General features: G+C 62.6%; 50 protein-coding genes (2 of these 50 cut by a window edge). 25 read left to right on the forward strand and 25 right to left on the reverse strand.

Features of this window, described 5'->3' with window-relative positions; all coding sequences use genetic code 11:
- The 5 genes from AC6H4Z_RS12705 to AC6H4Z_RS12725 form a co-directional block, all read right to left on the reverse strand.
- Positions 1–957 carry the 5' portion of an erythromycin esterase family protein gene (locus tag AC6H4Z_RS12705; RefSeq protein ID WP_497542336.1) on the reverse strand. 963 nt of this gene lie to the left of the window's left edge, so 957 of the gene's 1,920 nt are visible here — the first part of the coding sequence; the start codon lies at positions 955–957; the stop codon falls past the left edge of the window.
- A gap of 245 nt (positions 958–1,202) precedes the next feature.
- Positions 1,203–2,339 carry a tyrosine-type recombinase/integrase gene (locus tag AC6H4Z_RS12710; protein WP_497542337.1) on the reverse strand — a complete coding sequence of 379 codons (1,137 nt, stop codon included), beginning with the start codon at positions 2,337–2,339 and terminating at the stop codon, positions 1,203–1,205.
- A complete protein-coding gene (locus AC6H4Z_RS12715; protein WP_497542338.1) occupies positions 2,323–2,829 on the reverse strand; it encodes a helix-turn-helix domain-containing protein in 507 nt (168 codons plus the stop codon). Before AC6H4Z_RS12715 ends, AC6H4Z_RS12710 begins: the two co-directional genes overlap by 17 nt.
- Before the next feature lie 20 nt (positions 2,830–2,849).
- On the reverse strand, positions 2,850–3,059 hold the full coding sequence (locus tag AC6H4Z_RS12720) for a helix-turn-helix transcriptional regulator (RefSeq protein ID WP_497542339.1): 210 nt from the start codon (positions 3,057–3,059) through the stop codon (positions 2,850–2,852).
- An 896-nt stretch (positions 3,060–3,955) separates the two neighbouring features.
- On the reverse strand, positions 3,956–5,197 hold the full coding sequence (locus AC6H4Z_RS12725) for a hypothetical protein (protein WP_497542340.1): 1,242 nt from the start codon (positions 5,195–5,197) through the stop codon (positions 3,956–3,958).
- Between the two features lie 121 nt (positions 5,198–5,318).
- Here AC6H4Z_RS12725 and AC6H4Z_RS12730 point away from each other — a divergent pair, with 121 nt between their 5' ends.
- Positions 5,319–6,329 (forward strand): hypothetical protein, encoded by a 1,011-nt coding sequence (locus AC6H4Z_RS12730; protein WP_497542341.1) that lies wholly within the window; start codon positions 5,319–5,321, stop codon positions 6,327–6,329.
- A 25-nt stretch (positions 6,330–6,354) separates the two neighbouring features.
- On the forward strand, positions 6,355–9,126 hold the full coding sequence (locus tag AC6H4Z_RS12735) for an NACHT domain-containing protein (protein WP_497542342.1): 2,772 nt from the start codon (positions 6,355–6,357) through the stop codon (positions 9,124–9,126).
- A gap of 206 nt (positions 9,127–9,332) precedes the next feature.
- On the opposite strand, the gene AC6H4Z_RS12740 is transcribed toward AC6H4Z_RS12735, so the two are convergent.
- Positions 9,333–10,040 carry a hypothetical protein gene (locus tag AC6H4Z_RS12740; protein WP_497542343.1) on the reverse strand — a complete coding sequence of 236 codons (708 nt, stop codon included), beginning with the start codon at positions 10,038–10,040 and terminating at the stop codon, positions 9,333–9,335.
- A 199-nt stretch (positions 10,041–10,239) separates the two neighbouring features.
- Between AC6H4Z_RS12740 and AC6H4Z_RS12745 the strand changes: the two genes are divergently transcribed.
- On the forward strand, positions 10,240–10,848 hold the full coding sequence (locus tag AC6H4Z_RS12745) for a hypothetical protein (protein WP_497542344.1): 609 nt from the start codon (positions 10,240–10,242) through the stop codon (positions 10,846–10,848).
- 159 nt (positions 10,849–11,007) lie between these two features.
- Positions 11,008–11,736, forward strand: coding sequence for a hypothetical protein (locus tag AC6H4Z_RS12750; protein ID WP_497542345.1), 729 nt, complete (start codon positions 11,008–11,010; stop codon positions 11,734–11,736).
- On the opposite strand, the gene AC6H4Z_RS12755 is transcribed toward AC6H4Z_RS12750, so the two are convergent.
- Complete coding sequence (locus AC6H4Z_RS12755) at positions 11,711–12,475, reverse strand: SDR family oxidoreductase (protein ID WP_497542346.1); 765 nt, start codon at positions 12,473–12,475, stop codon at positions 11,711–11,713. The genes AC6H4Z_RS12750 and AC6H4Z_RS12755 overlap by 26 nt on opposite strands.
- 143 nt (positions 12,476–12,618) lie before the next feature.
- On the opposite strand from AC6H4Z_RS12755, the gene AC6H4Z_RS12760 reads away from it, so the two are divergent.
- The 9 genes from AC6H4Z_RS12760 (at position 12,619) to AC6H4Z_RS12800 (ending at position 27,430) form a co-directional block, all read left to right on the forward strand.
- Positions 12,619–14,907 (forward strand): S8 family serine peptidase, encoded by a 2,289-nt coding sequence (locus tag AC6H4Z_RS12760; protein ID WP_497542347.1) that lies wholly within the window; start codon positions 12,619–12,621, stop codon positions 14,905–14,907.
- Between the two features lie 259 nt (positions 14,908–15,166).
- Positions 15,167–15,919, forward strand: a complete 753-nt coding sequence (locus tag AC6H4Z_RS12765; protein ID WP_497542348.1) for an RNA polymerase sigma factor — start codon at positions 15,167–15,169, stop codon at positions 15,917–15,919.
- Positions 15,920–16,025: 106 nt separating this feature from the next.
- Positions 16,026–16,970, forward strand: a complete 945-nt coding sequence (locus AC6H4Z_RS12770) for a hypothetical protein (RefSeq protein ID WP_497542349.1) — start codon at positions 16,026–16,028, stop codon at positions 16,968–16,970.
- Between the two features lie 54 nt (positions 16,971–17,024).
- Entirely contained in the window at positions 17,025–20,228 is a 3,204-nt protein-coding gene (locus AC6H4Z_RS12775) for a CHAT domain-containing protein (protein WP_497542350.1), read from the forward strand.
- 124 nt (positions 20,229–20,352) lie between these two features.
- Positions 20,353–21,501 carry a hypothetical protein gene (locus AC6H4Z_RS12780; protein ID WP_497542351.1) on the forward strand — a complete coding sequence of 383 codons (1,149 nt, stop codon included), beginning with the start codon at positions 20,353–20,355 and terminating at the stop codon, positions 21,499–21,501.
- Between the two features lie 40 nt (positions 21,502–21,541).
- Positions 21,542–22,453, forward strand: a complete 912-nt coding sequence (locus AC6H4Z_RS12785) for a S8 family serine peptidase (RefSeq protein WP_497542352.1) — start codon at positions 21,542–21,544, stop codon at positions 22,451–22,453.
- Between the two features lie 56 nt (positions 22,454–22,509).
- A complete protein-coding gene (locus AC6H4Z_RS12790; protein WP_497542353.1) occupies positions 22,510–23,463 on the forward strand; it encodes a serine/threonine-protein kinase in 954 nt (317 codons plus the stop codon).
- Between the two features lie 167 nt (positions 23,464–23,630).
- Positions 23,631–25,208 (forward strand): serine hydrolase, encoded by a 1,578-nt coding sequence (locus tag AC6H4Z_RS12795; protein ID WP_497542354.1) that lies wholly within the window; start codon positions 23,631–23,633, stop codon positions 25,206–25,208.
- 104 nt (positions 25,209–25,312) lie between these two features.
- On the forward strand, positions 25,313–27,430 hold the full coding sequence (locus AC6H4Z_RS12800) for a M28 family peptidase (protein ID WP_497542355.1): 2,118 nt from the start codon (positions 25,313–25,315) through the stop codon (positions 27,428–27,430).
- Positions 27,431–27,470: 40 nt separating this feature from the next.
- Here the strand turns inward: AC6H4Z_RS12800 and AC6H4Z_RS12805 are convergent, their stop codons facing one another.
- From AC6H4Z_RS12805 to truA, 15 genes are all read right to left on the reverse strand, one after another.
- Positions 27,471–28,505 (reverse strand): lysylphosphatidylglycerol synthase transmembrane domain-containing protein, encoded by a 1,035-nt coding sequence (locus tag AC6H4Z_RS12805; RefSeq protein WP_497542356.1) that lies wholly within the window; start codon positions 28,503–28,505, stop codon positions 27,471–27,473.
- Positions 28,502–29,191, reverse strand: coding sequence for a polysaccharide deacetylase family protein (locus tag AC6H4Z_RS12810; RefSeq protein WP_497542357.1), 690 nt, complete (start codon positions 29,189–29,191; stop codon positions 28,502–28,504). Before AC6H4Z_RS12810 ends, AC6H4Z_RS12805 begins: the two co-directional genes overlap by 4 nt.
- The gene (locus AC6H4Z_RS12815) at positions 29,188–30,402 is read right to left on the reverse strand and encodes a glycosyltransferase family 4 protein (protein ID WP_497542358.1); all 1,215 of its coding nucleotides are present in this window, start codon (positions 30,400–30,402) and stop codon (positions 29,188–29,190) included. Before AC6H4Z_RS12815 ends, AC6H4Z_RS12810 begins: the two co-directional genes overlap by 4 nt.
- Positions 30,365–33,070: a pyruvate, phosphate dikinase gene (gene ppdK / locus AC6H4Z_RS12820; protein WP_497547041.1), complete on the reverse strand. Its 2,706-nt coding sequence runs from the start codon at positions 33,068–33,070 to the stop codon at positions 30,365–30,367. Before ppdK ends, AC6H4Z_RS12815 begins: the two co-directional genes overlap by 38 nt.
- A 185-nt stretch (positions 33,071–33,255) precedes the next feature.
- On the reverse strand, positions 33,256–34,635 hold the full coding sequence (gene purF / locus AC6H4Z_RS12825) for an amidophosphoribosyltransferase (RefSeq protein ID WP_497542359.1): 1,380 nt from the start codon (positions 34,633–34,635) through the stop codon (positions 33,256–33,258).
- A gap of 51 nt (positions 34,636–34,686) precedes the next feature.
- Entirely contained in the window at positions 34,687–36,930 is a 2,244-nt protein-coding gene (purL, locus tag AC6H4Z_RS12830; RefSeq protein ID WP_497547042.1) for a phosphoribosylformylglycinamidine synthase subunit PurL, read from the reverse strand.
- 59 nt (positions 36,931–36,989) lie between these two features.
- Positions 36,990–37,394: a hypothetical protein gene (locus AC6H4Z_RS12835; protein ID WP_497542360.1), complete on the reverse strand. Its 405-nt coding sequence runs from the start codon at positions 37,392–37,394 to the stop codon at positions 36,990–36,992.
- A 12-nt stretch (positions 37,395–37,406) separates the two neighbouring features.
- On the reverse strand, positions 37,407–38,099 hold the full coding sequence (purQ, locus tag AC6H4Z_RS12840) for a phosphoribosylformylglycinamidine synthase subunit PurQ (RefSeq protein WP_497542361.1): 693 nt from the start codon (positions 38,097–38,099) through the stop codon (positions 37,407–37,409).
- Between the two features lie 2 nt (positions 38,100–38,101).
- Entirely contained in the window at positions 38,102–38,359 is a 258-nt protein-coding gene (purS, locus tag AC6H4Z_RS12845) for a phosphoribosylformylglycinamidine synthase subunit PurS (RefSeq protein WP_497542362.1), read from the reverse strand.
- The gene (gene pssA / locus AC6H4Z_RS12850) at positions 38,356–39,480 is read right to left on the reverse strand and encodes a CDP-diacylglycerol--serine O-phosphatidyltransferase (protein ID WP_497542363.1); all 1,125 of its coding nucleotides are present in this window, start codon (positions 39,478–39,480) and stop codon (positions 38,356–38,358) included. Before pssA ends, purS begins: the two co-directional genes overlap by 4 nt.
- Positions 39,477–40,130: a phosphatidylserine decarboxylase family protein gene (locus AC6H4Z_RS12855; RefSeq protein WP_497542364.1), complete on the reverse strand. Its 654-nt coding sequence runs from the start codon at positions 40,128–40,130 to the stop codon at positions 39,477–39,479. Before AC6H4Z_RS12855 ends, pssA begins: the two co-directional genes overlap by 4 nt.
- Positions 40,127–41,053: a phosphoribosylaminoimidazolesuccinocarboxamide synthase gene (locus AC6H4Z_RS12860; RefSeq protein WP_497542365.1), complete on the reverse strand. Its 927-nt coding sequence runs from the start codon at positions 41,051–41,053 to the stop codon at positions 40,127–40,129. Before AC6H4Z_RS12860 ends, AC6H4Z_RS12855 begins: the two co-directional genes overlap by 4 nt.
- A complete protein-coding gene (purB, locus tag AC6H4Z_RS12865; RefSeq protein WP_497542366.1) occupies positions 41,050–42,480 on the reverse strand; it encodes an adenylosuccinate lyase in 1,431 nt (476 codons plus the stop codon). Before purB ends, AC6H4Z_RS12860 begins: the two co-directional genes overlap by 4 nt.
- Complete coding sequence (locus AC6H4Z_RS12870; RefSeq protein WP_497542367.1) at positions 42,477–43,883, reverse strand: trypsin-like peptidase domain-containing protein; 1,407 nt, start codon at positions 43,881–43,883, stop codon at positions 42,477–42,479. Before AC6H4Z_RS12870 ends, purB begins: the two co-directional genes overlap by 4 nt.
- A complete protein-coding gene (gene truA, locus AC6H4Z_RS12875) occupies positions 43,880–44,662 on the reverse strand; it encodes a tRNA pseudouridine(38-40) synthase TruA (protein ID WP_497542368.1) in 783 nt (260 codons plus the stop codon). Before truA ends, AC6H4Z_RS12870 begins: the two co-directional genes overlap by 4 nt.
- A 166-nt stretch (positions 44,663–44,828) precedes the next feature.
- Between truA and AC6H4Z_RS12880 the strand changes: the two genes are divergently transcribed.
- Together AC6H4Z_RS12880 and trpD are read left to right on the forward strand one after the other, a co-directional pair.
- Positions 44,829–46,130 (forward strand): GAF domain-containing protein, encoded by a 1,302-nt coding sequence (locus AC6H4Z_RS12880; RefSeq protein WP_497542369.1) that lies wholly within the window; start codon positions 44,829–44,831, stop codon positions 46,128–46,130.
- The gene (trpD, locus tag AC6H4Z_RS12885; RefSeq protein ID WP_497542370.1) at positions 46,120–47,157 is read left to right on the forward strand and encodes an anthranilate phosphoribosyltransferase; all 1,038 of its coding nucleotides are present in this window, start codon (positions 46,120–46,122) and stop codon (positions 47,155–47,157) included. Before AC6H4Z_RS12880 ends, trpD begins: the two co-directional genes overlap by 11 nt.
- Positions 47,158–47,169: 12 nt before the next feature.
- Here trpD and lexA read toward each other — a convergent pair whose 3' ends face one another.
- Positions 47,170–47,778, reverse strand: a complete 609-nt coding sequence (lexA, locus tag AC6H4Z_RS12890; RefSeq protein WP_497542371.1) for a transcriptional repressor LexA — start codon at positions 47,776–47,778, stop codon at positions 47,170–47,172.
- A gap of 140 nt (positions 47,779–47,918) precedes the next feature.
- Between lexA and AC6H4Z_RS12895 the strand changes: the two genes are divergently transcribed.
- The 10 genes from AC6H4Z_RS12895 to AC6H4Z_RS12940 are packed head-to-tail and all read left to right on the forward strand — an operon-like array spanning position 47,919 to position 56,249.
- On the forward strand, positions 47,919–48,692 hold the full coding sequence (locus AC6H4Z_RS12895) for an indole-3-glycerol phosphate synthase TrpC (RefSeq protein ID WP_497547043.1): 774 nt from the start codon (positions 47,919–47,921) through the stop codon (positions 48,690–48,692).
- The gene (locus AC6H4Z_RS12900; RefSeq protein WP_497542372.1) at positions 48,682–49,335 is read left to right on the forward strand and encodes a phosphoribosylanthranilate isomerase; all 654 of its coding nucleotides are present in this window, start codon (positions 48,682–48,684) and stop codon (positions 49,333–49,335) included. The genes AC6H4Z_RS12895 and AC6H4Z_RS12900 overlap by 11 nt, the downstream gene beginning before the upstream one ends.
- Positions 49,332–50,510 carry a tryptophan synthase subunit beta gene (gene trpB, locus AC6H4Z_RS12905; RefSeq protein ID WP_497542373.1) on the forward strand — a complete coding sequence of 393 codons (1,179 nt, stop codon included), beginning with the start codon at positions 49,332–49,334 and terminating at the stop codon, positions 50,508–50,510. Before AC6H4Z_RS12900 ends, trpB begins: the two co-directional genes overlap by 4 nt.
- 2 nt (positions 50,511–50,512) lie before the next feature.
- Positions 50,513–52,255, forward strand: coding sequence for a HEAT repeat domain-containing protein (locus AC6H4Z_RS12910; RefSeq protein WP_497542374.1), 1,743 nt, complete (start codon positions 50,513–50,515; stop codon positions 52,253–52,255).
- Positions 52,256–52,293: 38 nt separating this feature from the next.
- Positions 52,294–53,727, forward strand: a complete 1,434-nt coding sequence (locus tag AC6H4Z_RS12915; protein WP_497542375.1) for an HD-GYP domain-containing protein — start codon at positions 52,294–52,296, stop codon at positions 53,725–53,727.
- A complete protein-coding gene (trpA, locus tag AC6H4Z_RS12920) occupies positions 53,711–54,496 on the forward strand; it encodes a tryptophan synthase subunit alpha (RefSeq protein ID WP_497542376.1) in 786 nt (261 codons plus the stop codon). The genes AC6H4Z_RS12915 and trpA overlap by 17 nt, the downstream gene beginning before the upstream one ends.
- An 11-nt stretch (positions 54,497–54,507) precedes the next feature.
- Entirely contained in the window at positions 54,508–54,849 is a 342-nt protein-coding gene (locus tag AC6H4Z_RS12925) for a dihydroneopterin aldolase (RefSeq protein WP_497542377.1), read from the forward strand.
- Positions 54,842–55,252, forward strand: coding sequence for a 2-amino-4-hydroxy-6-hydroxymethyldihydropteridine diphosphokinase (gene folK / locus AC6H4Z_RS12930; RefSeq protein WP_497542378.1), 411 nt, complete (start codon positions 54,842–54,844; stop codon positions 55,250–55,252). Before AC6H4Z_RS12925 ends, folK begins: the two co-directional genes overlap by 8 nt.
- Positions 55,249–55,815 (forward strand): HD domain-containing protein, encoded by a 567-nt coding sequence (locus AC6H4Z_RS12935; protein ID WP_497542379.1) that lies wholly within the window; start codon positions 55,249–55,251, stop codon positions 55,813–55,815. Before folK ends, AC6H4Z_RS12935 begins: the two co-directional genes overlap by 4 nt.
- Positions 55,812–56,249: a LytR C-terminal domain-containing protein gene (locus AC6H4Z_RS12940; RefSeq protein ID WP_497542380.1), complete on the forward strand. Its 438-nt coding sequence runs from the start codon at positions 55,812–55,814 to the stop codon at positions 56,247–56,249. Before AC6H4Z_RS12935 ends, AC6H4Z_RS12940 begins: the two co-directional genes overlap by 4 nt.
- Here the strand turns inward: AC6H4Z_RS12940 and rlmN are convergent.
- The gene (rlmN, locus tag AC6H4Z_RS12945; RefSeq protein ID WP_497542381.1) at positions 56,178–57,269 is read right to left on the reverse strand and encodes a dual-specificity RNA methyltransferase RlmN; all 1,092 of its coding nucleotides are present in this window, start codon (positions 57,267–57,269) and stop codon (positions 56,178–56,180) included. The genes AC6H4Z_RS12940 and rlmN overlap by 72 nt on opposite strands.
- Positions 57,266–57,671, reverse strand: the end of a protein-coding gene (locus AC6H4Z_RS12950; protein WP_497542382.1) for a hypothetical protein. 536 nt of this gene lie beyond the right edge of the window; 406 of the gene's 942 nt are visible here — the last part of the coding sequence; its start codon lies beyond the right edge, outside the window — the gene reads right to left on this strand; it ends in the stop codon at positions 57,266–57,268. Before AC6H4Z_RS12950 ends, rlmN begins: the two co-directional genes overlap by 4 nt.

Here is a 57,671-nt window from a genome sequence, read left to right on the forward strand (position 1 = left end):
CAGGACGTGCGGATCGCCCTCTCCGGTGAGGACGTAGCGATTCATGTCGTTCGCTTCAGGCGTCGTGGCCTCGATCGCGAAAACGGTGAATCCCATGTCGCGCACGAGCGTTTCCAGAATCCGGTGCTTCATCTGAAAAAACTCACGCGTGCCGTGCGTTCCCTCACCCAATCCGACGACGTGCGCGCCACCAACCATTTGTTTGAGCGGAGCGAGATCCGCGAGCGACGCAGTAGGATCAGTGGCCGTGAGCGTCGAGCTGGCCGTGGACAGCCAGTCGACGACGCTCTGAGCGGGCGGAGAAAAGCCCTCGAAGTCGAGATTGCCCGGAGCGACCCCACCGCGCGCATACTTATCGGCGATTGCGGCCGAGTCCTGGCCGGTGCTTTCGGGAGTCGTGAGCGTGTTCGTCGACGCGACGTCGCTTCCGACGATGTCGAGGCGCACGTCGTCGATCAGGAGCGTTCCCTTGCCGGTCAACGTGGCACCGGCGTAAATGCCCACGGCGTTTGCCGGCACGTCGAGGACGACGGATACCTGGTGCCAATCGGCGGTGCCAACGAGGCGGCGCGACTCCATGCCGTCATACGCGAGATACCGCCCGGGGCATTCAATGGTCATGATCAACGCGCCGCCGCTACCCGAGATGTCAACCTGCTGAACCCACGCCGACCAACGCACCCGCTTGCCCCGATACGCGTCCGGGGCAAATTCCTGAAATAGCGGCACCGTGGAGCTGCTGCCTACGCCGGTGAGGTATGCGGCCGCGCGACCCCCGTGAGGGCGACTGTAGTCGAGTCCGACCCAGTATCCGGCGACTGGAAACGACTGCCAGCCCAAAGGAACGCCGAGCGACGTGGCGCTGGCAACGGGCGTGCCGACGCGATCGCTCGAGCAGGCGAGCCCGAGCAGGGTCGAGAGGGCGAGCGCGGTGCGCCGCAAGAGGATTCTGGTCATGAGGAATACCTTACGAGGTGTTCGAGTTCTCGCAAGTACTACGGCGCCCAATCTGTGGCAGCAAGTCGATGCGCGTCTGACTTAGCGCGGAGTCGGTGACATCAGGAATGTGATTGGGGCAACTCGCGACGTCCCACAGGATTGGGCGCACGTTCCGTCGATGTATCATTTCCAACGTTCGGAGCGCGTCGAAGATTGGTCGCACCTAGGCGAGCGCTCCTCCAATTCCAGGCTAGACTAGGGCGCTACTCGGCGCGGATTCCTTCATGCGGCCTGGCCGTAAACCGTTGCCCTATCCGGTCGCCGACCATCCGGGCGAATTCCTCAACGGTGCGATCGTCGAGCGGAAGAGGTCCGGCGAGTTCGGGAGATCCAAGGCGACGAAGGATCTCTCCTTGGCGCCTGGTCTCCACGTGGCCGTAGCTTCGGAAGGTCGTCAGGACTTGTTCATGACCGAGGTTCTGACTCCACGCCTTGAACTGCTCGGGCGTCTGGCAAACAACCTGGCCAAAAAGCGCCAGAGTGTTTCGAACACTGTGAGGGTTGAAATAGGGAAGCCCAGCCTTCTTGAAGGCATCGCGGAATATCACGCGAATAGGCGTCGCATTCGTCCAGTGCTTGCGCGTCAAGCCTGCCGCGGCAAAACGCTGAGAGGCATCAGGGCGCACGTCGGTCGCTGGAAACAGCGGGTCGTCATTTCCCCAGAGCTTTTCGACGCGTAGCAACTCAACGTAGTCTGAGAAAACTTGGAGCGCCCCGGGCCCCACTGGGAAAAAGAACGTGTCGAACGTCTTGCGGTTCTTCGTCAGGACTTCGCGCGCGTCTTGGTAGACGACTCCTGCCGCGAGGTCTACGTGTTTCAGCTTGAACGAAACGACAGCGCGGTCTCTAGCCCCGGTCAGCAGAATAAACGCGACGATCGCACGATTTCGCCGTTCGATGTCGGTGCCGGCAGGCATGCATTCGATGACGTGCTGAACCTGCTCAAGAGTAGGAACCTTGGCGTCCCGGCGAGCGGTCGCCACACGCGTCTCATTCTCACTGAGGTTGAAGTACTCGGCGTCGGTGAAGCTAACGGCCGACTTGTAGCGGGGTTGTTGTGAGAGCCATTGAAAGAATGACTTAAGGTGAGTGGCGGTTGAATGCAGCGTTGCCTTGCTCAATTTCTTGCCGGCAACTTTGCTATCCCTCGCTGCCAGCCGCTTCTTGAATGCGATGGCCTGCTCACTGCGGAACGTTCGGAAATCACGATACCCGGTGTCTTCCTCGAATCGCGAAAGAGACTTGGCAACCGCGTCGACAGTCGGCTCGCTTTGCCGTCGTGCTTCCTTCAAGAACGTCAGGTATCGCCGCTTGATTCGCTCGTTATCCGGGTTGTGCATTCGCGCCATCCGTGGCCACTGGCTGGAAGTCACTGTTTACGCAGGGTTGCTGTATCTCGGCTAAGTGTGATCGCCCTACCGAAACGCTTACGTCCAAAATCGCTCGGATCTCGTCAAGTTTGGCCGGGTTGATTCGACGATTCATCATCGTGTCGCACACCGAGCAAACGGCTGAGAGATTCCCCAACGTTGAGGTTGTGGGCGTGTATTCGGCGAAGTGACCAGCGGCCTCCCGCGGCTCGCGACATCGAAAGCAGTACAGCTGCCCGGGGCCACACGTGCGCTTGTTCCGTCGCCGACGCGCTCGGAGGAACTCGAAAAGGTGTGGGCCAAGAATCAGAGTCGGGCGACGATCATCACACGTCGGAAGCCCCTGCCTGATCCACTCACGCACCGTGTTGCGATGGATGCCAAACAGCTTGGCCGCCTCATCGACGGTGTAGTTGCGATGAGTCTTGACGAGACGGTAGTTCGGACGGTGTCGCGTCACGGCGCTCAGCCTCGTCGAGCCTAGAGACCCCGACGGGGTTTCTCGTCGCGTCGGGCGTCAATCTTTCGCTGAAGCCACTCCTCCACTTCGGCTTCAAGCCAAGCGACAGCTCGCCCGCCGATCTTCACCGGTTGGGGAAATGTCCGGTCGGCCACCCGGAGGTAGATAGTACTGCGCGAGAGCCCCGTTTTGGCGCGAACGGCGGGAAGTCTCAGCATCGTATGAGTCATTGCTAGTCACCGTTGTCTGTGGTTGAACCTCACTGAAATGTTTGTAGGATTGTACATGGCCAAAAAGACACGTGATTTTCGACCGGAAATGGCCAGGCCGAAGCGGTACGCCCGCGGGCGCAACATCACCATTGGCGACCGTGCAGGTCTGGCGGGACTCCTAACCGACGTAATCAAGTCTCGGTTTGGTGGCAGTCTCGCGCGGGCGTCCCGCGACACCCACATATCCAGAGCGCTATTGCGTCGGATAACCGCAGGAGGGCAGCGCTCACTTCGCACGGACAATGTCCAGGCGTTGCGCGAACTAGCCGGTCGGCGCTCAGCGGAGGTCGAGTCTAAGCTGATCGACGGCCAGGCCCGGCAACGGCTCGATCGCTTTGACGCGTGGGTCGAGAGTGCAGCCATAGCGGCCCAGCTTGGCCTCGGCGCGCTCGAGGGCGGTCGGGCCGCCGATCCGCTCGGCGCTGAAGATCAGAGGCGCCTACGGGAATCTTACGCTCTGCTTCGCCGGTTACAGAACGATTTTCCGGCGGAGTGGAAGCCCCTCTTTCGAGCTGTGACCCGACGCCACTACCGAGCGCGTGCGCTCCTGGCGTTTGGTCGCGTTATCGCGCCGCTTCTCGATTCACTCGAGACCGATGGCGTGGAACGGTCCTATGCGGAGTTCAGTCAGTCCGAGCTTCGAGCGTTCGTTAAAGCTGGCGTCACGCGCGAATGCCTTTTGCTCAAACGCTCCAACGACGCCGATCGAGCGCACACCGCGCCTGAGGCACAATACACCCTTACCCGTCCCCGCCGAGGCGCTCTCCCAGTCTCTTGGTATACTGAGGCAACTGATCTCGCAGGTAACTTGCCCTGGCTGGGCGATATTTGAGGCACAACGACGCTTCGCTTCTTTACTTCGTCGGCGATGCGACTGTCCGAATAAGCTCAATGAGCTGTGGAGCACCACCGTCGCCATCCTGAGAACTGTACCCGGAGTGCTGCGGCGCGAAGACGCTTGCGGTAGCCTGCACCAAGACCGCGTTCTTTACTTGAACGTCTTCGGTGGAGCTGACGAACGCTTCAAAACTGGCGAGGGCGTTCTGTCGATGCCGATTCACGACGTAGTTGTGTCGATGCGCACGATAGGTTCTGGCACACCAAACGGTCGCTCCCAATAGCAGCGAAAACACGAGCAGCTTCGCAACAGCGAGTTGCACGAGGTACTGGGTCGCAGGCACCACTGCCTCGAACGTCGCGGCGTCGAAACGCCGGACGGCTTCCGAATAGCTCTTGAAACCCCACAGAACAGTGCCGGCGCCCGTCAGGGTGGTCGCTGCAAGCCAAGCCAGTGACCATCGATGATGCTCTCGCGCCTGCGCGGCAAAATACCGAGCGTTTGAATCGACCGCGTAAAGGCGGGTCAGTTCGACGCTCGCTTTCACAAGGTCGTCTATTCGTTTGACAGCATCGTCAGCCTTTTGCGCGGCAACGTCAATCTGACGGAGTGCCGCGTCGGTGTCCTTTGCTTGCAGCGAACTTAGAATCCGCGCCGCCACATACCCAAGCGCCCCGGTAAGCGCGTCGATGTATGCAACGCTGGCCTCGCCGAATTCAGTAGCTCTACGGTCACGTTCTCGATTGGCAACGTTGGCAATATTCGAATCGGTCAAGGAGAACGACCGAACACCCTCAATGGTCTCGATGAAGCGTTCAGCAGCCTTGTCGAGTGCCTCGGCAAGTGAGTAGGACAGCACCTCCATCGACAGCGCCGTGGCCTCTCTCGAAATTCGGATAGCTTCGACGGCCCGCATACGAATGGTCTCAAACGAGAGGTTGCCGAGATCGGGCCTCACGATCTGATCTGGCTCGAGAGCGGCGACGTCGGCGACAGCTTTCCTTGCCTTCGACGCTCTGGAAAGGGCGTCCCTCGGGATGAGTTCCCGAGAATACCACTCCAATTCCCGACCAACATCGAGTATGTCCATCATTGCATCGGTTTGAGGGCCACTGGCCGATTGGCGCCGTTGCTTCCGTAGGAATATCCTAACAATGGCTCGTCCGCTACCAAAGCTGGCGAAAAGATGCTTGTGCGCCACATAACTGGAGTCCTTGATGTCAATGCGGCGCTGGCGGCGCGCGATAGCCTGAAACACCTTTGGTACCACGATAGCGGCAATGCAAAGGCAGCTGCTGCAATTCTGCGCGAATTCACGTTGAGTTGAAGCGAAGCTTACCCTCAGACGCGCTCGAATCAGATCCTTACGGCTGCTCCCAATGACAGAGCGTCAAATCGATTTGCCGAAGGAAGCCCGGTCGGGTCCAATCTTTCACCCAGACTGGGGAACCCAAGCTTACGAACGTTATAAAGCAAACGCTCGCGGCATGGACGCCTTGCTGGCGCTCGTCTTCCCGATCGGCGATCTAGTTTCGCTGACGGTCCCCGCGATCGAGGACAGAGCGGCATTCGAGCACCGACTCAAGCAGATCGACGGTGCGTTCTCAGCGTCGTGGCGCATCAACGTCACGGATCTCATGCTGTCTTGGCAGGTCGCAATGCGTGTAGCCGCAGTTGAGATCTACCTTCAGGACGCGCTGACCTTTCTCGCCGTCTATGACAGCGAGTTTATTCGCGGCAGAGAATCGACACAGTCTTGGGACTATGACGCCGTTCGACGAGCCTCAGACGATGGCGATGCGGTTTGGACGTTCTGTAATAACTGGGCACGCAACTTCATCGGCAACGGCGGTCCGTCGAAATGGGGACGTTCGTTGGCCGGGGCTGGCCTTGGTAAATTCGTTGCGCAAGACATTGCAGAACTCGAGTCAATGTGGGGCTATCGGCACCTCCGTGTTCATAACGCAGCGCGCTTCTCACATGAATTCGTTGACCGTCATCGAGGGGTAGCAGAGAGAATCTGGCAGCATGGGCTCAAGCTCTCCGACCTGAAGGAATGGGTCGCCGTCGCGGACCGCTTCGTGGACGCTGCCGAGGAGGGAATTGCTGGGCGTCTCCGAGCGAGGCTCGGGAATGATTTCATTGAGGAGCGCCAAGTTGCAGAGAGCGAGCGCCAACGCAAAGTTCTCGAAGATCGATTGTGGGCAAGCTTGCTTTCCCAAAATCCTGATGCGATCGACCGTTTTGACGCGACGGAGGCAGATGCGCTGGCAAGGCGTGCCCTCCTCTACGAACTCCTCGACCGCAGCATTAAACGGGACCAGGCGGTGGACGACGACGATCTGCCGAGTTCAGCAGAAGGCATTGCAGCAACGGTTGACCAATCGTAGCGAGACCGATGTTACCGGCAACTCGATGACCAATCCGGCGACAAAGAACGAAGGTGTGCTGCCAGTGAACACGAGCGAGCCATCGTTGGCATCCAACTCGGTGGAACGCCCGCTAGAAGTATTCTTGAGCAGCATCATGCGCGATGACGTATTGCCGTATCGCAGCGCGGCCATTCTGGCGCTGTCGGCCATACCAGGCATCTCCGCATGGGGGTTCGAGGCATCTGCGGCGAGCGCCGAGTCGACGGTAAACGGGTATCTGCGCCGGGCGAAAGATGCTGACGCCGTCGTGTTACTACTCGCGAATGAAACTACGCCTCCCGTTGCTGACGAGATTGCCGAAGCTGTCGCCCAACGCAAGCGCATTTGGATCTATGTTTTGCCGGGTCCTCTCGAAGACTCGTCGAAAGAGATTCTTTCGCGGTTGGGTAGCTTGGCGCGCTACAAGAAAGTCGCATCGCCCGACGAACTTCGCTGGGAAATTCACCGAACCATAACGGACGAATTCGTTCGCGCATTTCGAGGGCAGGCGGGAGCAACGCGCCGCAGTCGGCTCGAGACCCTGCTGCAACAGTCAATCTTGCGTTGCAAGGTCCGGTGGACGGCGCTGGGGGTCGACGGCGCACTGGCTGAGCGTCTCGCCTCGGACGAAACGATCGGCGCTCCAGATTCAACGTGGTACCCGGACGCCGCCAATCCGGTGGTCCTACTGGAAGGCGACTTCGGTTCCGGTAAGTCTCTCGCAGGCGAAAGGATGTTTCAGTCGAAGCTCCGATCAGTGATTGTTAACGGAGATTCGATCACGCCCGTGTGGTTGAAAGCATCGACGGCCGCCGGGGGCCTTGAGCGTGCCATTCTTGAGCTAGCGACCGGCTTAGGGGACGCCCGACTGGTAGGCGCGTTCGTAGTCGTTGATGGGCTTGATGAAGTCGACCCAAGCGCTGCCGATCGCGTCGCGAGCGACGCGCAGATACTCGCCGGCAGCTGGCCGAACTCGCGGCTGGTTTTGACCAGTCGCCCTCTTCGGGAAATTCGCGGAGTGGCGAAACGACGAATCAATCCCTTGTCGGACCGAGACGCTCAGACGCTAGTGAATCGATTCGCCGATGGTCGGCTGAACGTGCCCACGTGGCACCACTGGCCAAAAGAGGTGAGCGAGGCTGTGCGTCGCCCACTCTTTTCCATCCTGGCTGGCTTGTATCTCAAGACCTCTCACGATGGAGTCCCAAAATCGCAGGGCGATCTTTTGTACTTCCTCGTCAACCGGGCAATTGAGTCGAGTCGCGTACCGTCCGAGGCTGCATACGATGCCTTGGAGGAACTAGCGAGACGCGTGATCGGCGGTACACCCACGGTCACCGCCGCGCGACTCAAAGCGTCGCGACTGCTCGAGCCTCTCATCACCTCAGGCCTCGTTGTTCTGGACGAAGGCGGGTATTCATTCCCGCTCCCGATCATCAGCCAGTGGTTCGGCGCGCTGGCGATAGCTCGCGGCAACCCGACGATCGAGGAATTGATCGATTCACAGCACTTGGACCGATGGCTCTATCCGCTGACCATCGCGTTAACCTTGCTGGACGGCACCCGTATAGACGAATTGCTCGAGCCGGTCGCTAGAAGAGATCCTGGCTTTGCGGCTCAAATCGTTCGTGGTGGCTTGCCGGAATGGGGGCTGTCCGAGGCGGTTCCCGCGCCACCAGCGCTTGAGGCAGGCGCCCGAATCATTCTGGCGAAACAAGCCTGGATTAGCGGTATTGGTCCGATTGCTGAGCGAGTCGGCCGGATGCGGCCGAATGGCGGTCTACCAACGCTTGGCGCTCAGAGCGATGGGGCCTGGCTGTCGACAGCTTGGTATCGTGGGTACGAGCAGCTTGAGGCCGTTGTGGAGTTGCCGCCTGAGGGGCACATGTTCGCGAATTCTTATATGTGGTTCGGCAATCGCGGAGCTCGTCCCGGAGGAAGTCAAGGCTGGAACTGGCGGTGGTCCCTCGACGACCTGGTGTCCGGACTCCAGCAGATCGTCAAGTATCAGAGTCTTACCGTTGATGATGAAACCCTAGTCAACGAGGCGCACTGGTCTGCAGCCTGCGCGATCATCAATCGAGGCTTGCACAGCTTGCATTCAATTGACCTATCCCAGGTTGAAAGCAAGGTGGAACGGCTTCTCCGTGGAAGCCACGGCCAACGCGTGATGTTCTCGGGCGGCGGGAGAGATCACGATGTTCTCGCATTGCAACAACACCTGAATGCGCTGCGGCGGTCGGGGGTCGATCAATGGACGTTGGGACGCCCGCTGCCGGATTGCGACTCGGACATCGACCCATGGATTTGGTCCGGGTATAGTCCAGAACAACTCGCTCGGCTGATTGCGTGCGTCTATCAACAAACCGTCATTGCCTACTCGAAGCTCGTTCAACGGTGGTTTGAGCCATTCCTGACTCGCCTCGCACACTATCAGCTTTTACCAGCCAGATTTCGGATTTGCGTGATACCAACCGATAAGACACATCATCGCTGGCCGCTGCGTGAGTTACTTATTGAACCACTGCCTACGGGCTCTGACACGGTTTTCGCGATGTCAGTTGGTGCTCCGGGCACAGGTTCGCTATCTGAGCTTCGACGCGACGTCGAGAAGGCTGCATCCACCATTCCGGTTTTACGCCCGTCTGTCGCCGGCTGGCTAACGGCGCGCATGTCAAGCAGCGTCGTCAGCGACTATTTGCACGCGAACGCTGTCACCAAGAAGGTCTACGAGTGGCTGATCGAAGACCTAAAAAGACTTGGCTGGGCGACTTGAGGCGGTCCTCGAACGATTGGGGGTACCACTGGGGGTATCGTCCGGCGCTGAGGCCGCAGATAAAAGGCTACAGTGTTGTTTCGCAATCGGATAGAGCATCCAGTTCAATCGCCGGCGCCTCCACTGAGAAGAAGTCTTGTACGAAGCAACGGCGCCCAGAAATGGGCGCCGTTGTTCATTGTTAGCGCTGCCGCCGGCAAGCTCCGTCAGCGATGCGACACCATGATTTCTGTCAGCCGCACGCGCCCGACGCCTGCAAGGTTGACGTACGGTTTGCTGGCTAGCGCCTCGAGGTCGTACAGCGCAGCCGGCGCATAGGTCGGCTCCCACGGGGCCGGATTGCGCTCTTCGGTGATGACAATTCTCACATCACGCTTTGATGTTTCGCCGTCGAGCTTTCGCTGTGTCGCTAGCGTGTGAATGGCGCCGAGTAGCGCGCCGACCGTTGCGCGATTGGCCGGAAGAAGAATGACGTCCGCCGGCGTATCGTGGGATCGGCGCAGCAAGACAGCGACGGCGGCGCGATCGCCAAGGTCGTCCACGAGGGCCACGGTCGCCGGCCCGACGAGCAACGCCCCGTTGGGCGACGTGGTGTCTACCGCGCGGCTCAGCGAATCGAGTCGGGCGCACCGAATTCGTTCCAGCTCCTCATAGATGCTCTTCACCCGGGGGTCGCTCGACCGGAAGCCGACCATGGTCGGCGCAGCGATGAACATCGCTGCGGCCTCACCCTCGAGCCTCCGCACGGAATCGATCAAGACGAGCTCACGAGCCGTGGACTTCAACCCGAAGCGGTCGGGGCGGTAGAACATCACACATTTTGCGACCGAATCGGTCTGCGCCTCGATCCGAGGAGCGGCAAACGCGAGCAGGAGCAGGATGCCCAATCCGACGGTGCGACGAGATCCGAGCATTCTCTATGGCCGATTCTGAGTCAATAGTATTCGATCATGCGTGAATTCTACTTGGCACGCAAGAAGGAGTCGTACAACCGGTCTTGCCGCCCAGTTGCGTTCGCGGTCGGTGGAAGCTCTTATTCAAATTATGGGCATCCGCCGGTACGCGACGCTGACTCCGGCCGAGCACCGCACATCGAACTCACGAGGCCCTACCGTGCCTGTCACACGATTCGCCTTGGTCCGCGTTCTTCTCGTGACCACAATCGCCTCCGCCGCGGCGGCTCAAGACGTCCCCTCAAGTCGTTCGTTTGGGATTACGGTCGGGCGGAGCACTCCCGCCGGTAACACGGGCTACGTGTACAAGAGTGGCTATCAACTCGCGGGACTTGCTCAGCTAGAATCGCCAGTGTCTTGGGTAGCGGTGCGCCTGAATGCAGGCTATCAGCAGCTCGGGAGCTATACGTTCTCACTTACCGATTCCGCGGCAACATTCATGGGCGATGGCCGCTCGACCACGGGGCTGTTCTCCGGAACGGTGAGTCTTGCGATCCGGGTGCCGCAGTGGCAAACCGGCATTCGCCCGTACGGACTGGCGACGGTCGGTAGCTATTGGCTGCAGCAACGTGTGTCGTTGCCCGCACGCGCCGGGTCGACGGCGCCGCACTCGTCAGGCGTCACGACTCGGGCGAATGGTGTGGAGGCCGGGCTCGGGCTCGAAGCGCCGCTCGCGCGCGCAATGATCTTTGCGGAGGCTCGCTATCAGCGCGTCGGCGGGCTTCCGCTTCAGTTTGTTCCGATCAGTGTAGGGCTGCGCGTGAGATGAGCGTACGAGTTGTCGGAGCGTCTGCACCAGGCGCGGCAACGCTTGCGTGCGATCGCATCCGGTTGGGCAGGGGGTGTGGCTAGGCGCGATCAGGGGCACGAGTCTCGCTGGCGGCAATCGCAAGCCGACGGCTCTCGAGCCACCTCCAAGAGATCACGCATGCCAATTCTCACACGCCTCATCATTGCCGGGGCGTTGGCGCTCCCAGCGGCAACTGCTCCAACGCGTAGCGCAACGCGTCCTATCAAGCTCGACGCGGTCACGGCGATCGACATCGGGCTGGAACCTGGCCCGGCGATGATCGAGCACGCGAAGGCAGCCAACGCTCGGCTGCTCAAAGTCTTCCCCAAAGGCTTTGCCCTCGACGCAACGCACCACCCGCACATCACGATGTTGCAGCGCTACGTCCGCACGGCCGACCTCGCGAAAGTGTACGCCGCCGCCGGGAAGGTTCTGGTCGATGAGAAGGTGACGTCGTGGAAGTTGAAGGCGATCAAATACTATTTCATTCCAGACAAAGACATCGGCTTGGCCGGCATTGTTGTCGAGCCGACGGCGAACCTACGCAAGCTGCAGCAGGAACTGATCGATGCGGTCGCCCCATTCACGGTACAAGCCGGCACTGCCGCCGCGTTCGTCACGACGCCACAAGATCCCGACATCAATCAGCCGACGATCGACTACGTCACCACGTTCGTTCCGAACGCGTCTGGCGAACATTTCAATCCGCACGTCACCATTGGCGTCGCCACGCAGGAATACCTGAAGGCAATGCTCGCCGAGCCATTCGCGGAGTTTACCTTCTCACCGATCGGGGCCGGGGTTTTTCACCTCGGCAACTACGGGACGGCCAGGAAAAAACTCAAGGCGATCGACCTGAAGCCTTGACGCGCTTGAGCCAATCATCGAAGCCGATGCGGCCGAGCCGCGCGTCGCCCAGCGGCACCAGCGACTTCTCCTCGACGAGCCCCCCGAAGTATCGAGCGCCGGCGTCGCTCACAACTTCCCGCCGATCGCCGACCGCCTTCAGATACCGAGCGACCATCTCGTTGAAGGGCGCTCGCTCCGGCCCAGCGATCTCGACGATCCCGTTGCGAGGCGACGAGGCTGCAACGTCGGCGACGATTGCGGCAACGTCGTCGGCCGCGATGGGCTGGAAGAACCCTGGCGATATCCGAATCACGTTTCCATTCGCCCCCGAATCGGCGATGGGTCCGATGAATTCAAGAAACTGTGTCGAACGGATGATGGTGTAGGGAATACTAGAACTCTCAATCAGCTTCTCCTGCGCGACCTTCGCGCGGAAGTAGCCGTTGTCCGCCGTGCGGTCGATCCCGACGATCGATAGCGCAACGTGATGCCGCACGCCGGCGGCGGTTTCCGCCGCGAACAGGTTGCGCCCCGAGGTCTGGAAAAACTCGAGCACCGCCTGCGCCTCGAACGAGGGCGAGTTCGAGAGGTCGATCACGACGTCGGTCCCGGCCATCGCCTCTTTGAGGCCTTCGCCGGTAAGCGTATTCACGCCAGTGTTCGGCGACGCGGCGACGACTTCATGACCGGCTTTGCGCAGGAGGGCGACAGTCTTCGTGCCAATCAGACCAGTGCCTCCGATGACAACGATTTTCATGGTACTGACGCTACAGATGATCGTCGCGCTCGCCATAGGACGTTCGGCTAATCGGGCGCCGCCTTGCCGAATGGTCCAGGACGCCGCACGTTCTCGCCGCACCTACAATCGAACGACATCAGACACCAGGTACGGGAGGCGACGTGGCTTCTACGATCGGTTCTGCGATTCCCGCTCAGTCGCAGATATTTTGGCCAACGAGCGACTGTTTTCGCGCGCGTTCTCACGTCCTTCGTGGGAGCGCGCTTGCCGTCTTGGCAACGCTCATCGTCGGCTGCGGCGGTTCCGGCGGGTCGACACCCACCAACAACTCGCCGGTCACGCCGCAGCCCACGCCGGCGCCGACGCTGAGCGGCATCTCGCCTGCCGCCGGACTCACCGGTGCCACGACGAACGTGACGCTGTCGGGCGCGAACTTCGTCGTCGGAGGAACGAGTGTCTCCGTCTCCGGCTCCGGCGTTACGGTGAACAACGTCGTCGCGTCGAGCACGACCTCGCTGACCGCGAGTTTCGCAATCGACGCCACCGCCACGACGGGGGCGCGCAACGTCACGGTGGCGACCACCAACGGCACGAGCGGCGCACAGGCGTTTACAGTGAACCCGGGCACGCCGACGCCAGTGCTCGCCAGCATCAATCCCGCGACGGCCGTTGCCGGGACAACGGTGAACGTGACACTCACCGGCGCGAACTTCATCACCGGCGCGACGACCGTTTCCGTGTCCGGCACGGGTGTCACCGTCGGGACAATCACGGTGGCCAGCCCCACCTCGCTGACGACGAGCTTCGCCATCGCGACGTCAGCAACGCTGGGCGCTCGCAACGTGACGGTGACGACAGCCGGCGGCACGACCGCCGCACAGACTTTCACGATTACTCAAGTCCTCGCGAACGTCAACCCATGGCCGAACCCGGCCTACAAGGGGCTCACGGGCAAGGGAGTCGTCATCGCGATTCTGGATCGCGGCATTCAGTGGCAGCATCCTGATTTCATCAATCCAGACGGCACCACGCGCATCAAAGCCATGCTCGACATGAGCGGACAGAGCCAATGCGCGGCAAACAATCCGACGCCGATTGAATACTCCGAAGCGCAGATCAACGCGGCATTGAATGGCGGCGCCCCGCTCGCCGAGCTCGACGCGGTGGGGCATGGAACGGTGACGGCGGGAATTGCGGCGGGAAATGGACGCGCTGCCGCGAGTGGCCGATTCGCCGGCGTGGCGCCCGAAGCTGATCTCATCATCGCCAAGGTCACCTCCGACGGCGCTCCGGCGCATGGCACGCAGGCCGCCGAGGCGGGCTTCGTCGCCTGCTACTCGCAGGCCCTCGACTGGCTCGAGACCAAGCTCACCGCACTCGGCAAACCCGCCGCAGTGTTGATCAACTCCGGCGTGCTGCTGTGGGGACCGACGGACGGCACATCGGTGTTGAGTCGCAAGATCGATCAGCTCTACGGCAACAAGCCGGGACGGATTTTCGTCAGTCCGTCGGGCGATGAAGGCGATATCGCCAATCACGCTGGCGGCACGTACACCAATACACCGGTGACGATCAACTTCACGCGCACGGTGACGACGAACAGCCAACTCGCGATGTGGTACAGCGGAGCGCAGTTGGCGCAGGTGACGATCGCGTTCGACGACGGCACCACCATCGGACCGATCGCCCCCGGCGCGAGCACGAATACGAACGGCATCTTCTTCGCGCAATACGTTCCGGGCACCGAGTTCTTCCCGGTGACGTCCACCGGTGGTGACCGGTTCGTGAGCATCTCGATCGCCGGCCACGCATCGTCAGGCCGAGTGACGATCCAGGGTCTCTCGGCGGGAACGGGCAAGTTCGATCTGTACGCCGACGCTTATGGTTACACGACCTTCAAGGATCATGTCGTTCCCGGCAGGCTCACCGACCAGTCATCGACGAAGTCGGTGATCACTGTGGGAGCATCAGTAAACACGAATACGTATACTGATATCGACAACATTCCGCGCACGCTGACGGGCGACGTTCCAGGCAAACTCTGGACTGGGTCGTCTGGCGGCCCGACGCGCGACGGGCGCATCGGCATGGACATCGTGGCGCCGGGCCAGAACGTGTTCGCCGCGTTTGGCACGAACTCGTACTGGGGCACGCTTCGCGGGAACCTGGTGCAGGGTGGCAATGGTTTCTACGGTCGTCAGGGCGCAACGAGCGGTGCGTCGCCAATCGTGCTGGGCACGGTAGCGCTGATGCTACAGGCCAGGCCCACGCTCACGTCGGATCAGGCCAGAACGCTGATTCGCAGCACCGCGACGGTCGACGCCAACACTGGCGCGGTCCCCTCGAACGACTGGGGGTACGGGAAACTCAACATCACGGGGATCCTCGATCAACTGACCTCCGGGTCGGGTAGCAGCGCGACGCGCGCGAAGGCTCCGCGACGCCCCTGACCGGCCTGCGGTTTTGCGGGGCGCCCAAACGTGATCTTTCTCACAGCCGGGGCGCCCCGAGAACCGAATGCTACCGAGGCTCGGTTCCGCGCGATCTATTACTGTAAATCACGACCAGAGGGCCCGGTTGTTTGTCGTCGTGGCCCTCGTACAACACGCATTCTCGGGGCGGCACTCCCACCTGCCGGCCGCTCTCGCAACCGGTCCAAGCGTCTAAATCGGCGGCCGAGGGCGCGTTCTTCACCACCGTCGCAACCGCATGGACGCAGAAGAAGTTTTTCGACAACACCTGCCAGTCATCGGGCAGATCGCGCAATCGATCTGTCGGCGGAATGGCGTCGGACAGCACGATGCCGAAGACTTCGCGTCGGACATTCGGCTGCGGCTGTGTGAGGACAACTACGCAGTCATCCGGAAATTCCAGGGAAAGAGCAGCTTCACCACATATCTGACCGTGGTGATGAACAAACGCTTCCTGGACAACCGGAGACATGTTTGGGGCAAATGGACACCGTCCACGCAGGCGCGACGACTCGGCCCTGTCGCTCTGCTGCTCGAGACCCTCGTCTATCGAGACGGCTGCACCTTTGATGCAGCGTGTCGAATCCTGGAGCAGAAGCACGACTTCGCCGTGGATCGTCGGGAGCTTCAGAGAATACTCGCGCAGTTGCCGCGGCGGACCGGGCGCCGGTTCGAAACAGATGACGGCCTCGAGCAGGTCCCGTCGGGTGACGGCGCAGACGCTCGCGTGCTAGCCAGCGAGCGAAGCGATCAACTCGCCGCGGCGGAGGCCGCGCTCGGGCGGGCTCTGCGAGAACTCCCCGACGAGGATCGCGTCGTCATTCGAATGCTCTACTACGAAGGACTCTCGATCGCCGACATTGCACGCGGTCTCCGTATAGAGCAGCCGCGTTTGTATCCACGAATTAGACAATTGCTGTCGTCGCTGCGCCGGACGCTCGAGAAGGAGGGAATTTCTGCTGATTTTCTAAAGGACCCCGATTCGAGTTGACCGGCATTCACCAAAATCGAAAAAAGATTAGAAACTCGTCCGTCCATTTAACCATGGCGGCGAAAAGGATGTCTCGGACGCAGCCTCAACCACCCGTGGAGTAGTGATGGATTCGAACGACTCGAACCCAGATCTCGAGCTCATAGCCGCCTTCATCGACGATCGTTTGTCGGGGGAGGAGCGAGCTCGTGCCATGAAGTTGCTGGCGGAGTCCGACGAGACGCTCGAGCTCGTCGCGAGCGTATTGCGGCAGCAGGCCGAGACGCCCGAAGTCCAGGTGATTCCGATCTCGAAGGCGCGGCGCTGGCGGCAGTGGAAGGTCCTGGCGCCCGTCGCCGCGGCAGCCGCGCTCGCCATCGTGTTTGTACCAACCCTGGTCCGCCGTGGGGAGGCCGACAACGCCGCGGCGTATGCGAGTGAGCTCACGCACGACGCCAGCTTCGCCGCCGGCCTGCGCCCGGGCTGGGACCAGCGATGGGCGGCCACGCGCGGTGGCGAACCATCCGCTGAGGCGGCCGGCACGCCGTCGGCAGGAAGCCCCACGGAGTCGAAACGCGCATTCCAACTCGGCGTTCGATCAGTCGACATTCAGGTTGCGCTGGCACGAGGCGACACGGCGCTTGCTGGGCGCCTCACCAACGAAGTTGGCCAGACACTCAAGGGCATCGCGTTTTCGGATCTCGTTGGTGCGAGTTACGCCGACGTGCAAAACCGCCTCGCGACCGACAGTCGCAACCAGTCGATCGACCGTGCATCGCGCGCCGAACGCGAGCTCCGCGACCTCCTCGGCGCCAACCTGCAGTCAGCGTACGCGTTCGGTCAGTGGGCGGGTGCGGCGGAACTCGCGGCCCAGACGCACGACGCATCGTTCTTCGAATCGAAGCGCGGCGCGACCTACATCCGCGCCGCCGATTCAACAGCGGGTCTGTCTGGAGAGGACATCCAGGCGCTCCGAGCGATCGACGCGCGGATCAAGCAGGGACTCGACCAGCCCGCGCTCGACGACGTACGTAACATTCTGCAGACGATTATTCGACGCCGAGGCGGCTGACGACTACTGTTCGGGGGACGTGGAACGACGCGCCATTTTCCCCACCGAACAGGCTTGCCCCAATATCGTTCTCGCTTTCGGCTGATTGCCTTGGTCGCCGTGCTCGTCATCGGCGCCACTGCCGCATTCAGCCACTACCTTCGCCCAGCAGATGCTGCGAACGCGAAGGACCTCGGTAGGCTCGCGAGGATCGCCCGCGGCCACCGCCTGACGCGCGCACGGATCACCGGCGGCTTTGCATTCGCTCCCTGTTTGGCCAATCCGTCTGGCGATCGGCTCGTGCGCGGCCTCACGTGCGAAGACGCACCGCCGACCTCTTGGACCTCGGCCGGAGACCTCCGGAAGTACGCCGAGTCGATGCGCACACCGGGGGAGACGGGTGCCGCGGCGCCTAATCCGCACACGACCGGCGTCTGGCAGTTGGTCATGCGTCATTCCAGCGACGCCGTTGCCGACCTGCGCGACGCCGCTCAACGTGAGCCAACGAGCGCCCGCGTTCTGAACGATCTGGCGGTCGGGCTCACCGAAGTTGCTCAGGTTCAGGATGATCCATCTGCACTGATCGACGCATTCGTCGCGGCCGACAGTGCCGTGCATTTGGATGCTTCGTTGCCAGAAGCGCAATTCACCCTCGCGGTACTGCTCGAACAGCTGTACCTCCGCACCGACGCCATTGCCGCGTGGACGCGCTATCTGGAGCTGGACAGCAAGTCGCCCTGGGCGGCAGAGGCACGCGCCAACCTCGCGGCCCTGAAGCCGCGCGAGGATCAGTGGGACAAGGCGCGCGACCGCCTACAAGCTGCAGTTGTCGCCGCCGACCGCGAGACAGTTCGATCGATCGTCGCCGCACACCCGTCGGAAACGCGTGTGTTGATCCAGGAGCGGCTTGGGGCGTGGGGCAGCGCCGCGGTAACTGGCGACACCGCAAATGCGCGTGTTGCTCTCGCGCTCGTGCGCGGCCTCGCCGAGCCGCTGAGTGGCGCGACCGGTGATGCGTTCATGGTCGATGCGCTTGCGGCGATCGACCGCGCGACGTCGCAGGGCCCTGCGCAACTTCGCTCGGTCGCTGCGGGGCACGCCGCGCTGAAGCGGGGGATTCAGCTCTTCGATTCGCGCGCGTTCGCCGATGCCAACGCGCAGCTACTCGAAGCGCGGCGGCTTCTGGTGCACTCCGGCAGTCCAGTTTCCCTTCTTGCGACGCTCTACGTTGCGCGAATCCAGTTCGGGCGCAACCAATCGGACGAAGCCCTCCGAAATCTGCGTGCGGTCCGCGATTCAGCGCGAACTCCGTATCTCGTGCTGCGCAGCCTCGCCGCGCAGACGATGGGTCTGATCTACGATACGCGTTCGGACTACGTGCACGTCGTGTCCTCGTACGACTCGTCGCTGACCGAAGGGAGAACGACGGGTGAGGCAGGAAGCGCAGTCCGAGGCCGTTCGTGGCTGGCGACAAAGGTCACCGTGTTGCGCGGACGCGAAGCCGGTTGGCGCGTCCTCTACGCTGCCCTCGCCGCCACCCCGCAGTATCCGGCAGCCGTCACTAGCCTCTATTCCGTATTCGGCTCCGCTGCGATCGCCACCAGTGCCGATGCACCGCGACTATCGGTGCGCTATTCGGATGAATTGATCCGCGTCTCGCGTCGTGTAGGACAGTCGGATTTCACCGCATCAGCGTTTACTCTGCACGGCCTTCAGTTGGCGCGCATGGGTGAATCCGTTCGCGCACGCGCCGCCGTCGACTCCGCATCGGCGGCGGCGCGGTTGGCCAAGGACTCGACCGCTCGCGTCACGCTCCTCTCGGACGCGGCGCTCGTCCGTGGATTGATCGCGCTGCATCAGTCGCCTGGAGAGGCGGAGGAGCTTCTCTCGAAGGTCGTGTCGCAATATCGATCATCCGACTATAGCCGCGGGCTCACCTCCGCGTATCTGTATCTCGCACAGTCCAGAGTCGCGTCGGGACACGTGGACGATGCGCGCGCCGCGTTCGACTCGGCGACCGCGGTGACGGACCGCCAGCGCGCCACGGTGAAGGACTACGGGGAGCGAACCGAATTTCTCGACAACGCGCGCGCGACGATCGATCAGATCGTCGCGTTTCGCGCGGAGCATGCCGATTCCGTTGGAGCGTTCGAGTTTTTTGAACGAACACGCTCGCGCGTGCTGCTCGAGGAATTGACCGACCGAAACGGGCGATCCACCGTCGAGTCAAAGGAACCCGACACGGCGCTCGGATTGCGCGAGCGTCTTCCTGCCGGAACAGTGGTGGTCAGCTATGCCGTGCTGCCGAATGAGCTGCTGATCTGGACCGTAAGTCGCGACCAATTCAGGATGCAGCGCGTTGCCGTGAAGAGCGCGGACCTGGAACGGATGGTGACGCAGCTCCGACGATCAATCGATGAGCCATTGAGCGACACCGATGCGACGGTCGCATCGGAGCATCTGTACCAACTGCTGATTGCGCCGCTGGGAACGCTCGAGGCCAACGCGAGCCTCGTGATCGTCCCCGACAAATGGTTGCACTACGTTCCGTTCGCGGCGTTGCGCGACGCAAAGACGCGCCGCATGCTGGTTCAGTCGCACGAACTCGACTACGTGCCTAGCACCGCAATCCTGCTCGAATCGCTGGCCGGGCGCAGCGAACGTCGAATTTCGGGGCAAACATCTCGCGTGCTGGCAGTGGGGAATCCGGCGTTCGACGCAAATGTCTTTCGGCTGCCACACCTACCGGCGTCCGAGCGTGAAGCACACGATATCGCGGCCGTGTACCGAAACGGGCGCGCCCTCGTTGGCAGCGCCGCGACGGACGTGTCGCTTCAATCTGTCGCGCCGACACTCGACATCCTTCACTTCGCGGGACACGCGATCGTTCGGACCGATGCGCCTCAGATGTCGCACCTCGTGCTGGCGTCCCAAGGCGGCAGCGCCGGGGCGCTATTTGCGAGCGATATCGCTCGCTGGCATCTGGACCGAATGAAGCTCGTGATTCTCTCGGGATGCAGCACGTCGAGTGGGAAAATGTCGGCGACCGAGGGCGCGTCCTCACTGGCGCGAGCCTTTTTCGCTGCTGGAGCACCGGCGGTCATTGCTAGCTTGTGGGCGATCGACGACGAAAAGACCGCGGACTTCTTTGCCACTTTTCACCGTCGTCTGGGTAACGGTGAACGTGCGTCAACAGCCCTCAGAGAGACACAGCTCGACTGGATCGCTCGCGGAGCGTCCGTGTCGACGTGGGCAGCCTTTCAATTCTTTGGAGATTGAAAGGCATGCCCGCCTGGCGAGCGCAGATGCGTTGCCGACCGGGCGAAATTCCACGAAGTGGTCCGTCTAGCTGGGGACGCACTGGAGAATTCCGCGCGCAAACAACTGAAAGGAGGAGTTGCTGATGCGAGTCCGAATCATCTTCAGGGGCATGATCCTGTTCACCTTCCAAAAACCCGAAGGCGGGCGGCGGGGAACCGGAGGCAATCGCGGAACGCTCAAGGCGTTGATGGTGAGCGATCCGATGCACGACAACATGTCAGCGGATGCGTCGTCCGACATGGACATGAGCGGCCACGATATGAGCGGTCATGACATGGGCGGAATGCCAGGCATGCAGATGCCGTCGCATGTCTCGACCTGCACCCACATTCCGCGCATTGGCATCTACGGGCGCGATGTGAATAGCAATCGCCGCATCATTGAGGCGGGTGTTCGGCTGGAGCCGGGTGAGACGAAGATCGAGCTCAATGGAACCGCGCGCGACGGCGTGTCGACCACGCGTGGATTCGATAGCTACGTGCCGAACCTTCGCAAGCTTCGACCGACTGGTCGTGGCAAGCCGAGGCCCGAGTTCTTCAAGTCGTGGATCACGGTGCCGCATGGCCGGCTCCGCGCCCGCGATCTCGTGAGTTGGGACATCGATGCGAACCAGCCGGCAGAAGTGGCGTTCATGGGAACCAACTTCCGCGGCTTCGTCGCCAACGAGGCGGTGCTCGACGTCGGAGACGACTCGGACTTCACGGATGACCGGAAGTCGAAGTATGCGTCGATCAAGTCCTCGACGAAGGGGCTGCCCGAGCGCCTCTGGCCGCTCGCGAAAGGAACCAACTATGTCGACGAATCCGACCCCAACACGCTCGAGATCCTGATCACCAATTTTGCTCCGCAGCGCAGACGCGCGGTGCCGTGGAGTCTGCACTACGAGTCGCTGTTCGATGCGCTAGGGTACGCAAGAAATCTCGAGTATGAGAAGTCTGCTCAGTACACGAGGTTCATGTCGGCGGCAAAGAAGTTCGACACGTACGAGTGGAATTCCGACATCGCCGACATGGGCATCGGACAGCCGTTCCCATACATCATCCCGGAAACCTTCAAATCGCTCGCCGGTTTGAAGAAGGACCGAGAACCGGCGATCGTCACCCGGCCGCCCAAAGACATCGACGTTCGCGGCAAGGACGACGGGATCCCCAAAGGTGGGCTCGAAACTCACGAGCCGTGGTCGCGTCCCATCTGTCCGCTCGGTCAGGACGACGACGGCGGCGGCAAGTGAGCCGGCGGCGCCCGCAATTCAGGGCCTGACGTCGGCGCGCTTGGGCAACGTCATCACCATTGCCGTCATCGACGACGCGGTCGATACACGGCATGAGGAGTTCGCCGGTCGCATCGCAGGAGAGTGGGACCCTGCGGCTGGTGTAGCGGTTGCCATCCCACAAGGATGGCAACCGCATGGAACGAAGGTCGCGGGCCTCGCGCTCGCTGGCGGACCTCGCGTTAAAGGCGTAGCGCCAACCGCGTCACTGCTCGCCGTGAGAGTTTCCGCGCTCGCGACCAGACTCGAAGACCCGACCGAAGCCGAGGCCATTCGCTGGGCCGCCGAGCGTGGCGCCGATGTGATTTGCTGCGCTTGGGGGCCGCAGAACCCGACGGCCGAAAGCGGTCGACTTCCAGACCGCACGCGGGCGGCGATCGACTGGGCCGTCACAAATGGTCGGGGCGGAAAGGGATGCGTCGTCGTCTTCTCCGCCGGCAACGACGGTACCGACCTGGCGCTGAACGGCTACGCTAGCCATCCGGCAGTCATGGCGGTTGGCGCGTGCAACTGCCACGGCAAACACCCGTCCTACAGCGGCTGGGGCGACGTGCTGTGGTGCGTGGTTCCGAGCAACGACCCACGGGACCCGGTTGGCGCTGGGACGACATACACCACCACGACGCCGATCGGCTCGTTCCTCCTCGGCAACACCTTCTACACCACGGACTTCGGCTTCACGTCGGCGGCCTGCGCCATCGCCGCAGGAGTCTGCGCCCGGATCTTGGACGCCAATCCGAGCCTCACCTGGAGCGACGTCCGAGACGTCGTGGCCCTATCCTGCGAGAAGGTCGACGCCGACAGCGGATCGTATGACGAGCGGGGACACAGCCCGTACTACGGATTCGGCCGCCTCGATCCCGCCCGCGCCGTAGAAATCGCCCGCGAAAAAAACGCAGCCAGGTCCGTCTAACCGTTTGCGGGCGGCGGTGCCAGCGACACGGCGGACTCGATTCAAGGACGGGCTGCATGACCAGTATGAGCGATTTCGATCGCCTCGCGACCAGTTTGCGCGAGACCTACACGTTGAAATCAACGGTAGGTACAGGTGGAATGGCGCACGTGTACATCGCGGATGACCTGAAGAACGGACGACGCGTTGCCATCAAGGCGCTGCGCGAAGAGCGCACCACTCCCATTTCCGTACGACGCTTCCTCGCAGAAATCAGTATCACCGCCCAACTCGAACACCCGAACATCATTCCGCTGTGTGATTCGGGCACCGCTGACGGACTTCCGTACTATGTCATGCCGTTCGTCGAAGGAAGCTCGCTCCGGTCGCGCCTGCAGCGACTCGGACGACTGCCCATCGACGAAGCCTTGCACGTGTGCGATCAGATCGCCGCGGCGCTCGACTACGCGCATCAGCGGCGCGTCGTGCATTGCGACATCAAGCCGGAAAACGTGCTGATGCAATCGGGACGCGCGCTGCTCTTCGACTTTGGGATCGCCGTGCCCTTTGACGAAAGCCAGCTCCAGCGGCCAACCATTCCGGGACTGGTGCTCGGAACTCCGGCATACGTGAGCCCCGAGCAGGCGAAAGGGGAAGGGCGCATCGACGGACGAAGCGACGTCTACAGCCTGGCGTGCATGGTGTACGAGATGATCTGCGGCTTTCCGCCGTTCATCGGCAACTCGCCGAGCACCGTACTGCGCCGACACATTTCCGATATCCCGCTGCCGCTGTACTGCCGCCTCCCGGGCATTCCCGTGGAGCTCTCGGCAGCGGTGTCTCGCGCGCTGTCGAAGCGGCCCGCCGACCGATTCGCGACGCCGGGAGAATTTGCGGCCGCGATGCGCTCGGGATCGCCTGACGAAGGAGAAGCCGAGGTACCCGTCGTCAGGAGAGCTGACGCACCGCCGCCGCCAGTCTATCGCTCGATGCGCGAAACGACATTCCTGGTCTGCGAGGCGATGCTCTGAGCTGATGGCGCCAGGAGGAAAAGCGGTATACCGATACGGTCTATCGCACTGGTCGCCCGAATGATACGTTGGTTCGCCGCGCTACGGATGGCGCGCGCGCCGGCATTTCGGCCGCTCCGAGCCGATCGCGCCGACGACATCAACGGCTCAATCGCGGACACAGATCTATGACGCTGAAGCGAGTTTGGCTGCCCGCCCTCGCGGTATCCCTCGCCGTCGCGGCAGCAACACAGCCGGCGAAGGCCCAGAGTAAAGAGCCATTTCCCGGCCTCGACGCGTACATCTCCAAGGCCGTGGACGCGTGGAAGATTCCCGGTCTGAGCGTCGCAATCGTTCGCAACGACTCCGTGATCTTCGCCAAAGGATACGGCGTCATCGCAGCCGGCAGCAAAACTCCCGTCAACGAACGAACCCTCTTCGAAATCGGGTCGAGCTCCAAGGCGTTTACGGCAACGCTCGTCGCAATGATGGTCAGCGACGGGAAAATGCGGTGGGACGATCGCATGTCCCAGTACCTGCCCGATTTCCGAATGTACGATCCGGTCGCGAACGAAGCCGTCACGCTTCGGGACGCGCTCTCGCATCGCAGCGGCATCGCGCGCGGCGAGCTGGTGTGGCTCGGATCTGGACTCTCGCGCGACGAAGTGCTTCATCGTCTGCGCTTCCTCAAGCCCGAGTCGCCGTTCCGATCGAAGTGGTCGTATCAGAACATGATGTTTCTTGCCGCAGGCCAGGCGGCAGGTAGGGCGGCAGGAATGACGTGGGACGATCTCCTTCGCCAGCGCATCTTCACACCGCTGGGAATGACGTCGAGCATGGCCACCGCGAAGGGACTCAACAATGCGAACGCCGCGATCCCGCACGGCATGGATCACGATACAGCATTCACCAAGCCGCGCTTCGATGGCGATAACATCGGGCCTGCCGGATCGATTCTCTCGAACGCCGTCGACATGGCGCAGTGGCTTCGCTTCCAGCTCAACGACGGCGTTGTCGGTGGCAAGCGCCTGGTGAGTACCGCCGCGCTTCGAGAAACTCACTCGCCGCAGATTCTGATGTCGCCCGGCGGCGGCGGAGGCCGTGGCGGCGCGGGGGGAGACACGACGACACCGCCGACGCGTTTCAATTCATACGGCTTTGGCTGGATGGTCGAGGACTATCATAGTCAGCTCGTCTGGCAACACGGTGGTAACACGCCGGGCATGACGACGGCCGTCGGCATGATGCCGGAAAAGAAGTTCGGCGTGGTCGTTCTGAGCAGCATGCAGAGCGCCGCGCTGCCCGACTTGCTGCGGCAGTACATCTTCGATCGCGAGCTTGGGGCGCCGATGAAGGATCTGAGCGGCGACGCGTTCACGCGATCGCTCGCGCAACGCCGTCGAGCAGATTCCGTGGAGAAGGTCCAGCAGGCCGGTCATCCCGCTGACCTTCAGGCCCCGCTGCCGCTCACCGCGTACGTCGGCACGTTCGCCGATAGCCTGTACGGCGAAGCGGTCGTATCGATCAAGGACGGCAAGCTGTATCTCGTTCGCGGCGACTGGAGCGGCGCGCTGCAGTACTGGAACGCGACGAACTTCCGGTGGCTCATCCCGCCTGGATCGCCCACGGGACCCATGACGATCAAGTTCGACGTCACTCCAGACAACACGGTCACCGGATTGTATTTCGGCATCTCCGGCGATGTCACGCTACTCAGTAAAAGGGTCGCCGGCGGTCGCGGTGGACGTGGGGGAGGAAGCAACTAGCGGCCGTCCGAAGATCGAGATGGAGGGCATCGCACTGCGGCCGACTTCGGCGTAAAATCCACCGAGAGTTTCCCGCCGACGATTCGACCTTCAACACCGCCCACATGTCGACTGCTCGCCTTTGCCGCGCGACGATTGCGATTTCCGCAATCGTCGCGTTTCCCTTTCATCTCGCCGCGCAGGTTCAGGCCGATCCTCGCACTCTGATTCCCGGGCCCACACTCGACGCAATCGCGCAGCGCGTGAGCGGCGCGCAGGCGCACAATCACGTGCTCGAGATGTGTCCCTACGAGCGCAATCGGCCCGCGGAGGAATACACGTCGCAGACATACCGTGAGGCCGCATACGCCGAGAAGACGGCGAAGGCCTACGGGTTCAGCGACGTTCACATCGAGCGCTTCCCACTCGGCAGCAAGCAGTGGGACGGCGAGATGGGAGAGCTATGGGTCACCGAGCCGGGGCCGGCGCGCTTGATCACGCGCTACCGAGACATTCCCACGACGCTCGCTACGGGTAGTAAGAGCGGCGACGTCACCGCGGAGCTGATCTACGTTGGCCGTGGCGACGCCGAAGCCGACTACACCGGCAAGGATGTGAAGGGGAAGATCGTTCTCGTCTCCGGTCCCGTTGGCGCAGCGCACAATCTCGCGGTGAGTCGCTTCGGCGCCGAGGGCGTCGTGAGCTTCTTCAACGGCACAGGCAAGCCGATCGATCGGCCCGACCAGATCGGCTGGAGCGGCATCGGCGGCCGCGGTGGCGCCGCCGCAGGACGCACGACGTGGGGATTCATTCTCTCGCACCGTATGGGCATGGATCTCCTGGCGCAGTTGGAGCGGCATCAGAAGGTGATGGTGCATGCGAAAGTGAAGGCCGACGAGTATGACGCCCCGATGAACGTCGTCGTCGCGACGATTCCCGGGGACGGTAGCACGAACGAAGAGTTCCACTTCACCGCGCATCTGTTCGAAGGCATCGCCAAGCAGGGCGCAAACGACAACTGCGGCGGCCCGGCCACGCAGCTCGAAGCCGGCCGCGCGTGGATCGAGATGATCAAGGACGGCATCCTGCCGAAGCCCAAGCGCACCGTGCGCTTCCTCTGGGTTCCGGAAATCAGCGGTACCATGGCGTATCTGCGCGCGCATCCCGACTTGGGCGAGCACGTCGTCGCGAGCATCAGCACCGACATGGTTGGCGCGAATCAGACGATCAACCACAACTCGCTGCATCTCAATCAGACGATGTACTCGATCCCGAGCGTCATCAACGATGTCTCACGCCAGTTCTTTGAATATGTCGGCGAGACGAACCGGGAAAAGCTCCACAACCGGAGCGTCGCCTACGGCTTCCAGAATCCGATCATCGATCCGTCGGGAACGCGCGACCCGTTCTGGTACAACATCGAGAAGTTCTATGGCGCCAGCGATCACCAGGTGCATCTCGACTGGAACCCGCGCATCCCGGCGGTGCAGTTCGGCAACTGGCCCGACGCCGTGTACCACTCGAGCGACGACTCACCCGCCAACCAGGATCCGACGCAGATGAAGCGCGCCGCGTTCCTCATGGTGTCGATCGCGAATGTCTTTGCCACGGCAACTCCGACCGACGCCGTCGCAGTCGCCGGTACTGCACTCTCCTACGCGGAGAAGCGCATCGGCGACGACCTGGGCAACGCGCTACAGCTGATCGCGTCGAGCAACGCGTCGTCGCTCAACGAGAACTACAAGGAAGCGCTCAATCTCGTGCGACAGGCGTACGTTCGAGAGCGTGCCGACGTTCGCTCCGCGGGCTCATTGGCATATGGCGACAAGCCGGCGCTTGCCGACATCGCCGCGCTCGAGAAAACCCTCGGGGCTGGCGAGCAGCTCGATGTGCAACGCGTGCAGCTCGCTTACACGGGTGCGGCCGCTCGTTTCAAAGTCGCAGTCGCTCTCGTTCCGGCGCTGAGCGCGGCAGAGCAGGCCGCGGCGAAGCTGGTTCCCGCGAAGAAGGCGGGCGCGCCGGCCGCGCAGGGATTCGGCGGCGGTGGTGCCGGTGCGACTCCACCTGCGCTGACCGGCTACTACTCGCAGGAGGCGCGCAACTTTGCCGACGGGACGCGATCGATTCTCGACGTGCGCAACGCGATCAGCGCCGAGTTCGGTCCGGTAAGTGTGGATGACGTCGTGCGCTTCTTCCGCGACGCGGAGAAGGCGGGCACGTTCACGATCACGGAAAAGAAGTAACGTTGGTCAGCAGCGACGGGTCGATATCATCGGCCCGTCGTTACCCGACCCGCTCCTCTTCATCCTCTTCCGCCTCGTGGCGTGACGGAAGGTTCAGTCCCTTATCCTCGGCGCGAACGACCTTCTTGCGCTTGAAGACGAACTCCGGCGCAAGCGCGACGCCGAGTAGCGTGACCGGAATGATCTGCTGTGCCTGAATGAGGAACGCGACAGCAATCGCCTGGTCGCGATCCATTCCGAAGCTCGTAGCCGTCAGTGCATACGCCGCCTGAAAGACGCCGACGTTGCCCGGTGTAGCGCGCGTCGCAAAGCCGATGTTCACGAGCAGAATCGCCGCGACCGTGCCGACGAGCGGAATGTTGAAGTCAGCCGAGCGTGCAGTGAGGCTGTAGGTCCACACCTGCAGGGCCCATATCCCGACGGAGAGAAGTAGCGCAACGGCGAAGCGCGGTCCCGTCGAAATGCCGCCGATGGTGTGGCCGAAATGCCGGAAAAAGTTTCCAAGGCGGCCACGCCAGTGCGTCGCCGGCTCGATCACCAGTTCGGTTTTCACGTCCGGGCGACGCACGAGCCAGATGAGCAAAATCGCAATTCCCACGAGCGCGGCCCACGCAACGGGGCGCGTGCGAGCCAACACCGGCGGCAACTCGAGAAACGACACGGAGAGCGCGAGCATCACGACATAGCCGATCAGCTCGAACATGCGTTCGAGCGCGAGCGTGGCCAGGATCTTCGCGCTCTGCACGTGCGACGCGCGGGCAACGAAAATCACGCGCGCTGCCTCGCCGCCGTTGGCGACGAGAATATTGTTGAGACCGGCGCCAGCGAACGTTGCCTTGAGTGCGAGCCAGAACGAAGGCGCACCGACCGGCCTGAGGAAGATCCACCAGCGAACTGCTTTGCCGACCAGCGACAACAGATTCACGACCGCGGCCGCGAGGAGAATCGTGCGATTCGCCTGCTCCATGCTGTGCCAGGTCGAATGCCAATTGACCTTTCGCGCAAACAGCACGAGCGCCACGATGATGACGGCGCTCAGAGCAAGTCGAATGATGTGCGTTACGGCTTTCTTCATCCGTTGTCGAGAAGATCGAAACGATACCCCTGAGCGTGCAGGCGATCGACGATGAGAGGCACTGCCTGTGCCGTCTGCATCCGATCCCCCCGAGGATCGTAACCATCCCCGTCGTGAAGCAACAGGATGGCACCAGGCCGGGCGCCCTCAACCGTCCGCTTCGCGATGGCCTCGACCCCCGGTCGGTCGGAATCCCAAACCCCCAAGGACCAGCCAACCGTGCGCTGGCCAAGCCGGCGCGCGATGGCTGTCACCCACGGGCTCCGAAAGCCGTGCGGCGCGCGGAACAGCCGCGGATGCGCGTTCGACGCGCGCTCGATGGCCGCCGTACCGCGCTCCAAGTCGTCGCGAACGTAGGCGGGCGACTTGAAGTGGAGCTTGCGGTGGTAGTAGCCGTGGTTGCCGATCGAATGTCCTTCATTCGCGACGCGCGCCACGAGCTCCGGCCACTGCTCGGCGTGTCGCCCGAGGATGAAGAACGTCGCCTTCACGTTGCGCTCGCGGAGCGCATCGAGGATCAGCGGCGTGGCATCGGGATTCGGGCCGTCGTCGAACGTGAGGGCGACAGCACGATCACGCGCGCGAAGGCGCGTGATGGGCCGACCGAAGATCGGACTATTGCGGTGAAACGCGCCGTGCACGGCGCCGCCAAGAATGGCGACGCCGGCGACGAGGCCGAAGATCATACTCCGACGGCGACGTTTCCGAGAACGTTCTGATACACGTCCAGCACGCGAGACGTGACACGCGCCCACGAGTATTCGAGAGAATTCTGGCGGCCCGTGGTGCCGAGCTGGATGGCCAGACCCTGATCGTCGAGCACGCGGACGAGGGCATCGGCAAGCGCATCGCGATCGCCGCACGGAACCATCAGCGCTTCACGACCGTCGACGACGACGTCACGGAAGCCGAGAATGTCGGAACACACCACGGGCGTTTCGCACGCCATGGACTCGAGCAGCGTGATGCCGAACGAGGCCTTCGTGGTGGGGCAGGCATACACGGAGCTGTGAGCGTAGTAGCTCGGACGTCCTTCGAGCACGGCGCCAACGAAGGTGATGTCCTTGTCGCCGTTCGCTTGCTTGTAGTAGTGCTCACGAAGCGGGCCGTCGCCAACGACGACGAGCTTCGCTTCACGACCGCGATTGCCACGGCCCTTCACCTTCTGGAACGATTCGATGAGCGTCGTTAGTCCGTTGCGCGGATCAAAGCGGCCGAGGAACAGAATCGTCGGCACATCCTTGTCGATTCCTGGCGGCGGAGGCGCACTCGGATGAAAGACGTCCGTGTCGATGCCGTTGGGAATGACCTGCCAATCCGCGTCGAAATACCGATTCAGCGCGACCGTGGTGCTGTTCGAAACGGCAATGGCCGTCGAAAGCATATCGAGTCGCTTCTGGAAAAACTTGCGGCCGAGCGTGTAGCCGACCGAGCGATCGAAATACGTGTGGAACGTGCCGATGACGGGGACTTCGGCTTCTTCGATAGCGAGGAGGGGCAGTACAGGCGTCAACGGCGAGTGCACGTGGACGATGTCATACCGGCCTTCACGCAGGACGCGACGCATGTCACGGCGAAGATTCCACCCGAGGGTGATTCGCGCCTGTGATCCGTTCGCGTACACCGGTTGACTGCGGCCGAGTCGAATGACGTTCGGCTGCGGTTCAGCGCCGGGAATCTGCGACGTGATGACGTCGACGTGGTGACCACGACGGCGCGCTTCGCGGGCGAAGAAGTGAACGTGCTCACACACCCCGCCCAGATGTGGATAGTAGTACTCGGTGACCAGCGCGATACGTAGCGGCCTCTCATCGCCCTTGATGAACTCGAGATCGGGCAGATTCGGGAGGGTGGGGTGGCTACGACGCGTGCGCTTTGTCTGGTGGGGGGGATTCAAGAGCGGCATGGGCTGCGGCTAGGCGTGCGATTGGAACGCGGTAGGGCGAACAGGAGACGTAATCGAGGCCGATCGAGTGGCAGAACTTCACGGAGCGCGGTTCACCGCCATGTTCACCGCAGATGCCCACCTTGAGTTCAGGGCGGACGCTCCGACCGGCAGATACGGCAAATCCAATCAGCTTGCCGACACCGTTCCTGTCCAAAACCTGGAACGGATCGTCGGGAAGTATACCACGTTCTACATAATTCGGTAGGAATTTGCCGGCATCATCCCGGCTCAATCCAAATGTTGTTTGCGTTAAATCATTGGTTCCGAACGAAAAGAACTCGGCCTTGGTCGCTATCTCATCGGCGATCAAAGCCGCTCGAGGAAGCTCGATCATGGTCCCTATGGTATAGGCGACTTCTTCTCCCATACCGCCAAGAACCACCCGAGCGGCCTCTTCCAAAATGGCTCGCTGATTCTCGAACTCGCCCAGTGTGGCGACGAGCGGAATCATGATCTCAGGACGTACGTCGAGCCCTCTTCGTTTCGCCTTGACGGCAGCCTCGAAAATGGCCCGGCCCTGCATTTCCGTAATCTCCGGGTAAGTAATGCCGAGTCGGCACCCCCGGTGCCCCAACATGGGATTGGTTTCGCGCAAAGATTCTATAATGCGACCCAATTCGGCCCTTGGAAGTTCCAGGGTTCGGGCAAGAAGTTTGGTTTCCTCGCCGCCGTGGGGCAAAAACTCGTGCAAAGGCGGGTCGAGCAGGCGGATCGTTACTGGTAGGCCGTTCATGGCCTCGAAGATCCCCTCGAAGTCCGACCGCTGCATCGGCAAGAGCTTATTCAGCGCACGGCGGCGTCCGCCTTCGTCACGCGCGACGATCATTTCGCGCATTCCGGTGATTCGGTCGCCCTCGAAGAACATGTGCTCTGTACGGCAGAGCCCGATTCCCTCGGCGCCAAAGGCGCGGGCAACCCGGGCATCTTGAGGCGTGTCGGCATTGGCCCGTACGCGCAGCCGTCGGACATCGTCCGCCCAACCGAGTAGCCGCGAAAAGGACTGATACGCCGGAGCGGTTTTCCGATCGCGCGTCCCACGGACGACCTGTACGACCTCGCTTGGCGTCGTGGGTAAATCGCCCCGATAGACGCGACCCGTCGCGCCGTCGACGGTGATCCACTCGCCCTCTGGGATCGTGATTTCGCCGACACTGAACCGGCGATGCTCGGTGTCGACGTGAATGTCCTTGCAGCCGACCACCGCGCACTTGCCCATTCCACGCGCAACGACCGCGGCGTGGCTCGTCATGCCGCCGCGCGCCGTGAGCACCGCACGCGCCGCGACGATTCCGTGAAAGTCCTCCGGCGTGGTCTCGTCGCGAACGAGGATCACGTGATCACCCGCCGCTGCGCGTTGCTCGGCGACATCCGGATCAAAGACAGCCATGCCGCTCGCGGCGCCTGGACTTGCGGGAAGTCCGGTGCATAACGGCGTCGCGCGAACGCCCGAGTCGATGACCGGATGCAGCAACTGATCGAGTTGCTCGGGCGCCACGCGCAGCGTGGCGAGGTCCGTGTCGATCACACCTTCATCGACCATGTCCGTTGCGATGCGTACAGCGGCCGCCGCGGTGCGCTTACCGGTGCGCGTCTGCAGCAGATAGAGTTTTCCGCGTTCAACGGTAAACTCGATGTCCTGCATGTCGCGGAAGTGATTCTCCAATCGTTCTTCCGTGCGACGCAACTCCGCGTACGACTCGGGCAGCAGATTCGCCATCTCATCGATGCTGAGCGGCGTGCGAATGCCGGCGACGACATCCTCACCCTGCGCATTGATGAGGAATTCGCCATAAAACTTCTTCTCACCCGTCGACGGATTGCGCGTGAATGCCACGCCCGTTCCCGAATCGTCGCCGAGGTTTCCGAATACCATCGAGACGATATTCACTCCGGTGCCGAGCGACTCCGAAATGTTGTTCACACGCCGGTAGTCGACGGCTTTCTTCAGCGTCCACGATTTCCACACCGCCTCGATCGCGCCCCAGAGCTGCGTCATCGGGTCCATCGGGAAATCCTGACTCGTCTGCGCGCGAACGAGCGATTTGTATTCCTCGACGAGACTCCGCAGCGTCGACTCGCTCAACTCGGCGTCGGTGGACGCGCCGGTTGTCAGTCGTTTGGCCGAGAGCAGGTGCTCGAACTTGGCGAAGGGCACACCGAGTACGACGTCGCCATACATCTGGATGAACCGGCGATAGGAGTCGTACGCGAAACGCGCATTGCCGCTCGCGCGTGCGAGACCCATCACGGTGCGATCGTTCAACCCGAGGTTGAGGATTGTTTCCATCATACCGGGCATCGACACCGGCGCGCCCGATCGAACAGAAACAAGGAGCGGCATGTTGACGTCGCCGAACCGCTTCTCCGTGACCTGTTCGAGATGTTTGAGGGCCGCGTCGACTTCGGTGCGTAGCGCGTCGGGAATCTTACGATCGCGCAGGTAGTTGACGCACAGCGAGCACGCGATCGTGAAGCCCGGCGGCACCGGCACGCCAAGATTAGTCATCTCGGCGAGGTTTGCACCTTTGCCGCCGAGAACGGACTTCATTTCCTTCGTGCCTTCAGCCTGTCCGCCGCCGAAGAAGTAAACCGACTTCGATTCGGCGGCGCCTGACATAGGAGAGCTCACGGCGATTGACTGAATGCTAGACACGGGTAGCCACTTGGCACTGGATGCGAGGCGCTAGAAGCACGGTGATCCCGGTGACCTTTTGTGAATCCCACGACGAACCCGAGGGACGAGCGACACCCTATCAACTTCTTCCGAATCTCTAGCGCCTTGTTCTAGCGCCTAGTGGCTATCTAGCATCCACACCCAAAGCGAAGCTTGTCAGGATCAGTGGGTGGCGGCGTCGGATAGTCGCCCGAGAAACAGGCATGACAAAAGCCGCTGGGTCCAGAGGGGACTGACTCCAACATTCCGTCGAGCGACAGGTATCCCAACGAATCGGCGCCAAGGTGCGCGGCGATTTCTTCGGTGGTGTTATTGGCGGCGATCAGCTCTTCGCGCGACGGCGTATCGATGCCGTAATAGCACGGTCCGGTGACCGGTGCCGAGCTCACCCGCATGTGCACTTCGCGCGCACCGGCCGCGCGAACGAGCGCAACAAGACCGCGCGTCGTGGTGCCGCGAACAATCGAGTCGTCGACCATCACGACGCTCTTGCCTTCGAGCACTTCGCGAACGGCGTTGTATTTCACCTTGACCTTCGCATCGCGCCCGGCCTGCGTTGGCTGAATGAACGTTCGTCCGACGTAGTGATTTCGAATCAACGCCAGCTCGTACGGGATTCCGCTTTCCTCAGCGAAGCCGAGTGCGGCGGAGTTCGACGAGTCGGGCACGCTGAATACGATGTCCGCCGTTGGTGCCGGGTGCTCTTGGGCCAACCGACGACCAAGCGCGCGACGCGCGGAATTGACCGAGCCGCTGAAGACCCGACTATCTGGTCGAGCGAAATAGACGTACTCGAACACACAGCGCTTGAGATCTTGCTTGGGCAACGGATGAATGGAGTGCGTTCCATTCGGCCCGACCGAGACGATCTCGCCAGGTTCGACGTCGCGTTCGAATGTCGCGCCAACGATGTCGAGCGCGCACGTCTCAGAGGCGAACACAACGGCGTCGCCGAGACGACCCATGGCAAGCGGACGCCAACCACGCGGATCGCGCGCCGCCATGACCGTGTCGCCCATCGCGACGATCAGACTGTACGCGCCTTCGACTCCAGCGAGCGCGTCGGCCAAACGTTCGGCCGGCGTATTCGCGTTTGATCGAGCGAGCCGATGAACGACGACTTCCGAATCGTTCGTCGAGCCGAAAATCGACCCCGCTTCCTCGAGCTCGAGGCGTAGTTCGCCAGCGTTAGTAATGTTTCCATTGTGCGCGAGCGTGATGTAGCCGCCCTTCGATCGGGCAACCACAGGCTGCGCGTTCTCGATCGTCGACGATCCGGACGTACTGTACCGCGTATGTCCGACCGCCGAGATGCCAGGAAGTTTGGTCAGCTCCTGGCCAACGCTGTCAGACAGCGTGCCCATGTTGCGCACGGCGCGCGCCTGACCGTTTGGATCGATCGACACGACGCCGACCGATTCCTGCCCACGATGTTGCAATGAATACAGACCAAGCAGCGCGATTTGCGGCGCGTCAACGTGGCCACGAACCCCGAATATTCCGCACACTGGCTCTAGCTCCTCGCTACAGGCGAACGAACATCAGACCATCACGTAATATCACGACGGTGACGCAACCGCGGCTTGCGACATGATTCGCGGGATCGCTTCGTGGTACGCCTCGTCGAGCGCAGCGAGCGGCGCCGTGAGGCGCGTCGTGGCGGTCGAAATGGTGAGCGGTCCCTCGAGCGGTCCCACGGTGCCGATGACTCGCGCCGGGACACCGTGCTTCTTGGCAACTGCCAGCACGGTGTCTGGCCGATCAGTCGACACGATGACTCGCGCCTGCGCTTCGCCAAAGAGCAACGCGCGCGTCGCGATGTCACGCCACGGTGTGAGATCGATCGCTGCACCATGACGTGCTTCGCGGTCCATCATGCAGCACTCGGCGAGCGCAACGGCGAGTCCGCCGTCGCTGCAGTCGTGTGCCGACGCAATCGCGCCGCCTGTGATCGACTCGAGCAGTGCGTCGATGAGCGCACGTTCCGCGGCGAGATCGCACGCTGGCGGCGCCCCCGCAACCACTCCGTGAATGCGTGCGAGGTATTCGCTCGCGCCGAGCTCAGAGGTGGGCTCGCCAAGTAGCACGATCGCGTCGCCTTCTTTTCGGAAGTTCGACCGCGTGACGTGGGCCAGGGAATCGATAACGCCGATCATGCCGACGACGGGCGTGGGGTACACCGCGCCCGTGGGATTCTCGTTGTACAGCGAGACGTTGCCGCCGGTGACTGGAGTTCCGAGCGCATTGCAGGCTTCGCCCATGCCTCGAACCGCTTCACGCAGCTGGAAGTACACTTCCGGGCGCTTTGGATTTCCGAAGTTCAGATTATTCGTAATCGCCATCGGCCGCGCACCGGTACACGCCACGTTGCGCGCTGCCTCGGCGACGGCGATCTGCGTTCCGACGCGCGGCGACAGATAGACATACCGGCCGTTGCAATCCGTCTTGCACGCGAGCGCGCGGTCGGTTCCGCGAATGCGAACCACTGCAGCGTCGCCGCCCGGTCCGATCACGGTGTTCGTGCGAACGGTCGTGTCATACTGGCGATGCACCCAGGTCTTGGACGCGATCGTGGGCGACGACAGCAACCGCGTGAGCGTCCAGAGCGGATCACGCTCTTCGGCGCGCTCGGGGATGGCAGCGACGTCTCGCGCGCGGGCGGCGATGACGTCGGCGCCTTCGCGAGCTTCTGGCTCATACGTCGGGCAATCGGTGACGAGCCGAATACCGGGGAACTCGGCGACAACGCGATCGCCTTCGGTCACACGATACACCGGCTCGGCGATGACTTCGCCGATCACGGCGGCCGTGAGGTCCCACTTCTCGAGAATCGCCGTGACTTCGTGTTCGCGGCCGCGCGTAGCGACGACGAGCATTCGCTCCTGCGACTCGCTGAGCAAAATCTCATACGGCGTCATGCCCTCTTCGCGAACGGGCACCTTCGACGTATCGATCGTGACGCCGACATCACCGCGCGCGGCCATCTCGGCCGACGATGAAGTGAGTCCGGCCGCGCCCATGTCCTGAATGGCAACGATGGCGCCGCTGCGAATCAACTCGAGACTGGCCTCGAGCAACAGCTTCTCCGTGAACGGATCGCCGACCTGGACGCGCGGACGCTTCGCTTCGCTCTGCTCGGAAAGATCCTCGGAGGCGAACGATGCGCCGTGAATACCATCGCGACCCGTGCGCGCACCAACGGCGATGATGGGATTTCCAACGCCCTGCGCCACCGCGAGAATGAGCTCGTCTTCGCGAAGAAGGCCAACACACATTGCGTTGACGAGCGGATTGCCCTCGTACGACGGATCGAAGGCAACTTCACCGGCGACGGTCGGAATACCGACACAGTTGCCGTAGTCGCCAATGCCTTTGATGACGCCCGCGAACAGATATCGAACGCGCGCCGAATCCAGCGATCCAAAGCGGAGCGAATTCAGCATGGCGATGGGGCGCGCGCCCATGGTGAAGACGTCGCGTAGAATTCCGCCAACACCGGTCGCGGCGCCCTGATAGGGCTCGACCGCGGATGGGTGGTTGTGCGATTCGATCTTGAAGGCGACGGCGAGTCCGTCTCCGATCGAGATTACGCCGGCGTTTTCGCCGGGACCCTGCAAGACGTACGGCGCCTTGGTGGGGAGAGTCTTGAGGAGTGGCCGAGAGTGTTTGTACGAGCAGTGCTCACTCCAGAGCGCACTGACGATTCCAAGTTCGGTGAACGTCGGATCCCGGCCGAGCATGGCGACCAGACGCTGGTATTCATCAGTCGTCAGGCCGTGTTCGCTGATCAATGCAGGGGTGATCAGCGGATCGCCCGGGCGGGCTTCGACGGTTTTGGTCGAGGAGGAGGTGGTGGGTGGCGTCACCGGAGCAATTCAGGAGAAGGCTTCTTGGGATCGGGCGGCGTCTTGGCAGGCGCCGGGGCGAGTTTGAGCGGAGCACCCGACGCGGAGTTCTTCTTGGCTTCGGGTTCGGTGATCATGCGCGGCGAGCTGCTGGTGCCGCTGAATTCACGACTGGCAGAGCGGAACACAGCATCGACGACCTTGCCGCTGTCGAGCACGACGAGGTCGTTCATGCCGCACTTCTTTTCGCAGCCGTTGCGGTAGAGCAGGTAGGTGAAGCTGTTGCGCGAGCGAACCGAGAGTGGTTCGCCGAGCTTGGCGATGACCTGATCCTTCGTCATGCCCGGGTCGATCTTCGCGGACTGCGCCGGAAGAACGGCCGCGGATGCGGCGAGTGCAACGACCGTGATGAGCGAACGCATATTTACAATTCCTTATGCCGCGACTCTCGCGAGCATCGACTCGAACACTCCCAGTCCGTCGTCGGAGCCGAGAAGCGAATCCATTGCCCGCTCTGGATGCGGCATCATGCCAAGCACGTTGCCGGTATCGTTGATGATGCCGGCGATGGCGCGCATGGAACCGTTCGGGCTCCAATATTCATCCGCGTCCGCCGGACCACCGGCGTAACGGAAGACCACACGACCATCACCTTCCAGTTTATCGAGAGCGGCCTCATCCGCGGTGTAACGCCCGTCACCATGCGCGATGGGAATTCGCAGAATCGTGCCCGGCTCATACCGGTTGGTGAAGAGCGTGTCCGTCTCCTCGACCCGAATGCGAATCCACTCGCCGATGTACTTGAGGCTTGCGTTGCGGAGCAGAGCACCGGGCAGCAACCCGGCCTCACAGGCGATCTGAAAGCCGTTGCAGATCCCCAGAACCGGACCGCCACGTTTTGCGTGCGCCACGACGTCCTGCATGATGGGGCTGAAGCGCGCGATCGCCCCGGCACGGAGGTAGTCACCGTAGCTGAAGCCACCCGGCAGGATCACGACGTCGCTCTGTTTGAGGTCGTGATCCTTGTGCCACAGATAAACGGCCTCTTCACCGAGCTTCTCGACCACCGCCTGGTAGGCGTCGTAGTCGCAGTTGGAGCCCGGGAACGTCACGATACCGAATCTCATATTCAGTCTCCCTCGACGCTCGCGATCTCGAAATCCTCGGTCACTGGATTGGCGAGCAAACGCTCACACATTTCGCGCGTCGACTGCTCGGCAGTCTTGCGGTCGCCAGCGTCGATCTCGACGACAATGTGTCGCCCGACGTGCACGTCGCGCACGGTTGCGAAGCCGAGCGTGTGAAGGGCGTCGGCGACCGTACGACCCTGCGGGTCGAGAATGCCGCGACGAGGAGTGATGTGTACGGCGATACGATAGTGATTCATTCAGACTGACCTGTCGGCGAGTCGGGAGTGGACGAGGAGGGATTGGACGGCGGCGGATTGCTTCCTGGCGCACGGCTTCCGCCGCGACGACGACGACGCTTGCGACGTGCCGGCTGACCGTCGGCGGCGCGCCGTTCGTCGGTCGTCTCGGAGTCGTCGCGGCGACGATCTTCACGGACACGTTCGTCGCGGGCGCGTTCGTCACGCGGCGCTTCGACGGCTGCCTGCGCCACAGGAGGCGTGAGGCGCGCACCGGGCGGTCTGCGGTTTTCGGGCGAGCGTCCGCCCTCGGTGCCAAAACCGCCTGTAGTGCCGAAGACTTCGTCGGGTGTACTCGAGCGCCCAAGGAAGCCGAGGATCACCCATTTCACTGCGCCGTACAACACGTACGCGAGCAGCGCGGGGAAGATGAACTCCTCTCGTCGCACGAGGAGCAACACCACCGACGCAGCGATCACCAGCGTGCCGAGGATTCGTCGTATCGAGTTGAACCCGATTGACGGGACCGTCGGATACGGCACGTCGCTGATCATCAGTGCGGCGAGAATGGCCATCAGGCCACTAAGTATCGTAGGCCAGGGAAGGTCTGACAGCGTTTTGCTGTCGGTGAAAAGAATCACCGTCTGGTTGTACAGCGGCGTTTGCGCGAACCAGTAGTACGTGGCGAGCGTGAGCCCGGCCGCGGGACTGGGCAAACCGTGGAAGTGCGTCTTCTTTCGCCCCGCCTGCTCCACGTTGAAGCGCGCGAGACGCATCACGGCGCACGCCGTGAAGATGAAGACCATCAGCCATTCCCACCCGCCGCGGTTCAACATTCCGAGATACACGATCAGCGATGGCGCGAAGCCAAACGAAATCGCGTCGACGAGTGAGTCGAGCTCCTCGCCGAACCGGCTGCCCGTTCCTGTTGCGCGAGCGACTCGCCCGTCGAGCGTGTCGGCAATGCCGCCAAGAACGATGAATGCCGGCGCTTCGGCGTACTTGCCGCGAATGGCCAGGAGGATCGCGTAGATCCCGCAGAACAGATTGAACAGCGTCAATCCGTTCGGCATCAGGACCACCGCACGACGGACGCCCTGCCGGTCCTTTGCCAGGCGAGAGCCGCGTTGCAGTGCGTTCATTGACCGGCCAGATCCGCGATGACGGTAACGCCGGAGAAGGTGATGTCGCCCACCTTCGCGCGCACCTTGGAACCGACTGGCAGGAACACGTCGACGCGCGAACCGAAGCGGATGAGGCCCATGCGCTCACCTTGCTTCACGTGCTCGCCTTCTTTCGAGTCAGTGATGATTCGGCGCGCAATGAGACCGGCAATCTGGCGAACGAGAATTTGATTCGACCCAGACTCGATGCCGATCGACGATTGCTCATTCTCGAGACTCGACTCTTCAGCGGCTGCGTTGAGAAAGCGCCCCGGCTTCCGCTGCACGAGCCGAACGATTCCGCTCACGGGATATCGGTTGACGTGCACGTTGAACACGTTCATGAAGATCGAGATACGGATCGCGCGCGACTTCATGAACGTCGGCTCGTCCACTTCGGTGATCATCACGACCTTTCCATCTGCCGGCGAGATCACCAATCGCTCGCCGCGCTCACCCTGTCGCTGCGGATCGCGGAAGAAGTAAGCAACCCACAATGCGATGAGGGTCAGTGCGAATGCGATGAGCCAGAGCGGCCACGAACGCCGCGTCAGCGCCACACCGAACGCGCCAACGGCGACGAGCGCCGAGACGACGATGAAGCTCAAGCCTTCACGTGCAAAGTTCACGATAGCTCCGCGAGATTGAGCGCGTTTCCGGTGATCCGACGGAAGGCATCAAGGTAGCGAGCGCTGGTCGCTTGGACGACCGCCTCAGGTAGCGGCGGCGGTGGCGCGTCGCCATTCCACCGGCCGGCGCGACGCTCGGCGTCGAGATAGTCGCGCAGGGGCTGCTTATCGAAGCTCGGCTGTCCACGGCCCGGCTGGTACTGATCGGCCGGCCAGAAGCGCGAACTGTCTGGCGTGAGGACTTCGTCGATCAGGGTGATCGTGCCCTCGCGGTCACGGCCGAACTCGAACTTGGTATCCGCGATCACGATGCCGCGCTCGGCCGCTACAGCGCGGCCGCGTTCGTACACCATGCGGCTCAGACGTTCGAGCTCACGCGCGACCTCAGGGCCAACCGTTTCGGCGACCCGCGCCACGGTAATGTTCTCGTCGTGACCACTCTCGGCCTTGGTTGCAGGACTGAAGAGCGGGGGATCGAGGCGTTCACTCTCGCGCATGCCCGGCGCCATCGACTCCCCGGCGAGGGTTCCGGATTGCGCATACTCCTTCCACGCTGAGCCCGAGAGATATCCGCGAATCACACATTCAATCGGAAAGACCTCGGTTCGCCGGCAGAGCATTGCGCGACCAGCGAGCACGTCGCGATGATCGGCGAGCGCCGGAATCATCTCGACGATCTCGTCGACGTTGGACGAGAGCATGTGATGGTGCACGTCGCCCTCGAGTTGCCTCAGCCACCACGCGGTGATCTGCGTGAGCACGGCGCCCTTGTATGGAATCGGCTCGGCCATCACGACGTCGAATGCGCTGACGCGATCGGTCGCGACGAGCAGCAAGCGGTCGTCGTCGACAATGTAGACCTCGCGCACCTTGCCACGCCGCAGATGTTGCAGCGGAAGCGGAGCCAGATTGGCGATCGTCATACGCGTACCTCCTCGAGCGCTTGCTCGCGGTGACCGGCGAGGAGCGGACCTACGACGTTTTCGAGGAACTCGTCGACCTGCTCAGGCGCGCGGCCAACGAAGCGCGACGCGTCGAGCGCTGACTCCATGTCGGTAATGGAAACGCCAAACTCCGGATCGGCAGACAGCCGGTCGAGCATGTCGTTGCGCGTTGCGCCGTTCTTCAGCGCCCGCGCTGCCTCGATGCTATGCTGACGAATGCGCTCGTGCGCCACCTGACGATCGCCGCCCGCACGTACGGCGCGGACAATCAGCTCTTCCGTGGCCATGAACGGAAGCTCGTCTTCCAATCGGCGACGAATGCGCGCCGGATGCACTTCCAGACCGCGCGACACATTCTCCATGAGAATCAAAATGGCGTCCGTCGCCAGGAAGCTTTCGGGAATCACGAGACGACGGTTCGCGCTGTCGTCGAGCGTACGCTCGAAGAACTGCACGCCATGCGTGAGATTCGCATTCGGCTCGAGCGTGACGACGAAACGCGCCAGCGATGCGATGCGCTCAGAGCGCATTGGGTTTCGCTTGTACGCCATGGCCGATGAGCCAATCTGCTCGGTCTCGAATGGCTCTTCGATTTCGCCAACGGACTGCAGCACGCGAACGTCGCCGCTGAACTTCATGGCGCTCGATGCGATACCTGCAACCACGCCGAGCACCTGCGCGTCGAGCTTGCGCGAATAGGTCTGGCCCGACACCGGAATCGACGACGCAAATCCCATCTTGGTGGTGACGCGCGCGTCGAGTTCGCGAACCTTGGCGTGATCGCCGCCAAAGATCTCGAGAAAGCTCGCCTGCGTACCCGTCGTGCCTTTCACACCCCGACACGGCAGCGTGGCAATGCGATGATCGAGGTCGGCGAGATCGAGCACGAGATCCTGCATCCACAGCGTCGCGCGCTTACCGACGGTCGTCGGCTGAGCAGGCTGTAGGTGCGTCGAACCCAGCGTTGCCTCGCTTCGCCACTCGCGCGCGAAGAGCGAGAGTGCGCGAAGGACATTCACGATCTTGCCGCGCAACAGCTCGAGGCCGCGACGCATGAGCATGAGGTCCGCGTTGTCGGTGACGAACGCGCTCGTTGCGCCGTAATGAATAAATCCCTTCGCGGCGGGTGCCACGTCGCCGAACGCGTGCACGTGCGCCATCACATCATGACGGAACCGACGCTCGTACGCCGCGACGACGTCGAAGTCTATGTCGTCGAGATGCGCGCGCATCTGCGCAATCGCTTCGGGCGGAATCGGCACACCAAGTTCCAACTCTGACTCGGCGAGCCACAGCCACAATTGCCGCCACAGGCCGTGGCGCATTTTCGGCGACCATACTTCGAGCATCGCCTTCGATGCATAGCGCTCGGCGAGCGGCGACGAGTAACGATCGTGAGTCGTCATCGAACTCCAAACTCGCTGAGCAACCGACGACCCTGACGTTCAATGACCACGCGAAGATAGGTGCGCCCACCGATCGCGCTGATGACGCGCGCGGCGTCTTGCGCCGACTTGATCGAGGCGTTGTTGATTTGCACGATGACGTCGCCCTTTAGCAGTCCCGTCTGATCCGACGCGTCTGCGCTGATGTTGTAGATCAATGCGCCCGACTGGGAGCGCAGCGAACGCTCGGCCGCGATGGCCGGCGTAACGGACACGAGCTCGAGCTCGCGAAGAACCTGAACCTTTGGTGCGTTGACCTCTGGGAGGTCGGCGATGTTCACGTCGACGTCCATCTCGCGTGAACCGCGCTTGATGTGCAGCCGCGTCATCGCACCTACACGAAGGTCGAGCAGCGCTGCATTCCAGTCGAACGGGTTGTGCACGACGCGCGTGCCTTCGCTGAGAATCACGTCGCCCGGTTGGAGCCCTGCCGACGCGGCCGGCGATCCCGGAGTGACGCGGGCGATGATCGCTCCCTGAGAAATGACATCCCGCGGATTGTTCGACTGCCGCTGCTGGAGGAACACGCCTATCCACGGACTACGCAGCGAGCCGTGGGTGAGCAGATCGTCCACCACACGAATGGCGCGGTTGATCGGAATCGCGAAGCCGAGTCCGACGGAGCCACCCGACGGCGAGAAAATGCTGCTGTTCACGCCAATCACGTCGCCGTCGGCATCGACGAGCGGTCCCCCCGAGTTTCCAGGATTGATCGCCGCGTCCGTTTGAATCATGTCGAAGTACGAGCCGCCGCCCTCGGCCGGCGCGACGAGATTTCGCTGCGTTGCGCTCACGACGCCGACACTCACGCTCGGCTCGGCGTTGCCGAGGTAGAAGCCGAATGGGTTGCCGATGGCAATCGCCCATTCGCCAATGAGAAGGTTGCTCGAGTTGCCGAGTTTGACTTCGGGAAGATTCTTCGCGTCGATGCGAAGCACGGCGAGGTCGTTCGTTTCGTCCGAGCCCAAGAGCTTGGCCGGAAACACGGTGCCGTCGCGCATCATGACGGAGATCTTGCTGGCGCCGGCCACCACGTGCGCATTGGTGACGATCACGCCGTCCTTGCGCACGATGAAGCCGCTGCCCAGTCCCGACTGCGTTCGGGGTTGCGCGCGCCCCCAGAACATGTCGAACGGATCCTGCGGCGACTGATCGACCGCCTCGGTCTGCACAGTCACTACCGATGGAGACACTTTCGTGACGGCGAGCGTCAGCGCGTTCTTACGACTCTGTGAAATCTGGTCGGTGGGAGACGCGACGATGCCAGACGATTGCGCAGCCGAGCGCTGCGGCTCCCGCGAACATCCAATGAGAATGGCCGCACCCACGACGTGCACGGCGCGGCGAACCATGAGCGTTTTCATATTCCCTCGGCGTACAGCGCCTGCGGATACTTCACTTCCTCGAGAAACAGCGCGTGCGATGGCGCGGGCGGCGACACGTCGCTGTTATCCGCCGCGGCCAGCAGACGCTCGATGTCGCCGAGCGGCCGTCGACCGGTGGCGACGTCGAGCATTGTTCCGACGAGGAATCTCACCATGTGATGCAAGAATCGGTTGGCTTCGATCTCGAACACCAGCCCACCAGGCCGATCGTGCCATCGCGCACTGAGCACGCGACAGCCGTGATCGTCATGGGCAGGCGCCGTACCCAGTACGGCGAAGCCCCGGAAGCAATGTTCACCCTCGAGGTGGGCGGCCGCTGCATCCAGAGCGCCCCGCTGCAAGGGCTGCCCGAATGCCAGCTCATACCGGCACCGAAATGGAGAGTGTGCTTCGTCATCCGTGCCGACGTAGTAGCGGTACCGTCGGCTTACTGCACTGTAGCGCGCGTGAAACTCGTCCCGCATTTCGGCGGCGGCCGCAACCCACACGTCGGCGGGAAGCACCGCGTTCAATGCTCGCCGAAGTTCCGGAACGCCGCTGCGCCATCGTTCTGGAACCCGAACTCCAACCGCCTGGCCTCGCGCGTGAACGCCAGCGTCGGTGCGGCCCGAGCCAAGCGCGGCAACTGGCGTGGCGCACAATCGCCCCAGTGCCTCCTCCAACACGCCCTGTACGGTTCGCTGATTCGGCTGGCGCTGCCACCCGCTGAATCCGGCGCCGTCGTAGTGCAACACGAGTTGCACAGTGCGCTCGGCCATTGCGCGAAAACTATCGGTACTGGAGGGAGTGTCAAGCAACGTTACACCTTCGGCACTGTGATCCAACCGATTGACATTGCGCGAGCTACGTACTCACATTTCGCCTGCAATCCTTCCCGCGTCGCGCGCGCCTAAGTAGTTCAGCCGTGCGCCAAGCAGCCAATCGATGCCGCCGCGCACGCTCGCTTCGTTAGCACACGCACTGACAGTCGCCGCCAATCGGGACGCCGCGCTCCAAGCGCTTGGCGAAGCGTTGGCCGAAGTCGACCGCTACGCGCACGTCGCGCTGCTCACCTTCGATGGGCGGCGGAGCATGCTGCTCGATCGCATCCTCGTCATCGGCGCCAAAACGAACTCCACCAGGGTCGAGACGACTCTCGACCACCTGCCCAGTCGCGAGCGGTTGGCGATTCAGGCAGGCGGCCAGTTCGTGGATTTTGGCGAAGGCAGCGACGAGTTCGCCCGGCTCTTCCAACTCCCGCCGCTCGGCGAACCGGGGTGGCTCGGTGTGCGTGGCCTCTGTCACGACGGCGAACTCAGCTCGCTACTCGTACTGTATGAGTCGCGGAAGATGTTCGGCGCGCGAACCTCGGAGCGCTTCCTGCCGGCCATCGCGCTGTTCGAGCTCGCCTACGTTCGGTTCCTCGAACGCGATGCGCGCGAGGATGCCGTGCGGACGCTGGAGGACGTGACACAGCGAGTCCACGGCGACTACAAGCGACGTCTGTCTGAGCTGGAAACACGGCTGCTCGACGCCAGCGCGTCCCAGGCCGCGGTGGACTCGGCCCGCGTCGTATCGCTGGAGCGTGACCTTGCCCAGGCCAACGAGGACGCCCGCCGAGCGCTCCGTCGCGCAGGCGCCGTCGAAGCCACGATCGGATCCGCCGTGGAGCAGTTGGAAAAGGCCCACGTCGAGCTGCACCGGCGAAACGAGTCGCTTCGACAGAAGACGCGCACGATTTACTTGCTCGACCGCGTTCTCACGCTCGACGCGTCGATCGACGATCCGAAGCAGTTGGCCGACGGCCTGCTCGCGCTGGTGGGCGACGACATGCACGCGCAGCGCTGCTCGCTCATGCTCAAGAGCAGCGAGGGCGACTACCTGTATCTCGCTTCGGCGCGGGGCATCGCGCCCGGAGTCGTCGACGGCGCGCGGGTAGCAATGGGGCAGGGCGTATCGGGCACTGTGGCGCAGACGCGCGAGCCAATGCTCGTGCGCGACGTGTCCGACGCGCGGAACCATCCGCTGCTCAAGGATCAGTACTTCACGACTGGCTCGTTCATCAGCTTCCCGCTCGTCTATCACGACGAGTTGGTTGGTGTAGTGAACCTCGCCAATCGCGCGCAGCACGGCATGTTCGTCGAGGAAGACGTTGACCGAGTGCGCATCCTTGGATTGGTTGTAGCACTGGTCGCATTGCGCGCCCGTCTGCCTGAACGTCTCGGCGAAGCACTCAGTGTCCGCTAATCCACCAAACGCTCTTCTCGGCACGATCAAACGCCTCGCGGCGGGCGAAGGACCAGATCCGAGCGAACTGACAGAAGCGTTCAACGTCGTCCTGCGCGGCGACGCTACGCCGGCGCAGATCTCGGCGCTTCTTATCGGCCTACGGGTGCGAGGCGAAACGCCTCAAGATCTCGCCGCCGTGGTTCGCGCGTTTCGTCAGGCAATGGTGGAACTGCCAGCTGCGCGCCAATCTGATCTGGTAGACACCTGCGGCACCGGTGGCGGAACGATCAACACGTTCAACATCTCGACGGCCGCGGCGCTCCTCGTTGCAGGCGCGGGTGTGCGCGTGGCGAAACACGGCAATCGGTCGTTCACCACGCAGTGCGGAAGCGCCGACGTGCTCGAGGCGCTAGGTGTGGGAATCGACGTCCCGCTCGAAGTCATGACGCGCTCCCTCGAGGAAGCGGGCATCGTTTTCATGTTCGCGCCGCTGATGCACCCGGCCATGCGCCACGTGGGGCCGGTTCGCCGCGAGCTCGGCGTTCAGACCGTCATGAACATGGTCGGGCCGCTTGCCAATCCCGCCAGCGCGGGACGTCAGGTGGTCGGCGTTGCCGACGTAAAGCGTCTCGCACTCATGGCCGGAGCGCTACGCGAACTCGACGCGAATCATGCGATGGTCGTCCACGGGGCCGGGATGGACGAAGTGTCGCCGTTCGGCGAGACGCAGGTGGTCGAGATCCGAAATGGCGAAACCAAGGAGTGGACAATCGAACCCCGGAATTTTGGGTTCGGCGATGGCACGCCCGAGGAGCTGGCGGGCGGTCCGCCGGCAGAAAACGCCGCGGCGGTGCTCCGCGTGCTGCGCGGCGAGGGAAATGTCCCGTCAACCGCGGCTGTCGTTCTCAATGCTGCAGCGGCCTTCTATGTGAGCGGCCGCGTCCAGACGTACGGCGAAGGCGTGGACGCGGCCCGCGAGGCGATCAAGACGGGAGCCGGGCTGTTGGCGCTCGAAAAACTTCGCGCGTCCTTTTCGCGCCGCTAACCCGACCGCCGCTCAGTAGCGCCGCATTACCCCAACGACGATGCCTTGTATGGTGACGTCGTTCTCGTGCACGTACATCGGCTGCATCGTCTCGTTCGCTGGCTGAAGGCGAATGCGACCGTCGCGCTCGCGGTAGTACTTCTTGACCGTGGCCGACGTGCCGTTGACGAGCGCGATGACCATTTCGCCGTTGTCGGCGCGCTGACGTTCGTTGATGACGACGAAGTCACCGTCGCGAATCTGCTCGTCGACCATGGAGTTGCCGCGGACGCGCAGAACGTAGTGACCGCCGCCTCGCCCAACGAACGTTTCCGGGACCGAGAAGGTCTCGTTGAACTCGAGCGCCTCGATCGGGACGCCGGCCGCCACGCTGCCGAGCAATGGAAGTTCGATGGCCTTGGGCGCCGCCTCGCTGGGCAGGATCTCGATGGCGCGACTCTCGTTGTAGCTGCGCTTGATGTAGCCTTTGCGCTCGAGATTCGTGAGGTGCTCGTGCACCGTCGCGAGCGAGTTGTAGTCGAAGGTCTCAGCAATCTCCTCGAAGCTCGGCGCAAAGCCGTTTTGTTCGGAGTAGACCGTGAGATAGTTTAGTATTTCGCGCTGGCGCTTCGTGAGCGGCATAGGCTGAGACCCTGGTTCAGCTTACGAGGTAGTGGCGACGAAACCGCTCGCCCGAATAAGCCCCGAAATACTATATCCGAACAAGGACCGAAGTGCAAGCTTCTCCTGTCTGGACGCCTCCCACCGGCACCCTCGGCCAGATCGTCGCCGAGGCGCAGGCCCGCATTGAGACGCTTCGCGCAACCGAAGCGTCGCTCGAGCGCATGGCGTCAGACGCTCCAGCAGCTCCGGGTTTTGCCGAGGCGCTGCGGGGTCCCAACGTCGCCGTGATCGCAGAGGTCAAGCGCCGCTCGCCGTCCAAGGGATGGATCAATCAGAACATCACGGCGGCGGAGCAGGCGAGATCATATGAACGCGGCGGGGCCGCGGCGATCTCGGTGCTGACCGAGCCGCTGCACTTTGGCGGCTCGACGGAGGACCTCATCTCGATTCGAGCTGCGGTGGCTATCCCCGCACTGAAAAAGGACTTCCACGTTCACCCCGTTCAACTCGTCGAAGCGCGTGCGCTCGGCGCGTCGGCCGCGTTGCTCATCGCACGAGCACTGTCGCCGAGTGGTCTACGAGAAATGATGGAGGCAGCTCGAGGTCTTCATCTCGAGACGCTGGTCGAAGTGCGCGACGAGGACGAACTGCAGCGGGCGCTCGATTGCGGGGCGGTCGTGGTCGGAATCAACAACCGGAATCTCGAGACGCTGGCCATCGATCCGGCGACGTCCGAGAGAATGCTGGGCCTCATTCCGGCCTCGGTGATTGCCATTGCCGAAAGTGGCGTGAGCGGTCGATACGACGTCGAACGCGTCGCGTTGTGTGGCGCCGATGCCGTACTCGTAGGCTCGGCGATTTCCGCCGCGGACGATCCCGCCGAAGCGGTCCGCGTCCTGGCCAGCGTGCCGCGGACATCCCGTGCCGACTGAGATCAAATTCTGCGGGCTCACGCGCGCTGACGACGCAGACTTCGCGGCGTCGTTAGGCGCGAAATACACGGGCGTCATTTTCGCCGGCGGCCCCAGAGCGCTCACGCTCGCGCAGGCCATGGAAGTTCTTGCACCCGTACCCAGTCAGGTGGGGCGCGTTGGCGTGTTCGGCGACCAGACAGTAGACGAAATCACTCGCGCCGCCGATTGGCTTCAGTTGCGAGTGGTACAATTGCACGGCGAGAATGGCCGCGAGCGCGTGGAAGCCATTCGTCGCGACTTCGCGGGCTCGATCTGGATCGTTCGCCGCGTCTCGTCCGCCACTCTGCTGTCGAACGTCGACGATTCAATCGACATCGGAGACGGCATTCTGATCGACGCGTTTGCACCAGGCGCGCTGGGCGGAACGGGAATCACGCTGCCCTGGGACGACATTGCGCAAGATTTCGCGGGGCTACAGGCGCGCAAGCGACCTGTGATTCTCGCCGGCGGTCTTCGTCCGGAGAATGTCGGGCGAGCCATCGCGACGCTCGCTCCGGATGTCGTAGACGTTTCATCGGGAGTGGAAAGCGCTCCCGGAATTAAAGATCACGATCGGATGCGGGCTTTCCGCGACGCTGTCGAAGCTTCTCTTCATAAATGACCACAGTCATCAACGACCGATTTGGCGCCTTCGGCGGACGGTACGTACCCGAAACGCTCATTCCCGCCATCGACGCGCTCGAACGCGCCTACGACGACGCACGTCGCGATCCGTCGTTCATCGCCGAGCTCACGGAGATGTTGACCAACTACGTGGGCCGGCCGTCGGCGCTGAGCAGCGCGCCGCGCTTTTCGGAGCACGTCGGCGCGCAGGTGTGGTTGAAGCGCGAGGATCTCAATCACACGGGCGCGCACAAGATCAACAACACCGTCGGTCAGGTGCTGCTCGCACGGCGGATGGGTAAGAAGCGGATCATCGCCGAGACCGGGGCAGGGCAGCATGGCGTGGCCACGGCGACGGTGTGTGCTCGATACGGCTTGCAGTGCGTCGTGTACATGGGCGAGGAGGATATGCGGCGGCAGTCGCTGAACGTCTTCCGCATGAAACTGCTCGGCGCCACGGTCGTGGGAGTGTCGAGTGGCACGCGTACGCTCAAGGACGCGACGACTGAAGCGATTCGCGACTGGGTCACGAACGTCAATGACACGTACTACATCATCGGATCCGTCGTCGGGCCGGCGCCGTATCCGCGGATGGTTCGCGACTTTCAGTCCGTGATTGGTCGCGAAGCGCGCGCGCAGCTGCTCGAACGGATCGGCCGGTTGCCGAAAACTGTTGTGGCATGTGTTGGCGGCGGCTCGAACGCGATGGGCGCCTTTCACGCGTTCGTCGATGATCGCGACGTAGAACTGATCGGCGTGGAAGCGGCGGGCGAAGGGCTCGACAGCGGTCATCATTCCGCGTCGCTGACGCGTGGCCGCCCCGGCGTGCTACACGGGTCGTTGAGTTATCTCTTACAGGACGAGTACGGCCAGGTGCACCCGGCGCACTCGATCTCGGCGGGCTTGGACTATCCAGGCGTTGGTCCGGAGCACGCGTTCCTCAAGGACAGCGGGCGCGCGGAGTACGTAGCCGTCTCGGATACGGCGGCACTCGAAGGATTCCAACTTCTGAGCCGCCTTGAAGGGATTATTCCAGCACTCGAAACCGCCCACGCCGTGAGTTGGATCACGTCGCAAAAGGGCCGATGGGCGAAAGATGATGCAGTGCTTCTTTGCGTTAGTGGGCGCGGCGATAAGGACGTGGCGCAAGTGAGTGAAATGAATATCTTGTGAACGTGACCTCCCCCCCGTCCTCGTCGGCGCTCGGACAGCTGCACGAGCCGGAGCCTCTCGAGCCGCCCTTTTCGCCGTCGCGCGTCGAAGAGCTGTTGCGGCTCGTGTCAAAGGCCGCCCGCGCTCAACAGCTGTACCTGCCGAACAATCCGATCTACAAAAACGCGATCGATACGCTTCGCGGCGGATTCGGCCCGGTATGGCAGGAGACGGAGGAGCTTCCGCTCACGATCAACGAGCACGAAATCCGGTGGTTCGACGCCGTCGTCGCCGGCGGGGGCAGCGAGGGTACCGGAGGTGGGAAGTCGCCGGACAATCTCGCGTGGCTGTTCTACAAGGACGGCATCCGCGAATTGAACTTCGCCACCGGCTTCGAAGAATCCGAAGTCGTCAAACTGCTGCAGATCGTTCAGCGCGCGCGTAAGGGCTCGGCCGACGAAGACGATCTCGTGACCATGCTCTGGGAAGCGGATTTCACGTTCTTGAAATACAAGTACGTCGATCTGCTCCAGGAAGGCGGCGGCGGCGAACTCACCGATGGCGGCACCTCAGCGCCCGTCAGCGCGTCGGACATTCAGCGTTCTACCCGGGACGCGGTCGCGGAGTCGAAAGCCCCGGGGTTCGTGAACATGTCCGACTTCGACGCCACACTCTATTTCCTCGACGAACGAGAAATCGAGTACGTCCACGCGGAGATCGAGCGCGAATACAGGCAGGACCTGCGGACGAATATCGTCGCCGTGTTGTACGACATCTTCGAGGCGCAGGACGACGCGACCGTTCGCTCGGAAGTAATCGACCATCTGGAAACTGTGATGGTCTACATGCTCACGGCCGGACACTTTCGCGGCGTCGCGCGCCTGCTTCGAGAAACGCAGGTCGCCATCGGCCGTTCGACATCTATCGCCGCGGAGCATCGCACACGCCTGACGCAGCTTCCCGAGCGCATCAGCGCTCCCGATACGCTCGCTCAGCTCTTTCAGGCGCTCGATGACACGCCCAGCCTTCCGCCGGGCGACGAGCTCGCGGAACTGTTCGATCAGCTGCGGCCCGCCGCGCTGGCGACAGTCTTTCAGTGGACGGCAAAGAGCCGGAACGAGCGCCTGCGGCCCTTGTTGGATTCCGCCGCCAATCGACTTGCCGGCGCTAACACCGCGGAGCTCGTGCGACTCGTCCAGTCGCCGGATCCCGAGGTGTCGTCGGCTGCCATTCGTCGCGCGGGTGCGCTCAAGGCGCAGGCAGCCGTGTTGTCGTTGAGCAAGATTCTCGGTGAGCCCGAGCCGGCGCGCCGTCTGCTCGCCACGCAAGCGTTGGCGGAAATTGGATCGCCCGGTGCACTGCAAGGGCTCGAGCGAATCATCGAGGATGCCGACCGCGACGTACGCATCGCCGCGATTCGCGCGATGACATCGCACACGTATCGTCCGGTGCTCAGTCGGCTGGAGACGGTCGTCAAAGGCAAAGCACTTCGCGAAGCCGACCTCACGGAGAAGATGGCGTTCTTCGAGGCGTACGGATCGCTCTGCGGCGATGCCGGAATCTCGCAGCTCGACGCAATGCTGAACGGCAAGGGGTTTCTCGGCCGACGTGAAGAGCCGGAGATTCGCGCGTGCGCTGCGATTGCGCTCGGCCGCGTGGGAACCGACAGAGCGATGGAAACGCTGCGAAAGTCGGCGGCGGAAAAGGACATCGTTGTGCGCAACGCGGTGACACGTGCGCTTCGTGGTGGAGCGTCCGCGCCGTGACCGAACCACAAACGCCTTCGCGATCCGCGGCTTCTGTGGTGCCGTCCTCTGACGCCGCTGCGGAGTCGTTCATTCGGCGCGCGGGACGTCAGCTGATTTTCACGGTGTACGGTGCGCTGCGGGCTGTGAAGTTGTATCCGCCCGAAAACGACGCGGTGCAGAAGGCGCTCGCCGAGCTGACGAATCACACGAGGGAACTCGTGGGCAGCGAAGGAGAACTCGAGCTCAAGATCTCGGGCGAGTTCATCTTCGTGAATTCCACGCGTCTTCGCCTCGACCTGGACAACTTCGCGAGCTTCAGCCACCTCCTGTCGCTGTTTCGCGCGGCCGGAATCGGCACGCTGAGCGTCGTGCAGGCGGTGGGGCCGAAGGATTGGCTCATCTTTCTCTCGCTGCTTCAGGCCGCGGGTCCAGAAGATCCGGCAGACCGCCGCAACCAGCTGACAGAAAAGCTGGAAAACGCGGGCGTTCAGGCGTTCACGCTGTCGGCGCCCACTGAGCAGGGGTCCGACTCGCTGGAGAAGGCGAAGGAACGCGCCAAACGAACGTACGCTCAATCTGTCGTCGCGACGCGCGACCTGATGTCGTCAGTGCGTATGGGTACCAGCCCGAACATCAAGAAGATCAAGCGCGTCATTCAGGGAATTGTGGATCAGATCCTCACCGAAGAGACTTCTCTCATCGGGCTGACGACGATCCGCGACTACGACGAGTACACATTCACGCACAGCGTGAATGTCTGCATCTTCTCGGTGGCGCTGGGAAAGCGTCTCGGACTGAACAAGATCCAGCTCTACGACCTCGGCATGGCCGCGCTCTTTCACGATATCGGCAAGTCGCGCGTACCGCAGGAAGTTCTGAACAAAACGAACGGCCTGAGCGACGACGAGTGGCGGCTGATCGCCTCGCATCCGTGGCTGGGCGTTCTGTCGCTATTTCAGGTGCGCGGAACGCAGGAGTTGCCGTATCGGTCGATGGTCGTGGCGCACGAGCACCACATGAAGCACGATCTGACCGGGTACCCGAAGCCGATTCGTCCGCGCGAGCTGAGTGTCTTCAGCAAGATCGTTGCGATTGCCGATGGATTCGACGCCGCAACATCGCGACGGTCGTATCAGACGGTGCCGTACACACCGGCGCAGGTCATGCTCGAGATGCGTGACAACGCGCGCCGTGGAATGGACCCGGTGATCGTCAAAGCGTTCATCAACCTGACGGGCATTTACCCCGTGGGCACGCTGGTCGTGCTCGATACCTTCGAGCTGGGAATCGTCCACGCGGTGAACCCGCTCCAGGACATGCTGTCGCGACCGATCGTACGCGTGATCAGCGATACCCAGGGTAACTTGATGCATCCCGGAACACTCGCCGATCTGGCGGATCGAACGCCCGATGGCGATTTCCTCCGCACGATCATCAAGACCGAAAACCCTGATCGATATGGCATCCGCGTCGGTGATTACTTCACGTGATTCGATCGAACGTCGCTTCGCCGAGCTGAAGACAGCCGGGCGACGCGCACTTGTCCCGTATATCACCGCGGGTCACCCCGATACCGAGCAGACCATCGCGCTGCTTCAAGGACTCGAGGGCGCCGGCGCTGACGTGATCGAGCTCGGACTTCCGTTCTCCGATCCAATGGCGGACGGTCCGATCATTCAGGCGAGCTCGCAGCGCGCGCTCGAGCAGGGAATGAACTTCGACCGGCTGCTGGAGTTGGTCCATCGCGCTCGCGTGCAGGTGCCGCTCGTTCTGTTCAGCTATTTGAATCCTGTGATCGCTGCCGGCGACGACGCGTTGCGGCGTGCCGCCGAAGCAGGCTTCTCCGGCATCCTCGTCACAGATCTTCCAGTGGGCTCGGATCCGGCGCGCGAAGCATGGGTTGGCGACGGCCCGCTCGCATTCATCCGACTCGTTGCCCCGACTACACCAGTGGAACGGATGCGCGAGATCGCGGCGCACGGCAGTGGGTTCGTCTACCTGATCAGCCGACTCGGCGTCACCGGCATGCGGGACGATCTTCCGCCTGAGCTTCCGGAAACCGTCGCCCGCTTACGGAGTGCCGCGACGCTTCCCGTCTGCGTTGGCTTTGGCGTTTCGCGCCCGGATCAGGCAGCGGCGGTAGCGCGCGTAGCGGATGGCGTGGTCGTTGGCAGCGCGCTCGTTCGCGCGGCCGGCGAGAGCGTCGACAGCGCGGTCGCTCTTTTGTCGTCACTGCGGTCGGCCATCGACGCAGCCTGAGGGCGAGCACCATGCAGGAAGTCTCACTTCGTGGGATGCGCTTCCATGCGCTCGTGGGAATTCTTCCGCACGAGCGCACGGTGCCGCAGCCGATCGAAATCGACCTCATTGTGCGCGTCGGCGCCGGCGACGCGATCATCGACTATCGCGAGTTGTATTCGCTGACGGCCGAGACACTCGCCGCCGGGCCGATCGACTTTCTCGAGGAGATCGCTGAACGCGTGGTGCAGCGAGCGCTCGCTCACAACACTCGGATTCAGTCGGCGCGCGTCGCGGTTCGAAAGCCGCACGTCGCAATGCCTGGCCCAGTCGCCTATGCCGAGGTCGTAGTCGAGCGTGACGCGAATGGTTGACGTTGCTTACGTCGCCCTCGGGTCGAACCTCGGAGATCGCCAGGATCACCTCGCCCGGGCTCGCGAGGCATTGGCGAACATCCCTGACACGATGGTGATCGCCGAGTCGTCCATCGAAGAGACGGCGCCACTCGGCGAGATTCCACAGGGTCCGTATCTCAACCAGATGATCGCGCTCCAGACGACACTCTCGCCGCGCGACCTACTGGCGCAGCTTCAGGGCATCGAGCTTGCGGCGGGACGTACCCGCGAGGCGCGGTGGGCGCCACGCACGATCGATCTCGACATCGTCTATCTCGATCGTCAGACTGTGTCGGAACCGGATTTTCAGGTTCCACACCGAGAACTTCCAAACCGGGACTTCTGGCGGCGCGAGCTCGCCGAATTGCGAGGCGGCGAATGACCTACACCATCGAGAAAAGCACGAAGCCGGTGACGTTGGAGCTTCCGTCGTGGGCACAGGTGACGGAAAAGCGGAGGGGACACATCGGTCGCGTGACCGCACTCCTCGCCGAATGGGCGAATGCGTTGAATGTGTCCGCAGACGAACGCTTGGCGTGGATCGACGCCGGCCGCTATCACGATGCGCTCAAGGACGCACCGGACAGCGAATTGCGCGCACTCGTTGGCAACGTGACGTACGAGCCACAGATGCTCCACGGCCCAGCCGCCGCTGCGCGCATGGAGCGCGACGGTGAAACGCGTCGCGGGCTACTCGATGCAGTTCGGTATCACACCATCGGCTATCTCGACTGGGATCGAACGGGACGCGCGCTCTACATGGCCGACTTCCTCGAACCGGGCCGCAGCTTCTCCAAGCGCAGCCGCGCTTTCTTGGCCGCGCAGGTCCCGAGCGATTTCGACGGGGTGTTCGAGCAGGTCGTGCGCGCAAAGCTCGAGTGGTCGTTGCACGAAGGACACTCGCTCTTTCCAGAAACCGTATCGCTCTGGAATTCATTCCGGTGAAGCGAACCTGGGTGCTGGTGGCAGGACTTGCCGCAATCGTCGTCGTGGCAAGCGTCGTCGTCGCGCGGTTCAGTCGATCTCAACCCGCGGCCGCAAGATCCGCCCCCCGCGTGACGTCCGGCGTGCGCGCGCCCGACGGCGTTCGGGTGCGCGTGCAGGTGCTCAACGGCACGACGGTTCGCGGCCTGGCTCGTCGCGCGACGATGGTGCTCCGCGATCGCGGCTTTGACGTTCTCGAAATGGGAACCGTCAATCAGGGCGCTGATACGACGATCGTCCTCGATCTCTCCGGTCACCCCGATTGGGCGAATCGTGTGGCGAAGGTGCTCGCTCCGGCGCGCGTCGAAACGCGCACCGACAGTTCACGCTACCTGGACATCGCCATCATTCTCGGCACGTCCTGGCGACCGCCGGCCGAGCCGTTCTACCCGTAGCTGACCGCACGCGGCGGAGATGTCGATCCCGCGACTCTTTCGCACGGCGACTTCCACTCCCTGCTTGCGAAGCTCTTTCGAGAATACTCGAATGCGGTCGCTGGGTGTTGGCGTGAAGCCGCGCGATCCGCCCGGATGCAAGGGAATGAGATTCACAAACGCGCGACACTCCTGCGCGAGTCGTCCGAGCTGAATCGCGTGCTCGATGGCGTCGTTCACTCCGCCGAGCATGACATATTCGAACGTCACGCGTCGATCGAACACCTTCGCGGCCTGGATCACGTCCGCCAGCGGATACTTGGTGTTGATGGGCATCAGCTCGCGACGGAGCGCTTCGTTCGGCGCGTGAATCGAGATCGCGAGCCTGAACTGCTCCGGGCGTTCACCCAGCGCAACGATGCCCGGCAAAATGCCGACGGTTGAAATCGTGATGTGTCGGGCGCCGATCCCGAGTCCGTTGGGATCGTTGAGAATCGTGAGCGTTGGATCTACCGACTTCCAGTTCATGAGCGGTTCGCCCATGCCCATGAAGACGATGTTCGTCACCTGAATCGGCGGGTCGAGCAATCGCATCTCGCGGACCTGACCAGCAATCTCAAATGGTGTCAGGTTGCGACTAAATCCCATGGCGCCTGTCGCGCAGAACGCGCACTGCAGCGCGCATCCAGCCTGCGAAGAAATGCAGAGCGTCATTCGGTCGCCGTCGGGAATGGCGACCGTTTCGATGGCCTCGTTGTCGTGGAGTCGGAACAGAAACTTCTCGGTTCCGTCGATGGACTTTTGCCGCGCCGCGATCTCGAGACGGGGCAGGTCGAACTCCTCGGCGAGCGCATCGCGCATTGCCTTTGGCAGTTCTGTCATCGCCTCGAACGTGGGCGCCGGATTCAGCCATAACCGGCGAACAACCTGAGTCGCGCGATATGCTGGTGCACCCATGCGACGAAACGACTCCGCCAAGCGCTCATGCGCCTGAGCCGGAGTGAAGTCGAGGAGATTGACCTTCGTCGCTTTACCGCTCACTTCATCACTCGCGTAAACAGGAATTGGTAGCTCGCGCCGAGCCCGGCAGCACCGTCCTCGCGACCGATCGCGAGCGTGTAACCCGCATAGTGCAGACCGCAGCCCAACCGCCAGCTTCGGCTCGTATTTCCGAACATCAGATTGCGAAGAATGCCTGCGCTGATGTCCAGCTGCCGGTAGCGCGAGGTACCGAAAAGGTAGTCCTCTCGACCACGCCCTTCGGTGTGGTTGTACGAATAGCCGGTACGAAGCGAGAACGTCGAATCGCGAACCACCACCGGGATGTCTGCTGCGGCAAGGTAGCTGGCTTCGTCCCGACGGTTGGGCGTGAACAGAAACGTCGACAGCGCGAGGCGCACCGGAACCACGCCGATCCCGTCAACCACCATCCCGCCGTCGAGC

This window comes from Leucogemmata humicola (assembly GCF_055379415.1).

Excerpts from the sequence above, each read along its gene's own strand:
- AC6H4Z_RS12710 (WP_497542337.1), bottom strand. The coding sequence starts at position 2,339 with ATGCACAACCCGGATAACGAGCGAATCAAGCGGCGATACCTGACGTTC.
- purS (WP_497542362.1), bottom strand. The coding sequence starts at position 38,359 with ATGAATCACTATCGTATCGCCGTACACATCACTCCTCGTCGCGGCATT.
- AC6H4Z_RS12780 (WP_497542351.1), top strand. The coding sequence starts at position 20,353 with ATGCGAGTCCGAATCATCTTCAGGGGCATGATCCTGTTCACCTTCCAA.
- AC6H4Z_RS12805 (WP_497542356.1), bottom strand. The coding sequence starts at position 28,505 with ATGAAGAAAGCCGTAACGCACATCATTCGACTTGCTCTGAGCGCCGTC.
- AC6H4Z_RS12770 (WP_497542349.1), top strand. The coding sequence starts at position 16,026 with ATGGATTCGAACGACTCGAACCCAGATCTCGAGCTCATAGCCGCCTTC.
- folK (WP_497542378.1), top strand. The coding sequence starts at position 54,842 with ATGGTTGACGTTGCTTACGTCGCCCTCGGGTCGAACCTCGGAGATCGC.
- AC6H4Z_RS12880 (WP_497542369.1), top strand. The coding sequence starts at position 44,829 with ATGCCGCCGCGCACGCTCGCTTCGTTAGCACACGCACTGACAGTCGCC.
- pssA (WP_497542363.1), bottom strand. The coding sequence starts at position 39,480 with ATGAACGCACTGCAACGCGGCTCTCGCCTGGCAAAGGACCGGCAGGGC.
- AC6H4Z_RS12730 (WP_497542341.1), top strand. The coding sequence starts at position 5,319 with ATGACAGAGCGTCAAATCGATTTGCCGAAGGAAGCCCGGTCGGGTCCA.
- AC6H4Z_RS12925 (WP_497542377.1), top strand. The coding sequence starts at position 54,508 with ATGCAGGAAGTCTCACTTCGTGGGATGCGCTTCCATGCGCTCGTGGGA.
- AC6H4Z_RS12720 (WP_497542339.1), bottom strand. The coding sequence starts at position 3,059 with ATGACTCATACGATGCTGAGACTTCCCGCCGTTCGCGCCAAAACGGGG.
- AC6H4Z_RS12755 (WP_497542346.1), bottom strand. The coding sequence starts at position 12,475 with ATGAAAATCGTTGTCATCGGAGGCACTGGTCTGATTGGCACGAAGACT.
- AC6H4Z_RS12740 (WP_497542343.1), bottom strand. The coding sequence starts at position 10,040 with ATGCTCGGATCTCGTCGCACCGTCGGATTGGGCATCCTGCTCCTGCTC.
- lexA (WP_497542371.1), bottom strand. The coding sequence starts at position 47,778 with ATGCCGCTCACGAAGCGCCAGCGCGAAATACTAAACTATCTCACGGTC.
- AC6H4Z_RS12935 (WP_497542379.1), top strand. The coding sequence starts at position 55,249 with ATGACCTACACCATCGAGAAAAGCACGAAGCCGGTGACGTTGGAGCTT.
- AC6H4Z_RS12800 (WP_497542355.1), top strand. The coding sequence starts at position 25,313 with ATGTCGACTGCTCGCCTTTGCCGCGCGACGATTGCGATTTCCGCAATC.
- purB (WP_497542366.1), bottom strand. The coding sequence starts at position 42,480 with ATGACGACTCACGATCGTTACTCGTCGCCGCTCGCCGAGCGCTATGCA.
- AC6H4Z_RS12765 (WP_497542348.1), top strand. The coding sequence starts at position 15,167 with ATGGACGCAGAAGAAGTTTTTCGACAACACCTGCCAGTCATCGGGCAG.
- AC6H4Z_RS12790 (WP_497542353.1), top strand. The coding sequence starts at position 22,510 with ATGACCAGTATGAGCGATTTCGATCGCCTCGCGACCAGTTTGCGCGAG.
- AC6H4Z_RS12870 (WP_497542367.1), bottom strand. The coding sequence starts at position 43,883 with ATGAAAACGCTCATGGTTCGCCGCGCCGTGCACGTCGTGGGTGCGGCC.
- AC6H4Z_RS12810 (WP_497542357.1), bottom strand. The coding sequence starts at position 29,191 with ATGATCTTCGGCCTCGTCGCCGGCGTCGCCATTCTTGGCGGCGCCGTG.
- AC6H4Z_RS12835 (WP_497542360.1), bottom strand. The coding sequence starts at position 37,394 with ATGCGTTCGCTCATCACGGTCGTTGCACTCGCCGCATCCGCGGCCGTT.
- AC6H4Z_RS12795 (WP_497542354.1), top strand. The coding sequence starts at position 23,631 with ATGACGCTGAAGCGAGTTTGGCTGCCCGCCCTCGCGGTATCCCTCGCC.
- truA (WP_497542368.1), bottom strand. The coding sequence starts at position 44,662 with ATGGCCGAGCGCACTGTGCAACTCGTGTTGCACTACGACGGCGCCGGA.
- AC6H4Z_RS12750 (WP_497542345.1), top strand. The coding sequence starts at position 11,008 with ATGCCAATTCTCACACGCCTCATCATTGCCGGGGCGTTGGCGCTCCCA.
- AC6H4Z_RS12735 (WP_497542342.1), top strand. The coding sequence starts at position 6,355 with ATGACCAATCCGGCGACAAAGAACGAAGGTGTGCTGCCAGTGAACACG.
- purQ (WP_497542361.1), bottom strand. The coding sequence starts at position 38,099 with ATGAGATTCGGTATCGTGACGTTCCCGGGCTCCAACTGCGACTACGAC.
- AC6H4Z_RS12860 (WP_497542365.1), bottom strand. The coding sequence starts at position 41,053 with ATGACGATCGCCAATCTGGCTCCGCTTCCGCTGCAACATCTGCGGCGT.
- ppdK (WP_497547041.1), bottom strand. The coding sequence starts at position 33,070 with ATGTCAGGCGCCGCCGAATCGAAGTCGGTTTACTTCTTCGGCGGCGGA.
- trpB (WP_497542373.1), top strand. The coding sequence starts at position 49,332 with ATGACCACAGTCATCAACGACCGATTTGGCGCCTTCGGCGGACGGTAC.